This is a genomic window from Mycobacterium neumannii (assembly GCF_002245615.1).
GTDB classification, from domain to species: domain Bacteria; phylum Actinomycetota; class Actinomycetes; order Mycobacteriales; family Mycobacteriaceae; genus Mycobacterium; species Mycobacterium neumannii_A.
In genome coordinates this window covers 115,344-173,014 of sequence record NZ_NKCO01000009.1, presented here as the reverse complement: position 1 = coordinate 173,014, position 57,671 = coordinate 115,344, and the positions used below count along the sequence as shown (strand labels likewise).

Here is a 57,671-nt window from a genome sequence, read left to right as displayed (position 1 = left end):
GTCCCGCCCTGGCGACTTCGCTGCCGATGTCGTCGACCGCGAGCCGGAACGACAGATCGATGAGCGTCTCCAGGCCGGACAACCTCCGTCCCAGCACCTCGTCGACCGAGGCTCGCGCTTCCTCCATACGGAGTTCGACGATCGCCGATGCCAGCGCGTGTTTGGAGCGGAAGTGGAAGTACATCGCGCCCTTGGTGACCGCCGCATCGGTGAGAATGTCGTCGAGGTTGACCCGGCTGTACGAGCTGCGGGCGAACAGACGAGACGCCGCACGCAAGATCTGGAGCCGCGTCGAGTCCGACCGTCGATCGACCTGGTCGGCCGGTGGGGGAACGGCGTTCAGTGGGGGCCTCGTTTGCCTGAAATTAACCAACCCTGCAATTCTTCCATCCACTTCCCCGGTTCGATGAATTCTCTCCAGTGTTAGCTGTGTGCGACAACGCGGATGGCCACCTGTTCTTCCGCCGCCTTCGATTCCTCTGCAATCTTTTCGTCTGACTTTTCCAGGATCGCGCACGTCGAATTGTTGTGTCTGACACGCCAAACTTTAAGTCATAGTTAGACGCCCATAACATCCGAAAAGTATGTAAAGTACCTCCCGTGATGACTTTCGGTTCGCGGCGATGCGTATTGCCGCCCGTCGGTCTCACTGCGTCGCAGGCGTTCGGTGCTCACCGCGACCGGACATGTTCGGCGTCGCGCACGTTGTTTCCTATCGCGTTGCCATTGCCTGTATCGGCGAACCCCTCGAGAAAGCCATACGGGCAATGGCAGCTTTTCGAAAACGGCCTGAAACATCGTGTGATGCGCAGGATCCCGCATCGATATGCGGCCGGACTGTAAGTCACAGCGACCTTGGAGAAGTTAACGGTGCAGTGGGACGACGAAGTCGACGTGGTGTGCGCCGGTGCCGGCGCGGCTGGGCTCGCACACGCCATCGCGCTTGACGAACTCGGTGGTGAGGTGTTCATCGCGGACTGGGGAGTCGCCGAGCACAACTGGCTCGGTACGAACGCGACCGATGAGTGCACCCGCCACTTCTTCGCCGAGATGACGTCGGACCTGGGACCGCTGCACGGTCAGTCCCACGATGTCGGCGTGCCGATCCGCGCCGTGCCCTCGCATGTGCCCGCCGATAGCGGTCGCACGGTGGCGCCGTTCGTCGGGGCCCGCCTGCGGGAATGGGCGGCCCAATGTCTGGCGACGCCGTTCGGTTACCTCTCGACCCGGCTTCCGGATTGGAGCGCGACGACCGTGCAGGCATCGGACGGCCAAATCCTCGAGGTCCTCGAGATCGGTGCGCTCTCCGCCGATTCCGGTGAGCTCGCCGGCTCCATACTCGATCTGCTCACCACGGGTGTGGCCGACCGTGACATCGAGGTGCATTCCGACCATGCGTTGCAACGCCTGGTTTTCGAGGAGGGCCTAGCGGTGGGCGCGGTGTTCGCGACTCCCGACGGGCCGATGGCGGTCCGGGCTCGGCACGGTGTCACGGTCACGAGCGGAGCCGTGCAACTCCCCGAAATCGATCCGCGGTCGGTGTCCGGCGACATCCTGCGTGTCTGCCTCGTCGGACAGCGTGCCAGCAGGTTCGGCCGCGTCGAGGTGCTCACCTCCGAACCGCCGGCAGTGTCCGGCGTCGCGTGCCATACGCGCGGTCGCCGGCTACCGGCCAATCTCCGTGAGACATACCGCCACTCAGGGTCGTGGCGATGCGGCAAAGTCCACGGGTACCCGTCCCTGGGCGAGTAGCGACTGCATCTCGGCGCCCGGCAGCGGACGCGACAACAGAAATCCCTGCGCCCGGTGGCATCCATGTTCGAGCAGGGTTCGCGCGGCCTCCTCGGTCTCCACACCCTCGGCGACGAGCTGCAGGCCGAACGCCTCGGCCAGCGCGATGATGGCGCGCACAATTGCGAGATCGCCGGGATTGTCGCCCAACTCGCGGACGAAGCCCTTGTCGATCTTCAGGGTGTCGACGGGCAGCGACTTCAGATGTGACAGCACGCTGTAGCCGGTGCCGAAGTCGTCGATGGCGACCTGCACGCCGACCTGTTTGAGGCCGGCCAGCGTTTTGCGGGTGGTCTCGATGTCCTGCACCACGACGCTCTCGGTGATCTCCAGGCACACCGATCCGCCGTCGAGGCCGAACTCGTCGATAGTCGCCGCGACCGATTCCACGAATCCGTCGCTCACCAGTTGGACCGGCGAGACATTGACCCGCAATACCGCGTCGCAGCCGACACCGTTGGTGCGCCACTGCGCGAACTCGCGGCAGGCCGTCCGCATCACCCAGCGTCCCAGTTCGCCCGCCAGGTTGATCGATTCGGCCACCCCGATGAAGGAGCCGGGCGCGAGCAGGCCGCGCGTCGGATGCTCCCAGCGGACCAGCGCCTCGGTGGCGAGGATCTCGCCGGTGCGCATGTTGACTTCGGGCTGATAGTGCAGCAGAAGGGCGCCCGTTTCGATGACGTTGTGCAGGTGAAGCTCGATGTCGTTGCGGAAGTCGGACTCCATCGACATCTGATCGGTGAAGACCGCGACCTCGTTGCCGCCGGATGCCTTGGCGGTCAACACCGCTTGGTCGGCGCGCCGCAGGAGGTCTGAGGTGTTGTCGCGGCCCGGCTCGCCCAGGGCCACACCGATGCTGACGGTGCGGGTGAGCGTCTCGCCGTCGACCGCCACCCGCTCGTTGAGCGTCGATTGCAGCCGAGTGGCCAACTCCCTTGCGGTGTCGACGTCCGTCGGCCCGGCAGGCACGACCACGAACTCGTCGCCACCGAGCCGGGCGAGGAACGTGCCGTCGTCGGCACTTTGGCGCAGCCGTTCGGCCAGGACGCGAATGAACCAGTCACCGGCGGTGTGGCCGAGGTAGTCGTTGATGGCCTTCAACCGGTCCAGATCGAAGAACAGCACCGAGACCGGCCCCGGTTGTCCCTGCCGCAGACGGGCGTCCAGGTGCGCCAGCAGCGCCCGCCGATTGCACAGTCCCGTCAAATCGTCGTGTTCGGCCAGGTAGCGCAGGCGATCCTCGGCTTCGACCCGCGCTTGAACCTGAGCGAACAGCGACGCGATCGCCTTGAGCGCGTTGAGTTCCTCGGACGTCCAGTCCCTGTCGCCGAACTTGACGAATCCGAGCACTCCGGAGGTGATCTCACCCGACAACATCGGGACGCAGGCCATCGACGTCGACGGAACCTGTCTGCCCTCGGCGATGGTCTGCTGGTACTCCTCGGTCGAGGGCTCCGGGCGGAACACGATCGGTTCTTTCTGATGCTCGCACCGGGCGAACACCGGGTCGGCGTCGGCGAAATACACCACACCCAACGGGTCGGGATCCGGAATCCCGGGGCGGACCGGCCACTCCGCGACCAGCACGGACGCGCGGATCCGGTGATCGTTGTGGCGCAGGAAGCTGACGTCGACGCCGAGGTACTCGACGAGGTCGGCCAGCACCCGCTGGCTCACCTCCACCTGCGTCGCGGCGTTCACGCCCATCAGGTGCGTGGCGACCGACGTGACGAGGTTCTCGAGACTGCTGGGCACTAACCCTCCCTAACGCCGTCGGCGTTGTCGCGACGGTAGTGACTGCGGCGCCGGCTTCTGACCGACGGGCGGGCTGCGTAGGTGAACCTGAGGATCAACGCCTGTGACTCAGCCGTACCGGTTCCCACGAGTTGCCGAAAATCATATTGCAGCCTGGCGAGGTCGTCGGCGAAAGCGGGCGACACCCGGCGGCGGTCCTGCTCGTCGAGCACATACAGAAACGGTGGTGAAAGCGGTTGTACGGCAAGCCCGTGCTGCTGGGCCCGGATCCACACCGACTCGACGGCCGCCCCGGCGTGTGCGTAGTCGGCCAGACGGTGCCCGCCCACCGAGATGACCGCCAGACCGGCGCAGTCCAGCACGCGGCGCGCGGTGTCTTCGCCGAGGACCCGCCCGCCGTCCCACGCCCTCACGTGGCCCATCACCTCCGGCCGGCGCAGGACGTCGAGCATCACCAGGTCCGCGGGAGCGAGCTCGAGCGTGCGTACGTCGATGCCGGACTCCAGCGAGGCCGAGTCGGGCCACCGCAGTTCGGCGAACATCTCAGCGTGCAGGCGCGGAGTCAGATATCGGATGCGATCGGCGGCGGCCAGAATCGCTGCGGCCGATTCGAGGTCGGGCCGGTCGGTCAGGACCCTCAACCGGGCGCCTTCGGCCTCCGCGGCGGCGATCAGGGTCGCGATCGTGTCGGCAGGGATCGGCGCGGCGTTGCCGAGACGCCGATTGGTCTCCCGGGCCAGCATCGGCTCGTAGAGCGATGCGAGTTCGGGGTCGTCGCCCGGCGCGAGATGCACCGTCGCGACCAACGGTGAAGCCTCGTCACCGGCGCCGTAGTGCACCTGTGCGGTCATCTGGTGGGCGGCGGCCGCGACGCGGGCGTTGAAGGTCGCGGCGCCGATCGCGAGGGCGCTGGCACGCAGACCGACGTCCATCGTCGTGGTGAACCGCGGGTCCAACGCGACGGTCACCGATCCGGCGGTGACCTCGATCCGCCATGGCTGCGCATTGCCGCCCGAGGGCGCGCGCTGCGCGGCGGCAGCGATCGCGTCCGTCGCCCGGTGCGGCCGGTCCTCGGCAGGGTCGTCGACCGGGTGGTCGACCGGGTGGTCGCCGACGGGCACGACCGGGGCGTCGAGGCGGTCAAAGACTTCGGCGATGTCCATCCGCGCCCGTCCGGACGGGAGGTGCTCGCCAAGGCCGATCCGCCGGACCGCTTCGGCGACCAGGCTCGTGTTCAGCGCCACCTCGGAGGTCAACTGCGGCCACGTCGAGAGGGTCTGTCCCACCTCGATCAGCGAGGCCGCCATCCGGGCCGAAACCTGGCTGGCCTCGGCCAGTCGAAGCGAGTAGGGCAGCTTGTCGGTGCTGCTGAGATTCGCCAGGCCGGCCGCGTCCATGTCTCCGACGAGGCCGTGCAGGATCGGGCGTGCCGGATCGACATCGAACCGCTCGACGTCGAGCAGCGCGCGATCGCTGGTCGTCATCAGCACCGGGATCCCGCGCTCGCGTGCGGCCTCGCGGACCAGCAGCTTGGCGTCCAGGGAGTCGCATTCCTCGATGACGAGGTCCACGCCGTCGAGGAACTCGTGCACGGTTCGCTCGTTGACGCCGGCGACGTCGACGCGCACCGGCAGATACGGATCGAGTTCGGCGATCCTTCTGGCGCACACGACCGCCTTGTTCACACCGATGTCGAGCACCGAGGCGGGCACCCGGTTCAGGTTCGTCAGATCCATGTCGTCGAAGTCGCTCAACCGCAAGGCGCCGCACAGCCCCTGAGCCGCGAGCGCGTAAGCGATCGTATGACCGACACTCAAACCGACGACGCCGACGGTGAGGCCGCCGAGCTTCTTCTGTTCGGCGGCCGTGATCAGGTTGCGGTTGCGATCCAGACGGACACGGCGAAAACCTCGTGGGCCGAGGATGCTGGCCGCGGCCCGGCGCCACGGATAATAGACCCATCGAATCGGTTCAGCGAGAACGTCTTCCGGCGGTGGTCGCCGCATTTCGCGCAGCACCTGCTGTTGGTGTGCTGCGCCGTCGGTGATTTCGATGCTCGAATCCGACTGCAGTTGGGCGAGGACGGGATCGTCGGCGCGCAGAACTACTGCAGTGCACCAACTCGGATCGCCGTCCCCGCCGATCACCGCTCGGTCCCGGTGGCGGCCGATAACCCGACCGCCTTGTGGACAGGCGCCAGCATCTGCTGTTCGGCAAAATACAACGAAAGCTGTTTAGGGTCGGCATGTTTGGCGAACGTCGCACGATCCCACCAGGCCAGTCGGGTTTCATAACGCTCGTCGGGATACGGCGTCGGAGGAATCTTCGTTGCGAGAATGCCGCCGGACGAGAGCCATCGCTTGAGCACATAGGAGGCCGCCGTCGCGACGATGAACTGAATGTCGAGAAGCCCCATCGCGTGCAGCGGTGTTCGGGAGATGGCATAGGTGAGCTGACGATTGCGATCGGGATCATCAGTCACCCATGCGGTTTTCATCTCCACGACGCCGAATGGTAGCCGGTCGCTGATCATCTTCCGCACCGCGTCGAAGCCCGGCTGGCCGTTCCACTCCAGCAGTGCATGGGCCTCGTCGGCCGACTGGTAGGGCCCTTTCGCGCGAAGGCCGCCGACCACTTTTCCCGATCGGTCGACGCAGGCGGCGAACAGGATGGTGTCCGAGCCGGTGTGCAACGCATCCATGTCGAGTGCCTTCGCCACACCATGCTTGGTGTAACTGCGCGTCGCCCCGTGCACGAAATCCCGCCAGAGCTCGGGCTCGACCGCGGGGTGCGCAAAGGTGATCGTGCAGTCGGTCTCCGAATCCCAGAAACTGGGAGTCTGTCGCAAACTGGCGGCGACATCGGTGGCGGACTGGATTTGTGCAATGGTCATAATGGTCCGATCATCGGGCAGTTCCCATGGACAGGTCGCTGCTGATTACGTGTGGATTTCCCACATCCATATGAGTATCTCGCCGAGTGCTGTTTTATTACCAGCAAGCGCACTGATCTTGTTGTGAAAAAGCGTGTTGTCGGCGCGAAAAAGATGTCCGGCATCGTGCGGTGGATCGCATACAGCTAATTAATGGAGACCCGCCCGCGGAATGGATGGGACCCGCCCGCGGATTCCGATCGCAAACCCGTGATGTGGTGGTTCACCTGCGCATGTGGCGGCCCAGTGCCACGCTGGGACAGGTGACCGGGGGATATCCGAGTCCGGGTTCAGGGAACCTGCCCGTTAAGGATGTGGGCAGGTTACTGCTTCGCTGTGTGGACCGGCCAGGATTGGTGGCGGCCGTCAGCGCATTTCTCGCCGCCGCCGGCGCGAACATCGTGTCGCTGGATCAGCACGCGACCGAACAGTCGGGCGGCACATTCATGCAGCGCACCATTTTTCACCTTCCCGGCCTGACCGCCGCACGCGATGAGCTCGAACGCGAATTCGCCGAACAGGTCGCCGTACCATTCGGTATGGACTTTCGGCTCACCGAAGCCGCGAAACCCAAACGGGTGGCGATCATGGCCTCCAAAGAAGACCACTGCCTGCTCGATCTGCTGTGGCGCAACCGGCGCGGCGAACTCGACATGTCTGTGGCCATGGTGATCTCGAACCATCCCGACCTCGCGGATCAGGTCCGGCCCTTCTCGGTTCCGTTCATCCACGTACCGGCCAGTAGGGAAATCCGCGAGGATGCCGAACGTCGCCAGCTCGAGTTGCTGCGCGGCAACGTCGACCTGGTGGTCCTGGCGCGCTATATGCAGATCCTCACGCCGCGATTCATCGCCGACGTCGGGTGCCCGCTCATCAACATCCACCACTCGTTCCTGCCGGCGTTCATCGGCGCCGCGCCGTATCGGCGGGCCAAGGAGCGAGGGGTCAAGCTCGTCGGCGCCACCGCGCACTACGTGACCGAGGACCTCGACGAGGGCCCGATCATCGAGCAGGACGTGGTGCGGGTCGACCATAGGCACGGCGTGGAGGATCTGGTCCGCCTCGGATCGGACGTCGAACGCGTTGTTTTGTCCCGAGCGGTGCTGTGGCACTGTGAGGACCGCATCATCCGATTCGGCAACCAGACCGTCGTCTTCTAGCCGAATCCCATCGCCGGTACGAAGGAGAAGTAGTGAAGAAGTTCAGCGACCTCGACGAGTTCATCGCGGCCGAGGGCAGCCAGCTCGGCCCCACCGAATGGCTCGAAGTCACCCAGGACCGCGTCAACCTGTTCGCCGACGCGACCGAGGACCACCAGTGGATCCACGTCGACCCCGAGAAGGCGGCCAACGGGCCGTTCGGGGCGACGATCGCCCACGGCCTGCTGACGCTGTCGCTGCTCCCGTACTTCTCGCATCAGCTGTACACGGTCGGCAACATCGCGATGGCCATCAACTACGGCTACAACAAGGTTCGCTTCATCACACCGGTCAAGGTCGGCGCCAAGATCCGCGCCACGGGCGAACTGACGAAGATCGACCAGCTCGACGGCGCCGTGCAGTCGACGATGACCACGACGATCGAGATCGAAGGCTCGGAAAAGCCTGCCGCCGTTGCGGAGTCGATCGTGCGCTTCATCCGCTGATTCAGTACTGAGTGGAGCCCTGATCCACCGGAATGGCCGTCGCCGTCATGTGTTTCGACTCGTCGCCGGCCAACCAGCACACCACCTCGGCGACGTCTTCGGGTTGCAGGACCCACGTCGGCAGAAACGGCGTCATCATGTGCTGCAGCGACGGGTTGGTCTCCATCACCTTGGCGATCGCGGTGATCATGTCGCCCGAACCCATCGGGGTGTTGACCGGGCCGGGGTGCACGCTGTTGACGCGGATCGAGTGCTTTCCGAGTTCGGCGGCCAGGGCGCGGGCCATGCCGGTGACGGCGTGCTTGCTCGCGGTGTAGTGAACCATGAACGGCTGCAACTTGATTCCGGCAGCCGAGCTGATCAGGATGATGGACCCGCCCCGGCCGCCATCGATGATGTGCTGCGCGCCGGCCCGAACGGCGTTGAAGGTTCCTGCCACGTTGATGTCCATCACGTCGCGGAAGTCCTCCGGCGTGATCTCGTCCCACAGCTGCGGTGGCGAGATACCCGCGTTGGCAACGATCACGTCGAGCCGGCCGAATGCGGCAACCCCTTCGGCGACAACCTCATTGAGGGTCTCGGCGTCACGGGTGTCGGCCTGCGCGGTGAGGATGCGGCGACCGGTGGCCTCGACCAGCCGGGCCGTCTCGGCGAGTTCCTCAGGTGTCGCATGGTCGTAAGGCACACAGTCCGGAAGCTTTCCGGCGATGTCGACGGCGATGATGTCGGCGCCCTCGGTGGCCATCCGGACGGCGTGAGCGCGACCCTGACCCCGCGCGGCGCCGGTGATGAACGCGACCTTGTCGGTGAGCCTGTTCACGAGCGCTCCTTCTGTGCGGCCTTGACGAGGTTGGACCCGATGATGAGACGCTGTATCTCGCTGGTGCCCTCGTAAAGTCGCAGCAGGCGGACATCGCGATAGATGCGTTCGACGGGAACCTCGCGCATGTAGCCGCTGCCGCCGTGGATCTGGACCGCGATATCGGCGACATCACCGGCCATCTCGGTGCAGAACAGCTTGGCAGCCGACGGTGCCACCCTGCGGTCCTCGCCGGTGACCCATTGGCGCGCGGCCTCGCGGACCAGTGCGCGGCCGGCCATCACGCCGGTCTGCTGATCGGCGAGCATCGCCTGCACCAATTGGAAGTTGCCGATCGGCGTATCTCCCTGGGTCGCAGTGGCGGCGTAGGCGACCGACTCGTCGAGCGCGCGTTGCGCGGCCCCGACCGCCAAAGCGGCGATGTGTACGCGTCCGCGAGCCAACGAGATCATCGCGGCGCGATAACCGATGTCCTCGCTGCCGCCGACGAGTGCTTCGGCGGGCACACGCACGTCGTCGAAGCTGACGTCCGCCGTCCACGCGCCCTCCTGGCCCATCTTCGCGTCCTTGGCGCCGACCTGGACACCGGCGGCGTCGGCGGGCACCAGGAACACAGCGATGCCCGCGCCGTCCGCATCGGCGGGGCGGCTGCGGGCGAACACGACGAAAAGGTCGGCGGTCGGGGCGTTGGTGATGAACCGCTTCTGACCCGTGATCACCCAATCGCTATCTTGCCGAACGGCTTTGGTGCGAAGTCCCGACGGATTGGAGCCCGCGCCGGGCTCGGTGAGTGCGAACGATGCGACGACGTCGCCGGTGGCCATCGGCTCGAGCCAGCGGGCCTTCTGCTCGTCGGTGCCGAATCCGACAAGGACCTGTCCCGCGATGCCGTTGTTCGTCCCGAACATCGAGCGCAGAGCCAGCGAGGTGTAACCCAGCTCCATCGCCAGCTCGACGTCCTGCGAGAGGTCCAGCCCCAGCCCGCCCCACTCCTGGGGGATCGCATAGCCGAAGAGCCCCATCTTCTTGGCCTGCTCGCGAAGGTCGTCGGGGACCCGGTCCCCGGCCAGGATCTCCTGCTCACGGGGGATCACCGCGGTGCGGACGAAGTGACGGGTCTGCGCCAGGATCTCCTGGAAGTCCTCGTCGCTGACTTCGGATGTCGCCATCCTGTGCTCCTTGTCCTCATCTGCTCGCGCGAGCGTCGCTGCGAGTCGCGGCGAGCACGCGCGCGGTGTGACCGGTCGGCCCATCGAATGGGGGCGATCATATATGAAATATGATGTTCGATTGACGCGGCCCCGGGTGGGCCTTGACCAGTGGAAGGGGTGATCAGGTGTCGCTGTTGACCGGACAGACGGCGGTCGTGACCGGAGGCGCGCAGGGCCTGGGATACGCGATCGCCGAACGGTTTATCGCCGAAGGCGCGCGGGTGGTGCTTGGCGACGTGGATCTCGCCGCGACCGAAGCCGCGGCCGGGAAACTCGGCGGCGAGGACCTCGCGCTGGCGGTGCGCTGTGACGTCACCAAGGGCGCCGACGTCGAGGCGTTGGTCGGCGCCGCCCTCGAGCGGTTCGGTGGGCTGGACATCATGGTCAACAACGCCGGGATCACCCGTGACGCGACGCTTCGCAAGATGACCGAGGAGCAGTTCGATCAGGTCATCGCCGTGCACTTGAAAGGCACATGGAACGGGCTGAAGGCGGCGGCGCCGATCATGCGCGAGAACAAGCGCGGCTCGATCGTCAACATGTCATCGATCTCGGGCAAGGTCGGCATGATCGGCCAGACCAACTACTCGGCGGCCAAGGCAGGCATCGTCGGTATGACCAAGGCGGCGGCCAAGGAACTCGCCCATCTCGGGGTGCGGGTCAACGCGATTCAGCCGGGACTGATCCGCTCGGCGATGACGGAGGCCATGCCGCAGAAGGCGTGGGACCAGAAGTTGGCCGAGGTGCCGATGGGCCGCGCCGGTGAGCCGGAGGAGGTGGCCAAGGTCGCCCTGTTCCTGGCCAGTGATCTGTCGTCGTACATGACCGGGACCGTTCTCGAGATCACCGGAGGACGACACCTATGAGCACCCGCGAGGCCGTCATCTGCGAACCGGTGCGAACGCCGATCGGCCGTTACGGCGGAATGTTCAAGTCCCTCACGGCCGTCGATCTCGGCGTCACCGCACTCAAGGGTCTGCTGGAGCGCACCGGGATCGAGCCGGGAGCAGTCGAGGACGTGATCCTTGGTCACTGCTATCCGAGCAGCGAGGCGCCCGCCATCGGCCGCGTCGTGGCGCTGGACTCCGGGCTGCCGGTGACCGTGCCCGGTATGCAGGTCGACCGGCGGTGCGGTTCGGGTCTGCAAGCCGTCATCCAGGCGTGTCTGCAGGTTGCCAACGGCGACAACGACGTCGTGATCGCGGGTGGCGCGGAGAGCATGAGCAACGTGACGTTCTACTCGACCGACGTCCGGTGGGGCCCTGCGCCCGGCGGGGTCATGCTGCACGACTCGTTGGCCCGCGGCCGCACCACCGCCGGTGGCAAGCACTATCCGGTGCCCGGCGGGATGCTCGAGACCGCCGAGAACCTGCGCAGGCAGTACGACATCTCGCGGGAAGAGCAGGACGAGCTGGCCGTGACGTCTCATCGTCGCGCGGTGGCCGCCCAGAAAGACGGCATCCTGGCCGAGGAGATCATCCCCGTCACGGTGCGCACCCGGCAAGGCGAAGAGGTGATCGACACCGACGAGCACCCGAGACCCGACACCTCGCTCGAATCACTGGCGAAGCTGAGACCCGTTCTCGGCAAGCAGGATCCGGACGCGACGGTCACCGCAGGCAACGCGAGCGGCCAGAACGACGCCGCATCGATGTGCGTGGTGACCACGCGCGACAAGGCCGAAGAGCTGGGACTGACGCCGCTGGTGCGGCTGGTGTCGTGGGGTTCGGCGGGCGTGGCCCCCAACGTCATGGGGATCGGGCCCGTGCCCGCCACCGAGGTGGCGCTGGCCAAGGCGGGACTGTCGTTGGCCGACATCGACCTGATCGAGCTGAATGAGGCGTTCGCCGCGCAGGCCCTTGCTGTGATGCGGGAGTGGAGTTTCGGCGCGGCCGACACCGAACGCACGAACGTGCACGGCTCGGGAATCTCGCTCGGGCATCCCGTCGGCGCGACGGGCGGTCGGATGCTGGCGACGCTGGCGCGTGAACTGATGAGGCGCGGCTCCCGCTACGGCTTGGAGACCATGTGCATCGGCGGCGGCCAGGGGCTGGCCGCGGTGTTCGAGAGGGTCGACGCATGACCAAACTCGCGCAGACAGTGGGCCTGACCGATGTCCAGACCGAAATCCTGTCCACCGTGCGTCAATTCGTCGAGAAGGAGATCATCCCGAACGCGCCGGAGTTCGAGAAGACCGACACTTACCCACAGGCCATCGTCGATGCGATGAAGGAGATGGGGCTGTTCGGGCTGATGATCCCCGAGGAGTACGGGGGCCTCGGCGAATCGCTGCTGACGTACGCGCTGTGCGTCGAGGAGTTGGCGCGCGGCTGGATGAGCATCTCCGGTGTGCTCAACACCCACTTCATCGTCGCCTACATGTTGCGTCAGCACGGCACCGATGCGCAGAAGCACCGCTACCTGCCGCGGATGGCGACGGGGGAGACGCGCGGTGCGTTCTCGATGTCCGAACCCGAACTCGGTTCCGACGTCGCCGCGATCCGGACGCGGGCCACCCGCAACGACGACGGCACCTACCGGATCGACGGTCAGAAGATGTGGTTGACCAACGGGGGCACGTCCACCCTGGTCGCGGTGTTGGTCCGCACCGACGAGGGAGCCGACAAACCGCATCGCAACCTGACCGCGTTCCTGGTCGAAAAGCCGGTCGGTTACGGGGAAGTCGCGCCGGGCCTGACGATTCCGGGCAAGCTCGACAAGCTCGGTTACAAGGGCATCGACACCACCGAGTTGATCTTCGACGGCTACGTGGCCAAGGCCGACGACATCCTCGGCGAGGCGCCGGGGCAGGGATTCTTCCAGATGATGGACGGAATCGAGGTCGGCCGGGTCAACGTCTCGGCGCGGGCGTGCGGTGTCGGCATCCGCGCGTTCGAACTGGCGGTCCGCTACGCCCAGCAGCGCCAGACGTTCGGCAAGCCGATCTCCGAGCACCAGGCCATCGCCTTCCAATTGGCCGAAATGGCAACCAAAGTCGAGGCGGCCCATCTGATGATGGTCAACGCCGCCCGGCTGAAGGACTCCGGGGAACGCAACGACGTCGCGGCCGGAATGGCGAAGTACCTCGCGAGCGAATTCTGTTCGGAGGTCACCCAGCAGAGTTTCCGAATCCACGGTGGTTACGGGTACTCCAAGGAATACGAGATCGAGCGGTTGATGCGCGACGCGCCGTTCCTGTTGATCGGCGAGGGCACCAGCGAGATCCAGAAGAACATCATCAGCAAGCGGTTGCTCGCCGACTATCAGGTGTGACTGTGACAGCGCCCGAATTCGCCTTCCGGCCTCAACTCGCCGAGGACGTCGCACGTTTCGTGCGCAAACGCATCTTCGACGGCACCTACGGCGCCGGTGAGTACGTGCGGCTGGAGCAACTGGCCGCCGAACTGGGCATCAGCGTCACCCCGGTCCGCGAGGCGCTGTTCGAGTTGAAGGCCGAAGGGTTACTGGCCCAACAGCCGCGGCGCGGTTTCGTCGTGTTGCCGGTGACGGGCCGCGACCTCACCGACGTGTCGAATGTGCAGGCGTACATCGGTGGTGAGCTCGCGGCGCGTGCCGCGGCCAACATCACCGACGATCAATTGCGCGACCTGAAGCAGATCCAGTCCGACCTGGAAGCGGCGTACGCGGCCGTCGACGACGAGCGGGCGGTACGGCTCAACCACGAATTCCACCGTGCCATCAACGTTGCAGCGGACTCACCCAAGCTGGCCCAGCTGATGTCACAAATCACCCGCTACGCCCCCGAGTCGGTCTTCCCGGTCATCGCGGGCTGGCCGGAGAAGTCGAACGATCACCACCGCAGGCTGCTGGCCGCACTGGAACAGCACGACGAGCGCCTCGCCCGCGCCGAGATGTCTGAACACCTCGCCGCAGGCGCGAAGCCGTTGATCGACCACCTCACAGAGCGAGGCGTGGTCACCTGACCTGCTCGCGCAGGACTTCGCGCAGCGCCCGGACGTCGACCTTGCCCGACGCCTTGCGAGGGATGTCGTCGTCCTTGCCGGTCACGAGCCACACCGTCGGGACCTTGAAGGCGCTCAACCGGTTCCGGGCCTCGACGCGCAGCTCGTCCACGGGTCGTGCCGACACCACGACGGCACCGACGGCACCTGCCACGTCGGTGACGATCGCGTTCAGCACCCCGTCGATGGTCCGCAACGCGCGCTCCACCTCGCTGGGGTACACCGTCGCGCCGCTGACCTTGAACATGTCGTCGCTGCGGCCGTGGTAGAACATGAAGCCGTCGTCGTCGAGATGCCCGAGGTCGCCGGTCGGGTAGAAGCCGTCAGGAGTGAACACGTCCTCCCGGCTGCGGCGGCAGATACCCCGCATGACGTGTGGCCCGCGGATCTGGATCATCCCGATGGTCCCGGCCGGCACCGGCTCGCCGGTGTCGGGGTCGACGATGCGAACTTCTATGCCGTCGAAGGGTTTTCCGCAACTGCCCCATGCCGAGCGCGGCATGTCGGTGTCGGCGGGGTAGCCACAGTACGGTCCGAACGACTCGGTCATACCGAACAGATTGGCCCGGGCGCCGCGGGCCGCGCGCTGCTCGGGTGGCAGCAACGCCTCCATGCTGCCGGGCCGCAGCTGTGACAGATCAGCTCCCACAGCGGCGTTCGCGCGTGCCAGCGCCGCCGCCTGATCGGGCCAGCCGCGAAACAGCGTCACGCGCTCGCGTTCGATCAGGCGCAGTGTCGTCTCCGGGCGGGGCATCTCCTCGGTCACCAGCGTCGCACCGGTCAGCAGCGCAGACAGCAGGCCGCCCGCCAGCCCGCCCACCCAGAAGAACGGCATCGGTAGATACAACCGGGTGCCTGCGGAAATGCAACGCGCCGCCAAACCGGATCGCACCGCGCCCAGAGCGTTGCCGTGGGAATGGATCACACCCTTGGGTGGGCCGCTGCTACCCGAGGTGAACATGATCGCCAGCGTGTCGCTCGGGGTGACCGCGGCCGCGATCTCGTCGACGGGCGCCGCGCCACCCGATGGGAGCCGGTCCGCGCGCCAGACCTCGCGCAGAGCCGGGAGATTGCCGCGTTGGGCGCGGATGTCGTCGAGGTAGCGGTGGCCGCGGAATTCCTCGACGGCCACCACGAACTGCACCGCCGCCACGCGAAGCTGGGCCGCGAGTTCGGGTGGCTGCAACAGCGTGCTCAACGGCACCAGCACCGCGCCGACGCGGGTCAGCGCGATCGCGATCCGCACCCACTCGACGCAGTTCGGCATGATCAACGCGACCCGACTGCCCTTGCCCACCCCTGCGGCCACGAACGCGGCTGCCATCTCGCGCGTGTTGGCGTCGAGTCCGGCGTAGGTGATCTCGGCCGACGGGTCGATTACCGCCGGCTTGTCGCCATGTTCGGCGGCGCAGCATCGCACCAGCGCGTCGATCGTGTCAGACATCGAAAACCTCTGCCAATTTCGACAAGTCGACCTTTCCGCTCGACAACACCGGGACGTGGGCAGCGGGCACTGCGGCGAACCGCCGTGGGATCTTGTAGGAAGACAGCTCGTTCTTGAGTCGCTCACGACATCCGGTCTCGTCGAATGACGCACCGTCTTCCAGCGCGATGACCGCGGCGACCAGCTGGCCGCGTTCGGCGTCGGGGAGGCCGATCACGTGCGCGACGACACCGCCGGTCACCTTCGCGATCGCCCGTTCCACCTCCGCGGGTGCGACATTGGCGCCCGCGGTCTTGATCAGCGAGCCGCGGCGGCCGACGAAGTAGAAGAAGCCGTCGGCGTCAGTGCGAACGAGGTCGCCGGTGTGGAACCAGCCGTCGGAGTCGAAGCACTCCTCCCGGCTGCGCTTGTAATACCGCTGCATCATGAACGGCCCACGGGCGCACAGCTCACCGACGGAGCCGGTGCCCACGGGCGCTCCGGTATCGGGATAGACGACCTTGACATCGAATCCGGGTACCGGCTTGCCGAACGATCCGCGCCGATGCTCGGGCTGATCGGATTCGTCGGCGCAGGCGAGGATGACGCTTCCGGATTCGGTCATGCCGAGCATCGTGTGGCGCAGTTCGGGGTCGGCGGGCCGGACGTCGGACGCCATGATCGGGTACAGGTTGCCGCGCCTGATCGATGACAGATCGCGGCTGGGCAGGCTGGGGTGTCGCGCCAGGTGCGCGATACCCGCCACGAACCCGTTGGTCATCGTCGGCTTCTCGGCCTCCAGCAGGTCGAGTGTTTCGCCGGCATCGACGGCGTTGGAGCACAACAGCGTTGCGCCGGCGAGCAGGGTGGCCAACACCGAATAGGCGAACCCGCCGATCCAGAAGAACGGCGAATTGCTGAACAGCCTGACCTCGCCGGTCAGCCCGCGGATCTCATTGAGCACCACCTGGTGGTCTAGCAGCCCGGCGTGCGTGTGCACGACACCCTTGGGTGCGCTGGTGGACCCCGAGGTGTAGATGATCGCCAACTCGTCGCACGGTTCGACATCGGCTTCGAGCGCGGCCAACAGGTCGGCGTCGGCCAACTCCGTCGGCTCGGTGTCGACGAGAACGTGACGGAGCAGCGGAAGGCCCTCGACGTCGGCGAGCCGTTGTCGGTAGTCGTGAGATCGGTATGCCCCTGTGGCCAGGAGAATCTCGACATCGGAGTGGGCGAGTTGCTCGCGCATCTCCGGTGCGGTCGCCAGCGTCGAAACCGGGATCACCACGGCGCCGATCCGCGCCGCGGCCAGCATCGCCACGACGAACGCCGACCCGTTCGGATACAACACGCCCACGTGCGTGCCCTTGCCCGCGCCGAGACAGATCAGCCCGCGAGCCAGCCGGGCCGACCGGCGTTCGGCGTCGGTATAGCTCACCCGGTCCGCATCGCAGATCAGCAGCGGGTGATCACCCCGCGCAGCGGCCTGCGCGCGCAGCACCGACCCGACGGTGCGGTCAGCCATGGCCGGCGGTGGCTCCGGTCTCGAAGTGTTGCCGGACCGCGCTCAGGTCGGGTTTACCCGAGGGAGTGCACGGCATCTGCTCGACGATCGCAATCGCGGTGGGAACCTCATAGTGGGCCAAGTGAATTCGGAGGAACTCCTCGAGCGTCGCGGCGTCGACCGGCTCGCGCGGCTGCACCATCGCCACCGGTGTCTCGCCGAGCCGATCGTCGGGTCGACCGACGACAGCGGCGCTGTGCACCGCGGGGTGGCTCTCGAGTGCTGAGCGCACATCGTCAGGCATGACCTTGAAACCGCCGCGGATGATGGCTTGATCCGCGCGTCCCAGGATCCATACGAACCCGTCGGAATCGATGCGGGCCAGGTCGGTGGTGCGCATCCAGTCCGCCGCGGGGCCCACCTGGCCGGGCTTGACCTCGAGTAGACCGGGCTGATCGACGCCGAGGGGGCGCCCGTCATCGTCGACGACGCGCAGTTGTGCGCCGAGGCTGGCCCTACCCACACTGCCCCGCTTGGTCTGCCAGTACTGCTGGTAGTCGGCCAGCGTCCAGCCGGCAACCCCGCCACCGAACTCGGTTGCGGCATAAGACGTCAACACCGGCATGCCGAATTTCTCGGTGAACGCGTCGGCGTCCTCGGCGGACAGTGGTGCGGTGCCGGAGGTGACCGCCTGGATACCGGCCAGATCGTCGCGGGTCAGGTCCGAGTGCAACACGGTGCGCAGTGCCGCGGGCACAAGGGACACCGCGCGCGGACGGTGACGCCGCACCGCGTCGGCCCAGCGCGTCAGTTCGAAACGGTCGAGAAGGACGAACGAACGCCCCTCGCAGACGCACTGCAGCACCCGGAACACCCCACCGATGTGCACCAGCGGGGCGTTGACGATGGCCACCCCGCGCCGCAGTTGCTTCGGCGTCGGCGCTTCGTCGAAGCCTTCGCCGATCACGCTGTGCGCCAACATGTCGTAGGTGAGGTCAATCCGCTTGGGCGGCCCGGTCGTGCCGCTGGTCAGCATCCGCACCGCGACGCCGATGCGGTTCTCCTCGGGCACCAGGGCGCGGGCCGCGGTCAAACGGATGGGGTCGCGAACCGTCGAGATCGCCACCGTGTCGGTGCCCGGGGTGCGCACCAGCCGCGTCAGGTCGTCCTGTTCGCCGATCACCACCGGCAGCGCCCGCGCGGCGAGGTCGGCCCTGATGCGCTCGTCGCCGCGCGACGGGTTGACGACCACCACGGTGCCTCCACCGAGCAGGACACCGAGGAAGCTCGCGACATGGGCGGGCGTGTTGCGCAACAGCATTCCGACCTGGCGCCCCATCACCCCGACCCCGTGGACCTGCGAGGCCAGTCCGTACAACTGACCCCACGTGACCCATTGCCCTTCGTATTCGATGGCAGGGGCGTCCGGATCGATGGCGAGCACGTCCCTGATGCGTCTGCTGAGCGGGTGATCACCCATCAGCGGATCCTCGGTTCGGATCGCGTGGCCGTTGGCGCTTGGGCCAACTCGGCCTGACCGAGCGGATTGCCCAGCCGGGTGTAGATCAAGTTCTGCTCCATCGCTGCGCGATAGGGCTTCTCCAGCGACTCCCAGATCGCCTTGACGGTGCCTTGTGTCGCTGAGGGCGGTTTTGCGGCGATGCCGGCGGCGATCTCGTGTGCGCGTGTCCACAGGTGGCCGGCGGGAACCACCTCCGTCACCAAGCCCATCTGCAGAGCCGTGGTGGCGCTGACGCGTTCGTCGTTGCCCATCAACGCGATCCGCAGCGACTGGGCAAGGCCGACGCGTCGCATCAGCCCGATCGGTTCCAGTGCGCACACCAGGCCTGCGCTCACGTGGGAGTCGAAGAAGGTGGCATCCTGCGAACAGATGACCACGTCGGCCTCGTTGAGAAAATAGAACGCCCCCGCTGTGCACATGCCGTGGACCGCGCAGACAACCGGCTTCCACATCTTCTGCCACTTCGGGCTGAGGTGCTCGCCGGGATCCTCGTGGTTCCACACGTTTTGAGGCTGGCCGTAGGACTCCTTGATATCCAGGCCCGCGCTGAACGCGCGGTCGCCCGCCGCACGAAGCACCACCGCGTTGACCGCGTCGTCGGTCTTGACGAGCTGCCACGCCTGCGACATCTCCTCACACATCGCGCGGTTGAAGGCGTTCAGCGACTCCGGTCGGTTCAGCGTGATGGTCGCGACGTGGTCGGTGGCGTCCACATCGACGAGGATGGTCTCGAACGACGGCTCCGACATGTTATCGACACTGCCAGTTGGGGGTGCGCTTCTCCATGAACGCCTTGGGGCCCTCGGCGGCGTCGTCGGTGCGCACCACCCGCTCGCGGAACGTCTCGGCGAGGATCTCCGCCTCGTGCAGCGGCAGGTCGAGCGTCTTGTGGATGGCCAACCGGGTACCCCGGACCGCGAGCGGGGCATTCGAGTTGACGATGTCGGCGATCTCGTGCGCGCGCTCCAACAGTTTGTCGTGCTCGACCACCTCGCTGATCATGCCCAGCTCGTACGCCCGTTCGGCGCTCATCCGCTCGTGCTTGCCCATCAGCGCCATGCGTAGCGCGATGTTGCGCGGCAGGATCCGGGCCAGCCGGACCATCTCGCGGCCGGCCACCAGACCGATGCTCACGTGTGGATCAAAGAACGTGGCCTTGTCGGAGGCGATCGCGATGTCGCCGGTGGTGATCCAGTCCAGTCCTGCCCCACAACACAACCCGTTCACGGCAGTGAGGACCGGCTTGGCCATCCGCCGAAACGGGGGAGTGCCCTCCTGCGGCGCCTCCCACTGCTCGTAGGTGGACAGGTACGGCCGCTCGTAGATGACCCTGCCGTCCTCGGGGATCTCCCCGACATCGGCGCCGGTGCAGAACGCACGGCCCGTGCCGGTCACGATCAGGATCCAGATGTCGTCGTCGTTCTCGGCTTCGTCGTAGGCGTTGCGAAGCTCTGAGACCATGTGCGGGCTCAGCGCGTTGAGCGCATTGGGCCGGTTCAAGGTGATCGTGGCCTTGTGCCCGTCGACCTCGTAGGTGATGTTCTCGAAAGTGGGGGACATCGTCTTCCTATCCGTCAGCGCCCTTGGAATTCCGGCGGGCGCTTGTCGCGGAACGCCGCCAGCCCTTCTTTGAAATCGGTGGTTCGGCAGGATAACTCGACGTTGTAGAGCTCCCTGTCCATGGTGTCGGAAAGCGACGCGTGCTGACCGTAGTGCATGGATTGTTTGGCAAAGCCCATCGCGACGGTCGGCCCGGATGCCAACCGCTCGACGAGTTCGTCGCTCACCGCGGACAATTCGTCTTCGGGCACCGCAGCGTGGATCAGACCCCACTGCGCCGCGTCGGCGCCGCTGACCCTCTCGCCCAGCAGCAGCATCCGCTTGGCGCGTGCCAGCCCGACGAGGCGGGGCAGCAGCCAGGTCGAACCCGAGTCGGGGCTGAAACCGCGGCCGAGAAACGGCTCCCAGAACACGGCGTCCTTGGCGGCCACGGTGAAGTCGGCTGCCAGCGCCAGGTTGCAACCGAGCGCGGCGGCCCAGCCGCGCACCGTGCACACCACCGGTAGATGAAGTGTATGGACCAGTTCGACCACTCGGTGCGCGGTGTGGGGTTGGCGCCGGAGGATATCGCCGGTGCGGGGACGCCGGTCACCGGCGTTGGAAGCCACCCAGTCGACCCCGGCGCAGAAATCCGACCCTTCGCCACGGATGTGCACGGCGCGGAGGGAATCGTCGGTGGCGGCTGCGGTCAATGTCGCCACGAGCGTGTCGGTCATGCTGCGGCTCAACGCGTTACGCCGCGAAGGGCGGTTCAGCGTGATACGCAGGATCGCGCCGTCGCGCGAGGTCTCGACCACGCCGTCGTCAGCCGCATCGGTCACCGTTGAATCCGCCAATCTCGAGCTATACGGTTAGACATACAGTATTGCTATCTTGTAGAACTTAGCAAGGACAGCGGTCGGAAAGCTGTCGCCGCCGACGAGAGGCCATCGATGGCACAGGACACGCCGAGCTACGGCGAGCAACCGCTGGCGCAGACCGTCGCGGCCGCCGGTGCCCTGCGCCGGCTCAGCGGCCTGCTGCTGTCGCTGGAACACGACCATCCCACCGTCGACGTGATGCTGCGCCAGATCGGTGATTGGGAACGCGAATTGGCCGCCGTCGCACCGACCGATATGACGCCGCGCATAGGCCCCGACGCCGCGGAGGCGCAGCGGGTATACCTCGACCACGCCTTCGACGTCGGCGCGTACAACCCGGCGTTTCCCGAATACACCGTCGATGAGCTCGACGTGGACTCCGCGTCGGGCAGGGTCACGTTCCCGGTCGTCTTCGAAGGTCCACCAGGCTTGGTCAACGGTGGGTTTCTCGCCGTGTTCTTTGACTGCGTGACCCAGCATCACAGCTGCGCCATGGGCCGAACGGGCAAGACCCGCTCGTTGACCGTCACCTTCCGCAGGCCGACGCCGATCCTCACGGAGCTGCAATTCGACGTGAGTCGCGTGGAGGCCGACGGCCGCGTGACACCGACGGCCCGGTTGCTGCTCGGCGACGAGGTGTTGTGCATCGGTGAGTTCAACACGTCGGCGTCCTCACCCGAGCGGCTGTCGGTGTTCCGATTCGGGAAGCGCCGGCCGAGATGACCAGCGCGCACAGGATCCGTCAGCCCCGAGTGGCCGAGATCATCGCTGCGCGGCTGCGAGACGACATCCTGTCCGGGCGGCTCAAAGAGGGCGACGTGCTGCCATCGCAGGACGGCCTGCTCGCCGAGTTCGGCGTCAGCCCACCGGCATTGCGCGAGGCCATCCACATCCTCGAGACGGAGGGCCTGATCTCGGTACGGCGCGGCAACATGGGGGGTGCGGTCGTGCATCAGCCGTCGGCGGACCGCACCGCCCACATGATCAGCATGGTGCTGCAGGCCCGGTCGGCGACTCCCGCGGACGTCAGCGGCGCACTGCTGCACCTCGAACCGATCTGCGCGAGCATGTGCGCGGCCAGGGCCGACCGCATGACCGAGGTCGTGCCCCACCTCGAGGACGAGATACAGAGACAGATCGACGAATTCGACGACCCGTCACGGTATGTCCCCAATGCCCGGCGGTTCCACGAGACGATCGTCTCCCGCTGCGGCAACGAGCCAATGATCCTGTTGATCGGCTCGCTGGAGCTGATTTGGTCGGCGCACGAGTCGTCGGTGTGGGGCGATGAGACGGGCGCCGATCCGATGAACGACAAGACGATGCGGGCCGCGCTGCGCGATCACCAACGCCTGCTCGACGCGATCCGCGACGGCAACCAGGCCCGCGCGGCGCGACTGGCCGCCGACCACCTTGCGGTCGCACGGCGCAACACGCTCGCGGCCGGAACGGACAAAACTATTGAGGCCAAGCTCATTTCCGACGTTCAGTGAGGACACTCCATGACCACCGCCGATGACCGCGTGCTGTTCGACGTCGACCGCGACAAGCGGATCGCGACCATCACGCTGAACAACCCCGCGCAGCGCAACTCCTACGACGCGGCGATGCGCGAGACCGTCGGTCGCTACCTCGACCAGGTTGCCGAGGACGACGACATCACCGTCGTGTTGCTGCGCGGCGCCGAGGGGGTGTTCAGCACGGGGGCCGATATGAACAACGCGTACGGCTGGTATGGCGAGAAGGACTCGGCGCAAGCCAAGCGGCGCCCGAGCCAACGGCGCCGGCTCACGGTGGATCGCAAGTCGTTCGGCTTCTACCACAACTTCATGGGCTTTCCGAAGGTCACGGTGGGGGAGATCAGCGGGTACGCCCTGGGCGGCGGCTTCGAGATGGCGCTGATGACCGACATCTCCGTCATCGCCCGCACCACCAAGATCGGCATGCCTGCCACCCGGTTCCTGGGGCCCGCGCTGGGCAGCCTGCACATGTTCTTCCATCGGCTGGGCCCCGTGCTGGCGCGCCGACTGCTGCTGACCGGCGACATCGTCGAGGCCGGCTCGGTCGAACATCTCGGCGTCTTCACCGAGACCTGCGAGGCAGACCAGGTGACCAAGCGGGCCCGGTACTGGGCGGAGAAGGCCGCCAAGATGCCCGCCGACGGCGTCGTGATCGCCAAGGAGGCGTTCCGCCTCGTCGAGCAGAGCCAGGCCTACCAGGGCGAGGAAGTGGCGAGCTACCTGTTCCATGCGTACGGGACGAACCTGCAGTTCGCAGAGGGGGAATTCAACTTCGTCAAGACCCGCGCCCAGCACGGCACCAAGGAGGCGTTCCGGCTGCGTGACGAGCATTTCCATGTACCGGAGCCCGAGTAGCGGCGTCCGCTACAGTATCTGTTAGTTTTGTAACGTCGTTAACGTCGAAACCCGAGGTAGAAACATGGGAACACCCGTCATCGTCGGTGCCGCCAGGACCGCGATCGGCCGATCCTTCAAGGGGACGCTGGTCAACACTCCGCCGGAGACGCTGATCACCGCCGTCCTGCCGGAGGTGATCCGTCGCTCGGGTATCGACCCCAACGACATCGACGATCTGATCTTCGCCGAATCCCATTATGGCGGGGGCGATTTGGCGCGCTATGCGGCCGACGCGGCCGGGTTGCCGGATGTCCCGGGCCAGTCGGTGAACCGGCACTGCGCGGGCAGCCTCACCGCGATCGGCAACGCCGCGGCGCAGATCGGCTCCGGTATGGAACGTGCGCTGATCGCCGGCGGTGTGCAGTCGCTGTCGATGACGCCGCTGGTCAACTGGCGTATCCCGGGCCCTGAACTGAAGTTCGAAGAGAAGTGGATGCCGCCCACCCACGTCGAGACGCCGGACGCGCCGACGCGCGACATGTCGATCACCGTCGGGTGGAACACCGCGCAGTCGGTCGGCATCACGCGCGAGGAGATGGACGCCTGGGCTGCGCGCTCACACCAGCGCGCGATCGCCGCGATCGACGCGGGCAAGTTCGTCGACGAGATCGTGCCGCTGAAGGTGCAGCAGTTCGATGGCTCGGTCACCGAGTTCAGCGTCGACGAGCACCCGCGCCGCGACACCACGGCCGAGAAGCTGGCCGGGCTCAAGCCCCTGCACCCCGAGATCGAGGGCTTCTCGATCACCGCGGGCAACAGCAGCGGCACCAACGACGCGGCCGCCGCGGTAGCGCTAGTCGACAGCGACTATGCCGCCGCCAACAACCTGACCACGCTGGCCACCGTGAAGGCCTGGGCCGCAGCGGGTGTGCCGCCGCGCGACTGCGGGCTCGGTGCGGTGAAGGTGATCGGCAAGGTGCTCGACCGCGCCGGCCTCAAGCCGTCCGACGTCACGCTGTGGGAGATCAACGAGGCTTTCGCGTCGGTGCCGATCGCGGCGTGCCGCGAGTACGGCATCGACGAGGAGCTGGTGAACTTCTCCGGAAGTGGTTGCAGCCTCGGCCATCCCATCGCGGCGTCGGGCGCGCGGATGGTCACCACGCTGGTCTACGAATTGCAGCGGCGCGGCGGCGGAATCGGCGTCGCGGCCATGTGTGCCGGCGGCGGCCAGGGCGGCGCGGTCGTCGTCGAGGTCTAGCAGGCTTGGGTGTAGTTGGTTGCGGTGAGCGCGACCAACTACACCGAACCCGCATCTAGCGCTTGCGGGCGGTCTTCTTCGCCGACTTCGCGCCGGCGTCGTCGATCAGGCGTTCCGCCCGGTCGAGGATGCACTCGAGACCAAACTCGAAGTTCTTGTCGTCGGCCGCGCCGATGTGGTGGCCCTTCTCTGTGACCAACGCCAGCAGCGGTGTGCTGTCGGCGTCGATGCTCATGGTGTCCTCGAGATCGCTGGGGCCCTCGTTGGCGGCCCGATTCTTCTCCCGAAGGCGGTGCAGCACAACGGATCCGCGAACGTGCACCGAGACCGCCGAGTAGGTGTCGAACGCGTCCTCGGCCGACAGGCCAGCCTCCACCAGGCCGGCGATCGCCTTCTCCACCTCCTGCACGCCGAGCTTGGCCACCCGGGGGCTCAGCGCCGACCGGATGAGGATCAGGTCACAAAGGATCGGGTTGCCCATGAACGTCTTTCGCATGGTGTGGGCATGGTTGCGCAGCGTCTCGCGCCAGTCTTTGGCTTCGACGTAGGGCGTGGCGAAGACGTACTGGCGCAGCGCGCGGTCGGTCATCGCGTTGAGAAGATCGTCCTTCTTGCGGAAGTACCAGTAGATGCTGGTGACGCCGACGCCGAGATGCTTGCCGAGCAGCGGCATGGACAGGTTGTCGATGCCCACCTCTTCGGCGAGTTCGAAGGCGCCCTTGATGATGTCGTCGGGATTGATCGATCCGCGCTCGCGTCGTTGACGCTTCTCCGCGGTCGCCTGCCTTGCCACCTAGGGCACCTCCATCGAATAAGCCGCGCGCACGCCCCGTAGAGCGGGGTTGGTGGACCTGAATGTACCGTCAGCCGCCCCTGATCTGCGCCAATGCAGGTGTGTCGCGGGTGCGCCGTTGCCGTCAACCATACCGGGAGCCGTTCCGTCACCGGTCTCCACGTGGATTCCGCTGTTCTACTGTAAGTCCTATAGTAAGCTTTTCTACGCAATCGGGTGAGCGAAAGGCCGCATGGACCTCGGGCTGAAAGACGCCACCGCTGTCGTCGTCGGCGGCGGGCGCGGAATGGGTTTTGCGACTGCGCGCTGCCTGGCCGAGGACGGAGCCAGGGTCGCAATTGTCGGACGGACGCCGGATGTCCTCGCCGACGCGGCGACTGCCCTTGCCGAAATCGGCAGCCCGGACACGCTCGCGCTGAGTGCCGACACCACCGACGCCGATCAGGTGCAGCAAGCCTTCGACGAAGTCGCGCAGCGCTGGGACGGCAGACTCAACATCCTGATCAACGCCGTCGGCCCCGATGCCGTCGGCACCTTCGAGGACCTGACCGACGAGCAGTGGCGCATCGCGTTCGACAGCGGCGTGATGGGCATGGTGCATTGCGTGCGCTCGGCGCTACCGCTGTTGCGCGCGGCCGAATGGGCGCGCGTGGTCAACTTCTCCGCCCATTCGACGCAACGGCAGAGCGTGATCCTGCCCGCCTACACCGCCGCCAAAGCGGCGCTGACGAGCATCTCGAAGAACCTGTCGCTGCTGCTGGCCCCCGACGAGATCATGGTCAACGTGGTCTCTCCGGGCAGCATCGCCTCTGAGGCGCTGATCGGCTGGGCCGAGTCGGTGGGCGTCGACGGCAACGATCCGTACGCGTTGATGTCGGCCATCGGCGAGCACTTCGGCCACCCGGCGCATCTCCCGCGCGCGGGGTTGCCCGACGAAATCGCGCCCGTGGTCGCGTTTCTCGCGTCACGACGCAACTCGTACATGACCGGTGCCAACGTCAACGTCGACGGGGGCTCAGATTTCACCTGAACCCTCGCGTGAGGTTCATCGGAATCGGCTGAGGAGGTCATCGTGGCTTCGGCGAAGGACGCCCGGGAGTGGGCTCGAAATCATCTGCGCGGGATCGGTGATTCGCTGTACACGCCGTTCCGCGGCGTCGACGGCGACGACATCGACTGGGACGCCTACCGGACGCTGGTGCGGCACTGCGTCGGTGCGTTGAACCATTCGCTGTTGTGGTGTACGAGCGGTATCGCCGAGTTCTGGGCGCTGACCATCGACGAGCGAAAGCGATTGCTGGAGATCGCGATCGAGGAGGGCCGCGCCGCCAACCCCGACGTCGTCGTGCAGGCGTGCACGGCGGCGACGGCGGCCAAGGACTGCCTCGAGCTCACGCGTCACGCGCAGGAGGCCGGCGCCGACATCGTCTACATTCAGACCCCGATGATGGAGGCGCACGGCGGGCAGGGTGTGCTGAACTTCTTCCGCTACATCGCCGACCGCACCGACATCGCGTTGGGCATGTTCAATTCGCCGTCGTCGGGCTATGTCCTGACGCCGGCCGAAAGCGCCGCCATCTACGACCAGATTCCGGCGGTGTGCGCGACGAAGGAGGGCGCGTTCCGCCCGATGGCGAGCCGGATGCTGCACGAGTTGGTGCCGGATCTCGCGGTGTGGGAGTGCGACAAGACCGTCTACCGCGCGGGCTGGCTGCGGGACGGCATCGTCTGCCCCGCGCAGCTCGGCACCGCCGGCTACCTGTTCGAGACCCCCGAGCGACGCGTGTTCAGCGAGTACTGGGAGCTGATCGTCAACGACAAACTCGTGGAGGCGATGGACCACGCGCGCGAGTCCGGGCTCGACCAGTTCGACCTCGACATGGGCTCGTGGTTCACCTGCTATCCAGGGCGGCCCGACTACTTCACCCACTGGGGGGGCGCGTTCAAGTACGCGGCGTCGGCGCTCGGCCTGCCGATCGGGGAGTATCCGCACTCCCGGCCGCCGCAGGCCCACCTGCCCGCCGAGGCGAAAGCCCAGATCGACACCGCTTATCGGCGGCTCGGGCTGGTCGACAACTAGCTGGGCGACGGTTGCGGAAGGCACTACCGATAGGTGTACAGTATGAGCATTCACAGAGCTTGCGCCGCTGGAAGGGGACTGCTGGGTGAGCGCTCCTGACCAAGTCGCCGACGCCCACTCCGACTCCGAGGCCGCGCCGGTCCGCTACGAGGTGTTCGACACCGGGGTCGCGCTGCTCACGCTCAACCGGCCCGACCGGATGAACGGGTGGGGTGGCGGGCTCGCCGGCACGTTCTACGAGCGCATGGACGACGCCGAGGCCGACCCCGCGGTGCGCGCGATCGTGGTCACCGGCAGCGGCCGCGCGTTCTGCGCCGGAGCCGACATGGGGGACCTGACGACGATCAGTGCCGCAACGGTCGATGCCGCCGCCGACACCGACGTCGGAAAGCTGGTCGGCGCCCGGCATCCACATTTTCTGATGGGCATGCGCAAGCCCGTCGTCGCCGCGATCAACGGCGCTTGCGCGGGCATGGGGCTGACTCTCGCCCTGGCGTGCGACGTGCGCTTCGCGGCCGAGGGCGCCAAGTTCACCACGTCGTTCGCCCGGCGTGGGTTGATCGCCGAATACGGCATCTCCTGGATCCTGCCGCGCATCGTCGGCACCGGCGTGGCCATGGACCTGCTGTTGTCCGGCCGGGTGTTCTTCGCCGACGAGGCCGCCCGGCTGGGTGTGGTCAACGACGTGGTGGCGCCGCAGGAGTTGCTCCCGCACGCGATCGGCTATGCCGAGGACATCGCGGCCAACTGTGCGCCCAGTTCGCTGGCGGTGATCAAACAACAGGTGTACGCAGACAGCATGCGCGATGTCTTCGACGCCAGCGACCACGCCGAGAAGCTGATGCACGAGTCGATGACCCGACCCGATTTCCTCGAGGGCATCACGAGTTTCTTCGAGAAGCGCCCGCCGAACTTTCCGCCGATCAAGGAGGACACGCCATGACTTCCCCGAAACCGCTCGACTACATGGCGATCGACGTCGACAACCACTACTACGAGCCGATCGACGCGTTCACCCGGCACCTGCCCAAGGAGTTCAAACGCCGTGGGGTGCAGATGCTTACCGACGGCAAGCGCACCTACGCCGTGATGGGCGGCGTGGTCAACCACTTCATCCCCAACCCGACGTTCGACCCGATCATCGAGCCGGGGTGCCTGGATCTGTTGTTCCGCGGCGAGATCCCCGACGGTGTGGATCCGGCCTCGCTGATGAAGGTCGACCGGTTGGGGGATCACCCCGAGTACCAGAACCGCGACGCCCGGGTGAAGATCCTCGACAAGCAGAACCTCGAAACGGTGTTCATGCTGCCGACATTCGCGTGTGGGGTCGAGGAGGCCCTCAAACACGACATCGAGGCCACCATGGCGTCGGTGCACGCGTTCAACCTCTGGCTCGACGAGGACTGGGGTTTCGACCGGCCCGACCACCGGTTCATCTCGGCGCCGATCGTCTCGCTGGCCGATCCCGACAAGGCCGTCGAGGAAGTCGAATTCGTGCTCGGCCGTGGCGCCAAGACGGTGTGCGTGCGGCCCGCGCCGGTACCCGGTCCGGTCAAGCCGCGCTCGCTGGGTGATCCGCTGCACGACCCGGTGTGGGCGCGACTGGCCGAAGCCGGTGTGCCGGTGATCTTCCACCTGTCCGACAGCGGTTACCTCGCGATCGCCGCATTGTGGGGTGGAAAAGCGACGTTCGAGGGTTTCGGGAAGAAGGACCCGCTCGACCAGGTCCTGCTCGACGACCGCGCGATCCACGACACGATGGCGTCGATGATCGTGCACCAGGTCTTCACCCGCCACCCGAAGCTCAAGGTGGCCAGCATCGAGAACGGCTCCTACTTCGTCTACCGCTTGATCAAACGGCTCAAGAAGGCGGCGAACACAGCGCCGTACCACTTCAAGGAAGACCCGGTCGAACAGTTGCGCAACAACGTCTGGATCGCCCCCTACTACGAGGACGACGTCAAACTGCTGGCCGAGACCATCGGCGTGGACAAGATCCTGTTCGGCTCCGACTGGCCGCACGGTGAGGGCCTCGCCGATCCGATGGCGTTCACCGCCGACATCCCGCAGTTCCCAGAGTTCAGCGTCGAAGACACCCGAAAGGTGATGCGCGACAACGCACTGGACCTGCTCGGCGTGAACGTTCCGGCCGTGTGATGCCGGCCGGAATCGGAATCAGGCGCCACTGTGCGGTTTCATCCGGACATGGCCGCGTGTCGCGGATGAAACCGCACAACGGGAACCTCGGGGGCGCTGGCCGATGAGCGAGTGGACGATCGGAGGGGTTCTCGACGCGATCGCCCAGGCGGTACCCGATCGGGTGATGACGGTGTGCGGCAGCCGCCGCAGCACCTTCGGTGAATCGGCGGACCGCACCCGCCGCCTCGCCAGCTACCTGGCCGCACACGGGCTCGGGGCACACCGCGAACGCGACGAACTGCAGAACTGGGAGTGCGGACAAGACCGCGTCGCGCTGCTCATGCACAACGATCTGTACCCGGACATGGTGATCGGATGCCTGAAGGCCCGCACGGTCCCGGTCAACGTCAACTACAACTACACCCCGCGCGAGGTCGCCGAACTCCTCGATTACCTGCGTCCGCGCGCGGTCATCTACCACCGGTCGTTCGGCCCGAAGTTCGCCGACGTGCTGCCACCCGCTTCGGCGGACCTGTTGATCGAGATCGACGACGACACAGCCGTACGACAGCTCGCCGACGCCGTCACACTCGATGATGTTCTCGCGCAAGGCGATAGCGACGTCGACATCGCCGCCTCGCCCGACGATGTGATGATGGTGTGCACTGGCGGCACGACCGGCAGGCCCAAGGGGGTGATGTGGCGGCAGAGCGACACCTACGTCATCTCGATGAACGGGGCCGACCACGAGTCGGTCGACGAGATCCACGCCAAGGTCGCGCACGGCGGTCAGGCCTGGTTCGCGGTCTCGCCGCTGATGCATGCGGCGGGGATGTGGACGGCGTTCGCCGCCCTGCTCAACGGCCTGCCCGTGATCCTCTACGACCGAACGCGATTCGACGCGCGGGCAGTGCTGGAAACCGCCCAGCGGGAGAAGGTCGGTCTGATGACGATGGTCGGCGACGCCTACGCGGCGCCGTTGGTCGAGGAGCTGCGTCGCGGGACGTACGACCTGTCGTCCTTGTTCGCGATCGGGACCGGCGGGGCGGCCACCAACCCGAAACATCAACACGCCCTTCTGGAGTTGCTGCCTCAGATCACCCTCATCAACGGGTACGGGTCCTCCGAGACCGGCAACGTCGGATTCGGCCGCAGCCAGCGCGGTGAGCAGAAGGAGACCTTCGAGCTGCGGGAGGGTGCGCTGGTGCTCTCCGAGGACTACCGACGCTTCCTCGAACCCGGCGAGGACGAGATCGGTTTTGTTGCGCGCGGCGGCCGAATTCCGCTCGGCTACTTCGACGACGAGGCGGCGACACGCCGGACCTTCCCGGTGGTCGACGGCCAGCGTGTGGTGATCTCGGGCGACCGGGGATCGCTGGCCGCCGACGGCACGCTGCGGTTGTTCGGACGTGATTCGTTGGTCGTCAACACGGGAGGCGAGAAGGTGTTCGTCGAGGAGGTCGAGGAGGTGCTGCGCGCGCATCCGGCCATATCCGACGCCCTGGTGGTGGGGCGGCCGAGCGAGCGCTGGGGTGAGGAGATCGTCGCGCTCGTTTCGCTGCGCGACGGTGCCGAGGCCGCCCACGACCCGTTGCACGCGCACTGCACATCGAGCCTGGCGCGGTTCAAGGCGCCCAAAGAGTTCATCTTCGTCGACCAGGTGCGTCGCCTCGGAAACGGCAAACCGGACTACCGCTGGGCCAAAGCCGCTGCGACACAACAGGTGAACGCATGAGCGCGCGCGCCAACCGGGCCATTGACTGCCTGGTCAACGTCCACTTCGGCGAGACCGAACAGCAGCCGACCTGGATGCTCAAGGTCCGCGACGACTACTTCAAGGGCCCGCAGTCGATGTTCGCCCCCGTCGATCTCGGCGAGCTGCTCGAGGAGATGGACGGGCAGGGGGTCCAGAAGGCGATCCTGATGGACAGCATCGCCAAACCCTCCACCACGGCACGCAAGTTCGTCGACGCCCGGCCCGACAGGTTCGCGCTGGCGATCGGCGGGGTCAACCTGCTGCGGCCGATCCCGTCGCTGCGGGAGCTGGCATCCGTCGTCAACGACCTGCCGGTGGCGTATGCGGCGGTGGGACCGAGCTTTTGGGGCGACGGGCAGTACCCGCCCAGCGACGCGGTCTACTACCCGCTCTACACCAAATGCGCCGAACTCGGGCTGCCGCTGTGCGTCAACACCGGGATCCCCGGACCGCCGATCCCCGGCGAGGTGCAGAACCCGATCCACCTCGACCGGGTCTGCGTGCGGTTCCCCGAACTCAAGCTCTGCATGATCCACGGTGCCGACCCGTGGTGGGACGTCGCGATCCGCCTGCTGATCAAATATCAGAATCTGCGCCTGATGACGTCGGCGTGGTCGCCCAAGCGGCTGCCCGACAGCCTGCTGCACTACATGCGGACCCGAGGACCCGACAAGGTGATCTACGCATCGGATTGGCCGGTGCTCAAGATGCGCCGCGTCGTGCCCGAGGCGCTCGCCCTTGACCTGCCGGCCGAGGTGCTGGACAACTACTTGTACAACAACGCGCAGAAGTTCTTCTTCGGCGCCGACGAGGAGCAGTGATGGACCGCTACGAACTGCGCAGGCTCGACTACAGCCTGTCCGACGACCACCAGGCGCTGCAGGCGGCGTACAAGGACTTCTTCAAGACGCACTGTTCGATCGAAACCGTCCGCGCCGCGGAGGCATCCGGTTTCGACAAGAGCCTCTGGGAGCGGCTGTGCACGATGGGCGCGGCCACGATGGCGTTGCCCGAAGACGCGGGCGGCGACGGCGCCACCCTGGTCGACCTCACCCTGGTGGCCGAGGAGATCGGTCGCTCGCTGGCGCCGGTGCCGTGGATCGACCACGTCAGCGCGGCGCGGCTGCTCGGCCGGCTCGGTGCGGCCGACCCCGACATCGTGAGCGGCACGCAGATCGTCGGGCTGGACCCCCAACAGGACAGCGTATCCGGGGTGCGCCTGCTGCCGAGCGGATCGATCGCCGACCACATCGTCCTGCGCGACGGTGACGACATCGTCAAGCTGACGTTCGCGACCCGCCCCACCAAGGTCGACAACATCGGCAGGCTGCCGATGGCGTGGATCGACCCGGCCGCCGCCGACAACCGGACCGTCCTGGCAAGCGGAGCCGACGCGCTGGCGGAATACCAACGCGCACTGGACGAATGGCGGGTGCTGACCGGTGCGGCACTCGTCGGTCTGGTCGAGGAGACGATGACGATCGCCGCGGAGTTCGCCAAGACCCGCTACACCCTCGGGGTGCCCATCTCGACGTTGCAGGCGATCTCGCATCCCCTGGCCAACATCGCGATCACGGTGCAGGGCGGGCGTAACCTGGCGCGCCGCGCCGCGTGGTTCCTCGACAACGAACCCGACGAGCGGCCCGAACTGGCGCCGTCGGCGTTCGTGTTCATGGCCGAGGAGGCGTCCAAGGCCGCCACGATGGCGGTGCAGGTGCAAGGCGGGCTGGGGGTTTCGGCGGAGGCCGCCGCCAGTGCGTACCTGCTGCGGGCCCGCGGGTGGGCGCTCGCCGGGGGAGACCCGGCCGCCGCCGCCAAGTACATCGCCGGCATCGTCGCGGCTCGCGAGAGCGGAGAGGGTAATTAATGGATTTCTCACGGGTCGAACTGTCCGAAGAGGATCAGGCGTTCCTCGAGGAGTCGCGCGCTTTCCTGGCCGAGATCGTCACCGAGGAGGTGATTCGGCGGGACCGCGAGACCGGCGACAACTTCGACGAGGGTGTGCATCTGGCGCTCGGCAAGGCGGGATACCTTGCGCGCGAATGGAAGCCGGAATCCGAAGGCGGGTTCAACCGGGTCCGGCGACGCATCTGGGAGCTGGAGAAGCGCCGTGCGCATGTGCCGTGGGTGACGTTCGGTACGACGGCGATGATCGCGCGGTCGGTCGACAAGTTCGGCTCACCCGAACTCAAGGCCGAGGTGATGCCGCGGGTGTACACCGGCGAGGTCCGGCTCTGCCTGGGCTACACCGAGCCCGAGGGCGGATCCGACGTCGCGACCTGCAAGACCAGGGCCGTGCGGGAAGCGGATGGATCGAGCTGGATTATCAATGGCTCGAAGATGTTCACCACCGGCGCCCACAACTGCCAGTACGTCTTCCTGATCACCAACACCGACCCCGACGCGCCGAAGCACAAGAGCCTCACCATGTTCCTGGTGCCGCTCGACTCGCCGGGAATCGAGATCCAGGGCATCCGCACCGTCGACGGCGACCGGACGAACATCGTCTACTACAGCGATGTCCGCGTCGACGACAAGTACCGCCTCGGCGAGGTGAACGACGGCTGGACGGTGGTGCGCGAACCACTCAACGTCGAGCACGGCGCGGTGGAAGCGGCCGTCGACGGTCTGCAGGATGTCTCGATCATGATGCACCAGGCCAACACGATGGCCGCCGCGGTCGACAAGGCCGCCGCGCTGGTCGCCGAGCCGGATCCCAACGGCCGCAAGTTGATCGACGACGGATCGGTGGCATACCGGTTGGGACGCAGCGTCGCCCGCATGGAGGCGGCCTTCTCGGCCACCAGCATCTTCGGCCGGGTGGCGCTGGCACAGACCATGCGCGACATCTCACCGGATCTGATGGATCTGCTCGGCACGGCGTCCTCGCTGCCCCTGGGCACCGACGGGGCGATCGACGACGGCGCGGCCGAGTACGTGTACCGCTTCGCGCCGCTGGTCGGCATCTACGGCGGCACGCTGGAGGTGTTCCGCAACATGATCGCCCAGTACGTGCTCGGCCTCGGCAAGCCCGCATACGCCCCGCCGGCCAAGAAAGCCTCCTAACCTTTTTTCGCGAGCGTCCGTGTTTGCACACGAAACGCCGCGAAAATCTGACAGTTTCCGGTCGCTCGCGAGGTACAGAACATGACAGACGCACCCCCGACAGCGAAACAGCCCGCGCGCCGCGCGCTGGTGATGGGCCCGAGCGGGTTCGTCGGTTCGCACGTCACACGCAAACTCGTCGAGCGAGGCGACGACGTGCGGGTGTATCTGCGTAAGACGAGTTCGACGGTGGCCATCGACGACCTCGACGTCGAACGCTGCTACGGCGACCTGTACGACGAGGAAGCGCTTCGCGCGGCGATGGCCGACCGCGACGTCGTCCACTACTGCATCGTCGACACCAGATTTCATCTGAGCGACCCCGCACCGCTGTTCGAAACCAACGTCAACTGTTTGCGCCGGGTGCTCGATGTCGCGGCGAAGGCGGGCCTGCACCGGTTCGTGTTCTGCAGCACCATCGGAACGATCGCCCTCGGCGACGGAAGCCGTCCCGTGACCGAGGAGATGCCGTTCGACTGGGGGGACCGGGGCGGCGCGTACATCGAATCGCGCCGTCAGGCCGAGGAACTGGTCCTGTCCTACGCCCGCGACCGCGGCCTGCCCGCCGTGGTGATGAACGTGTCCAACCCGTACGGGCCCCGCGACTGGCAGCCGCACCAGGGGCTGATGGTGCAGTACGCCGCGTTCGGCAAGATCCCGGCCTACATCAAGGGCGTGTCCACCGAGGTCGTCGGCATCGAAGACGTCGCCGAGGCCTTCCTGCTCGCTGCCGAACGCGGCGGCGTGGGCGAGCGATACATCATCTCCGAGAGTTACATGCCGATGCGTGACATGCTCACCACAGCCGCACGGGCGGTGGGGGCGAAGCCGCCGCGTTTCGGCGTCCCGCTTCCGGTGGTGTACGCGACCGTACGGGTCGCCGGCGTGGTGGCCCGCCTGTTGCGGCGGGAGATCCCGATGAACACCACCGGGATTCGGCTGCTGCACATCATGGCGCCTGCCGACCACAGTAAGGCGTCACGGGAGCTCGGGTGGCATCCGCGGCCCACCGCCGAGTCGCTCGAACGGGCCGCGCGGTTCTACGTCGAGCAGGCACAGAAGATGTCCACGAGATGACCGATGCCGACCTCGTCGAGATCGAGGAGATCAAGCAACTGAAGGCGCGCTACTGCCGTCTTCTGGACACCAAGGACTGGGCGGCGTGGCGCACCCTGTTCGCCGATGACTTTCTCAGTGACACGTCCCCCGCCGGTGGAAAGGTGATCCGAGGCGCCGACGAGTTCGTCGCGTTCACCCGGAAGAGCTTGCGCGGCCAGGCCACGGTGCATCAGGTGCACGCCCCGGAGATCGAGCTGACATCGCCGACCACCGCGCGCGGGGTGTGGGCGCTCGAGGATGTCGTGCGCTTCGGCCCCGGTGTCAACCTGCGCGGCTACGGTCACTACCACGAGACCTACGAGAAGCTCGATGGGCAGTGGCGTTTCACGAGTTCGACGTTGACGCGGTTGCGCGAGGACGTCTTCAACGGACTCTTTGCCGTCTACATCTCCGAGCGGGTGCGCAAACTCATTGCGAAAGCCTCGCGTCGCGCGATGAAGTGAGGGCGGTCAGGACCGGATGAACTCCAGGAGATCCGGGTTGATGACGTCGTGGTGGGTGACGAACGCGCCGTGCGGATAGCCGGGGTAGGTCTTCAGAGTGCCGTTGGGCAGTAGCTTCGCCGACAGCGGACCGGAGTTCTCGTACGGCACGATCTGGTCGGCGTCGCCGTGCATCACCAGTACCGGGATGGTGATCTTCTTCAGGTCCTCGGTGAAGTCGGTCTGCGAGAAGGCGACGATGCCGTCGTAGTGCGCTTTGGCGCCGCCCATCATGCCTTGGCGCCACCAGTTTTCGATGATCGCCTCCGAAGGCTCCACTCCCGGCCGGTTGAACCCGTAGAAGGGGCCGGCCGCGAGCGAGCGGTAGAACTCCGAGCGGTTGGCGGCCAATTGCGCTTGCAGATCGTCGAACACGTCTTTGGGCAGCCCGCCGGGGTTGGCGTCGGTCTTGACCATCAGCGGCGGCACGGAACTGATCAGCACCGCCTTGGCCGCTCGCGCCTGCCCGTGCCGGGCCAGATAATGCGCCACCTCGCCGCCGCCGGTGGAGTGGCCGATGTGGACTGCGTCGTGAAGGTCGAGGTGCTCGACGACAGCGGCGAGATCGTCGGCGTAGTGGTCCATGTCATGTCCGTCGGCGACCTGCGCCGAGCGGCCATGCCCACGGCGGTCGTGGGCGATCACGCGGTACCCGTGTTGGGCGAAGAACAACATCTGCGTGTCCCAGTCGTCGGCCGACAGCGGCCAACCGTGGCTGAACACGATCGGCTGACCCGACCCCCAGTCCTTGAAGAAGATCTCGACGCCGTCGCTGGTGGTGATCGTGGGCATGCTGGCTCCTCCCGGGGAACGTCCGGCTATGCGCACTCTGCCACGCTTGCACTGCTTACGCGCGACTTCTCGTCGCGCTCGTCAGGCGTCCGACAGCGCGGGCGGTCTGACGGCGTCCGGGTCCGGGTTGGCGATCGGCAGGCCCATGAACCGGCGCGCGTTGTCGCCCATGAAGTCGTAGGTGCGACGCACGTCCATGCCTTCGGCGTACTTCCAGAAGCCCTTCGGCTCGGCGAGGCCCTCCGGATGCGGGTAGTCCGAGCCGAACAGCACCCGGTCCCAGCCGACCGTCTCGACGACGTCGGATACACAACCCTCCCAGAACGGGCTCACCCAGATGTTGCGCCGGAACACCTCGTGCGGATGCTCACCGAAGTTCTGTGGCATCTTCCGGTAGAGGTCGTCGAAGTCCTTGAACAGCGGTCCGATCCACGAACTGCCGTTCTCGACGCTGGCGATGCGCAGCTTTGGGAAGCGCGTCAGCGTGCCGTGGCAGATCAGGCTGGTGATCATGTCGGCGATCTCGCGGTGGCCGAGCACCATCCACCGGAACGCGCTCTGCGCCATGAAGTTCTGGGTGTGCGGTGGCTCCCACTGCCCGACGTAGTCGTCGAGCGGGGGATAGCTCGCGTGCAGCACGATGGGCAACCCGGCAGCTTCGACGTCGCGCCAGAACGGGTCGAACTCGGGCAGCGCCGGTGAGCGCCAACCGTGCAGTCCTCGAACCGGTCCCGGCTTCACGAGCGCGACCTTGGCGCCGTTGTCGAGGATGTACTCGAGTTCGCGTTGCGCACCGTCGACCTCGGAGAGGTTGATGATCGGCGTGGAGAAGATCCGGTTCTGGTAGTTGAAGGTCCAGTGTTCGCACATCCACTGGTTGAGGGCGTGGATGATCGCGAGGCTGAGTTGGGGATCATCGGCGGTGGCGTGCTCGATGAGGCTGGCCAAGGTCGGGTAGTTCAATGCTTCGACAACGCCCTGCCGGTCGAGTTCGACGATGCGGTCGTCGGGGTTGCGCGTCGCGGCGGGCGCTTCGATCGCCGGGCCCTGCATCTCGCGCAGCGTCAGGCCTTCGGTGTTCTCGCCGGCGAAGAACTTCTCGTGGGCGCCGGGCGCGGCGACGCGCTCGAACGTCGGATTCGGGATGAAGTCGTTGACGCGGTTGTTGATGACGATGCGGGTGTGCCGGCCGAACTTCGCGAATTGCACGGCGCGCGAGAATTTCTCGGGCAGGTACTTGGTCAGCGCGTCGGCCGTCTCGTACATGTGCTGGTCGGCGTCGAAGATCGGAGCCCCGGTGAATTGGGTCATGGTCACCTCGTCAGGATGGTCGCGGCGGCGGTTCCGGGTGCGCCGTAGAGCTGCGCGAAGCCGACCTTCGGCTCGCCGGGCACCTGGCGATCACCGGCTTCGCCGCGCAGTTGGCGGACCAACTCGTGGATCTGGCGCAACCCCGACGCGCCGATCGGCTCGCCGTTGGCGATGAGCCCGCCGTCGGTGTTGATCGGCAGCGATCCGGTGATCTCGGTGGCCCCGTCGGCCAGCAGCTTCTCCTGGTCTCCGTCGGCGCAGAAACCGCACTCGGCCATGTGGATGATCTCGGCGCCGGCATCGGTGTCCTGCAGCTGGATGACGTCGACGTCCTGCGGTGCCACGCCGGCCTTTTCGAACGCGGCTTTCGCGGCGTAGACGGTGGGTGCGACGTCCTCATCGACGGGTGCGAACGTGGTGTTCACCTCGTAGGCGCCGTACTTACGGGTACGGACCTCGACCGCGCGCAGGTACACCGGTTTGGTGGTGTAGCGCTCGGCGATGTCGGCGCGACACATCACAACGGCGGCCGCACCCTCGTCCGGAGCGCAGAACATGTACTGCGTGAGGGGATAGTTCAGCATCGTGGAGTTGAGGATCTGGTCCTCGGGGATGGGCTTGCGGCGAAACGCGTTGGGGTTCAGTGCGCCGTTGCGGAAGTTCTTGGCCGCCACCTTGGCCAGCGTCTGCTGGGAGATGCCGTGCTCGTGCAGATAGCGGTTGGCCTTCATCCCGAAGAACTGGGTGGTGAGGTACTGACCGTTCTCGGCGTACCAGCGCGGCATGCCGACCAGGGCGGGGTCTTCGGTGAACGCGCCCCGCGGATGTTTGTCCAGACCGATCGCGATGCCGATGTCGTAGTCGCCCAACCGGATTCCGTCGGCGCAGGCCTTCGCGGCGCTGGCCGCGGTGGCGCAGGCGTTGAACACGTTGGTGAACGGGATGCCCGACAGCCCGACCATGCCGACGATCGCGTCGGGGTTGGCCACCGTCCAGCTGCCCCCGGTGGCGAACTGGATGTCGCGCCACTCGAGTCCGGCGTCGGCGACGGCGGCGAAGATCGCGTCGACGCCCATCTCCATCGCGGACTTGCCTTCGAAGCGGCCGAACGGATGCAGTCCGACACCGATGATCGCCACGTCGTGCATGCCTGATCCTCTCTGGTCAACGCCGATCCGACGTGTAACTGTAACTCTTACAGTATCGTAATCGGCGTGGCGCCGGTCATCGAGAACAAGCCGACCTTCTGCCGGATCTGCGAGCCGTTGTGCGGGATGATCGCGACCGTCGAGGACGGTCGCCTCGTAGCGTTGCGGCCGGACAAGGACCACCCGCTGTCCGCCGGTTTCGCCTGCCAGAAGGGCATCGCGTTCACCGAGGTCGTCAACGATCCGGATCGGGTGACGCGGCCGCTGCGCCGCGGGCCGTCCGGGTTCGAAGAGGTGACGTGGGACGAGGCGATGGCCGACATCGCGGCCCGGCTTTCGGCGATCCTGCGCCGCCACGGCTCCGGTTCGGTCGGGTGGTACATGGGCAATCCCGGCGCCTTCAGTTACGCGCACACTTTCGCGGCGCTGTTGTTCATGAAGGGCCTCGGCCGTCACGGTCACTACTTCACCGCGTCGTCGCAGGACACCAACAGTAGGCTCATCGCGAGCCAGTTGCTCTATGGTGTGCCGACGTCGGTGCCCATCCCGGATCTCACGCGAACCGACCTCCTGGTGATGATGGGCGCGAATCCGGTTGTCTCGCATGGCAGTTTTCTCACCGCGCCGCGGATCAAGGACCGCATGCAGGACATCGTCAAGCGCGGTGGGCGCGTGGTGATTGTCGACCCTCGGCGGTCCGAGACCGCCGTGGCGTTCGAATGGCTCGGCATCGTGCCGGACACCGACTCGCTGCTGCTGCTCTCGCTGCTGCAGGTGATGTTCGCCGAAGGGCTGGTCGACGTGGCCGCGGTGAAACGGAAGGCCGACGGCGTGGACTGGCTTCGGGAGCTGTGCCGTCCGTTCACTCCGGAGTCGACTGCCGCCCAGACCGGGATCGATGCGGACAGCGTGCGGGGGCTGGCCCGTGACTTGGTGACCACACCGGGTGCGGCCGTGTACGGCAGGCTCGGCACCTGCGTCGGCAGCCACGGCACGCTGACCACCTACCTGATCGACGCGGTGAATCTGGTGGCCGGCAATCTCGACGTGCCGGGCGGTTCGGTGTTCAGCTCGATGCACACCGTCGGCCAGAAGTGGCAGAACGTCGCGATGGGCGCCGTGATGCGGCGGTCCTACCGGCGCAAGCGCTCGCGGGTCAGCGGGATCCCGAGCGCGATCGGATCGGAGCCTGGCGCGCTGATGGCCAAGGAGATCACGACCCTTGGCGAGCACCAGATCCGGGCGATGTTCGTCTCCGCAGGCAATCCTGTGCTGTCGGTGCCCAACGGTGAGGAACTCGAGGCGGCGTTCGGTGAGCTGGAGCTGTCGGTCGCGCTCGACTTCTACGTCACCGAGACGAGCGCGCAGTGCGACTACATCCTGCCCGTGACGACGATGTACGAACGCGACGATTTCCCGTATACGTTCCAGGGGTTTCAGGCCACGCCGTTCCGTCAGGCGACCGAAGCCGTGTTGGCGCCGGTGGGGGAGGCGCGAGGGGAGTGGGACATCGTCGAGGACCTGGCCCGGCGGTTGGCCGGTCGCGTGCCGGCCTTCGCGGTGTTCTCCGGTGTGCAGAAGGTTCTGCGGCTGTTGGGTTTCGAGGCGTCGCCGCGGACCATGATGGACGCCCTGGTGCGGATGTCGGAGGGCGGCGACAGGTTCGGGTTGCGACGGGGCGGGCTGTCGCTGCGGCGGTTGACCGAGCAGCATCCGCACGGCGTCGTGGTCGCGCCGAACATCCGCACGGGTGTGTTGCGCGAGGCCGTCGGTTATGTGTCGCGCCGGGTTCGGCTCGCCCATCCGGGGATCTCCGCCGAGGTGGAGAAGCTGTCGCGGCGCGCGGTGCCCGACGGCTATCCGCTGCGGATGATCGGGTTGCGCGAGCCGCGCTCGGAGAACTCGTGGATGCACAACTCGCCGCTGTTGATGCGTGGCGATCGTCGTCAGCACGCTCTGATGCACGTCGACGACGCGGCCGAGTTGCATATCGTCGACGGCGACGAGGTGCGGATCGCGTCACCGTACGGCGCCATCACCGTGCCGGTGCTGACGACGAAGGACCTCGTGCCCGGGGTCGTCGCGGTGCCACACGGCTGGGGGCACAAGGGAACTGGGAGTTGGCGGCTGGCCAACCGGGCCGGCGGCGCGAACGTCAACCAGCTGACGTCCAGCGACCCCGCCGATGTCGAGGCGCTGTCGGGCATGGCGTGGCTGACGGGTGTGCCCATCCGCGTCGAGCGGGCGTAGCTTCGCCGCGAGCGACCGCGAAATGCACACCTGTCGCGGCGCGTCCGTGGGCAGACACGGTCGCTCGCGCAGAAGAACGCTACGCGATGGCGCCCTTTTCCTTCAGCGCCTCGATGCGGTCCCAGTCCATGCCGATGTCCATCAGCACCAGCTCGGTGTGCTCGCTGGCCTGCGGCGCACGCGTCGTCTCCAGCGGCTCGTGGTTGAACTGCACTGGGCCGCGGACGACCTTGAAGGGCTCGCCCCCGTCTGCCGCCTCGACCTCGACGACCATGTCGTTGGCGAGCGCCTGCTCGTCGGTGGTCAGATCGAGGAAGCTCTGGAACGGCGCCCACTGGCCCTTCATCGTCTTCAGCCGTTGGCGCCAGTACTCGAACGGCTTGCTGCGAATCTTCTCACGAATCAAATCCACTGCGGCGGCCGCGTTTTCGATCAACGGCATCACGTCGCTGAAACGGGGGTCGTCGGCGAGCTCTGGCAGTTCCAGGTGTTCGAACGCGTCGCGGATGTATCCCGTCGGGCTGACGATGCACAGGTTGATCGTGCCGCCGTCGGAGGTCAGGTAGTTGGCCATGAACGGGTTCACGCTCGGTCCCGTCGCATCGGGCATCAGCGAGCGCATGGTCTCGCCGGTCTCCATGCCCTGTGTCATGCTGGCACCGCCTGCCCACCACGCCGTGCTCAGCAGCGAGACGTCGAGTTCGACCGCCTCGCCCGTACGCATCCGGTGAAACAGCGCGGCCGAGATCCCTCCTGCGATGTTCATCCCGCCGATCGAGTCGCCGAACGCCGGGATGCCCTGCGACAGCGCGCCGCCGATCTCCTCGGGGGTCAAGGCGTGCCCGACTCCGCTGCGCGTCCAGAACGCGGTGCCGTCGAAACCGCCGGCGTCGCGCTCGGGTCCCTTGTCGCCGTAAGCGCTGCCGCGCGCGTAGATGATGTCGGGGTTCGCGGCGCGAATGTGCTCGACGTCGAACTTGTTCTTCTGCCGTTGGGCGGGAAGATAATTGGTGAGAAAGACGTCGGAGGTCTTGGCGATCTCGTAGAGCACCTCCTGACCCTCCGGGATCGACACGTCGATGCCGACGCTGCGCTTACCGCGGTTGGGGTGTTCGATCAGCGGATGGCGATTGGGGTCGAGTTGGAATCCGCCCATGTTGATGAAGCCGCGCTGAGTGTCACCGCGCACCGGGTGCTCGACCTTGATGACGTCGGCGCCCCAATCGGCGAGGATCGCCCCCGCGGCCGGAACGAACGTGAACTGTGCGACCTCGAGGACGCGCACGCCCTCCATGACCTTGACCAAATCGGCTCCCTCGTACGTGGTGCTCCGGCTGTTGGGTAAACTTACTGTAAGCATTACAGTTAGTCGTCCCGCAAAGAGAGTCTACGAGGTGCCGGTGAGTGACGTCGACGAACGGACCGAGACCAGCATCGAGGTCGGCGAGCGCGCCGCGGGACGCGCCGAACCGCGGATGCTCATCGACGGGCAACTCGTGTCATCGGCCTCCGGTGCACAGTTCGACAACCTGAGCCCGGCCACCGGCCGACTGCTGGGGAGTACGGCCGCCGCCGAAGCCGAGGACATGGATCGTGCGATCGCGGCCGCCCGCCACGCCTTCGACGAGACCGACTGGACCACCAATCGACGCCTGCGCGCGCGGTGCCTCGATCAGCTGCAGGCCGCGATCGAAGCCGAACAGGAAGAGCTGCGCGAGGAGCTGATCGCCGAGGTCGGCTGTCCGGCGATGACAACCCAATCCGCACAATTGAATTGGCCGTTGGCAGACGGCTTACGGTACCCCGCGCGCCTGATGCTCGACTTCGAATGGGAGCGCACGCTCGAGGGCGGTGGACTCTTCGGTGACCGGAACGTGCGCACTGTCGTCAAGGATCCGGTCGGCGTCGTCGCGGCGATCACCCCGTCCAACTTCCCGATCGAGGTGATCCTCAACAAGCTCGGACCCGCACTCGCAACCGGCAACACCGTCGTGCTCAAGCCCGATCCGAACACGCCGTGGAACGCCACCCGGCTCGGCAGGCTCATCGCCGAGCACACCGACATCCCACCCGGCGTCGTCAACGTGGTGCCCACCCCGTCGAACGACGTGGCCGGCCTGCTCGGCACCGACCCGCGTGTCGACATGATCTCGTTCACCGGCTCCACCGCCGTGGGCAAGCTGCTCATGCGGCAGGGCGCCGACACCATGAAGCGGATGTTCCTGGAACTCGGCGGCAAGTCGGTGTCGATCGTGCTCGACGACGCGCCACCCGCGGCGATCATCGGATCCGCGGTCGGGGTCTGCGTTCACGCGGGACAGGCATGTGCTGCGACGACGCGCATGCTGGTGCACCGGTCGCGCTACGACGAGGCCGTCGACACGATCACCGCGGCCTATCAGGCTGTGCCGGTGGGGGATCCGGTCAATCCCGACACCCTGGTCGGGCCGGTGATCAGCGCGGCGCAGAAGACGCGGGTCCTCGACGCGATCGAGCAGGCGCGCGCCGATGGCGCCGAGATCACCGCGGGCGGCGGTTCTGTCGCCGATCTGCCCGAGCATCTCGCGAACGGACACTACGTGGCGCCCACGGTGATCGTCGGCGTCGACAACAGCGCGGCGATCGCTCAGCAGGAGGTGTTCGGCCCGGTGCTGGTGGTGCTGCCGTTCGATGACGACGACGAGGCGGTGCGGATCGCCAACGACAGCGCATACGGATTGGCGGGCGCCGTTTCGTCGCGCTCACTGGAGCGGGGGATGGCGATCGCCCGTCGCATCCGCACCGGTTCGTTCGGGGTCAACGGCGGCATGTTCTACGGGGCGGATGCGCCGTTCGGCGGCTTCAAGAGCAGCGGTGTCGGACGGCAGTGTGGCGTCGAGGGTTTCGAGCAGTACCTCGAGACGAAGACGGTGGCCTACCGGGCGCCGAAGACGGGTGCTACGCCGCCGCGATGATCGCTTCGGCGTGGTCAAGAATGCTGTCGAGGATGTAGCCGAAGTCGATGTCGTCGGCGAACCCGATGTAGCGGCCACCGTCGTCGCGCTGGGCGGGGAAGCCCTCGGTGCGTTCCTGGAGTCGCTCGAGAACCACCGAACCCCGGATGTGCACCGAGATCGCGCCATACGTCTCGGCCGCCTGGTCGACGGTGAGCCCCGCTTCGACCAGTGCCCCGATCGGCTGCCCCAGTTTCTGCAGCGCACCGTGCATCGCCCGGTGTCCGTACTGCCCGCGGATCAACACCAGATCGCAGAGGATCGGGTCAGCGCGGAACCGCTTGCGCATGGTCAAGGCGTGATCGCGCAACGACTCTCGCCAATTCGACGCCGAGATGGTCGGCACCGTGAACTCGAACCGCTCCAACGCCCGGTCGGTCATCGCGTCGAGAAGATCGTCCTTGCGGCGGAAGTACCAGTAGATGCTGGTGACGCCGACGCCGAGGTGCTTGGCGAGCTGCGGCATGCTCAGGTTCTCGATCGAGACCTCCTGTGCGACCTGCAGTGCGCCCTCGAGGATCTCCTCGGCACTGATCGAGCCGCGGTCACGGCGCTGGCGGGTACGGCCGCTCGCGGCTTTGGCCACGGATCAGCCGACCGGATCGAACGTCACGGGGAGCGCGGTGGGTGACCGGAAGGGCTGACCGGCGATGTGTGGGTTGTCGTCGGTGACGAGTTCGATGTTGGTGAGCCGGTCCAGCAGGCATTCCAGCGCCACCCGGGTCTCCATGCGTGCCAGATGCAGACCCATGCAGGTGTGCTCACCCGCGGCGAAGGAGATGTGCGGTATCCGCTTCCGGAAGATGTCGAACTCCTCGGAACGCTCCCAACGGTTCTCGTCGCGGTTGGCCGATCCGATGCATACGTCGATCACCGAACCCTCGGGGAGAATGACACCTTCGAGTTCGGTCTCCTCGGTCGCGTAGCGCTGCACGGTGGTCAACGGCGTCTCGAACCGCAGGCCTTCTTCGATGGCCGGGCCGATGAGCTCCCGGTCGGCCTGTACTGCGGCGAATTGTTCGGGACGGGTGAGCAAGAGGTACAGCAGGTTTCCCGACGACCGGTAGGTGGTTTCCAGGCCGGCGGGAAGCAGCAACCGCAGGAACGAGTAGATGGACTCGTCGCTGAGTTTCTCGCCGTCGATCTCGGCGGTGACCAAGTCACCGATGATGTCTTCGGTCGGCTTGGACCTGCGCTTGTCGATCTGCGCCAGAAAGTAGTCCTTCAGCGCGGCGGACGCCTCGAATGCGCGCTTGTATCGGACGTGGTAGCTGATCAGTTCGACGGCCCGCTTACGAAACCATGGCAGGTCGTCCTCGGGCAGGCCCAGCAGCTTGGAGATGACGCGGGTCGGGAACTCGAACGTGAAATCCCGAACCAGGTCGGCGCGCCCGTCGTCGATGAACTCGTCGATCAGCGCGGTGACCACCGGGCGGACGACCTCGGGTTCCCAGCGCGCCAACGACTTCGACTTGAACGCCGAGGACACCAGGTTGCGGTGGTCCCAGTGCTTCTTGCCCTCCATCGCCAGGATGGTCGGTCCGATGAACAGGCCGATGGTGTTGTCGTAGATATGTGAGTTGAAGACCTTGCCGTCGCGGAAGACTCGGTTGACGGCGTCGAAAGACACGGCCGCATACAGGTTTTCCGGCATCGCCTCCGGCGCCTGGGACCAGTCCATGACGCTGCCGCGAAACACGCCGCTGGTTTCCCGCCGCTTCTGCGCGAACAAGGGGTAGGGGTCTCGCAGCAGGTCGAAGGTCTCGTCGACCGTGACATCCTGTACGGGGCTATCCACGGCTGATCTCCATCGTCTGATCCGGACAGGTAACCTGCATGGGTACTGTAAAGCTTACAGTATAGGGCTACGTGACGATAGTTCCTGTTCTCAGAGCTGCACTGGTGCGCCCGCGAGCATCGAGATGATGAAGCCGGCGTCGACCTGGAGGTCCTGGCCGGTGATCCACCCGCGTCCGGGGCGCCGAGAATCCTTGGAGCCGGGTGGACGAAATAGTGCCGCCTCGGAGATCAAAATCGGCTAATTCTGGGCGACGCGCCCTGGTCGGTGGTTCACTTCCCTGGTTCAGTGTGACTCAGTCAGCTCATATGATGATTCCTGAACGTGAGGAGTGACCATGGACAACGCGCGTGTCGCCGCGGCGGCGATCACCGCAGCGGCGATGGGACTGTGCGGCATTGCGGCATCGACGGTGGCGTCCGCGGAGACGTACGGCATCGAGCTCGAGGGCGACTTTGCGGTGACCTCGGATGGAGATAGGGCAAAGACGAACAGCGTTTACTTCGACCAAGCTACGGTGAACAGCATCTGGACGATATCTTCGACCTGTTCGAGCCCGACTGCATGCACGGGCGAGGTCACCAGTGATCGAGGTTGGACCGCGCCCCTTGAATACACGGTCGACCGCTGGATCGTGCGCCGAACTATCGAGAACTGGGTGCCTTGTCCAGACGGTACGGCGGCCCCCGGGGCTCAGATGTTCATGTTCTATCCAGTCGACGCCAGCGGCCTCCGGAAACCGGAATCAAACATCTTGACCGGCTCCGACACCACGAAGGGACCCAGTGGAGCTTGCGGCACCAACGCCAGGGTCGTCATCACGATGCCGCTGCACATGCGAAAGCTCGCCTGACTGTAAACGCTGCGCCCGCTCGGTAGCCGTACTGGATGCCGCATCGACATCTTCCAGCGACGCATCGGCAACCGACGGCAGCCAACGGCCGGTTTCCGAACTCCTGCTCAGAAAATCCGAGTTTGGCCCTCGATGGCTGGAACTGTCTCAGGGAGATGGTAGGTCGCGATGCCGTTGCCGAACATCACGGCTTCTCTTGCGTGCTGCGGCAGGTGCTTGACGAGCCAGCGTGGATCGTCGAACGTCCAGTGCGGGTAGTCCGAACTGAACATCAAGATCTTCTCGCATTCCATCCACTCGAGCGCCTTGGTGAGCTCAGTCTTATCCTCGGGGTAGTCAAGTGGCTGGGTGGTGAACTTGATGTGGTCCTTCACATAATCGGAAGGTCTCCGCTTGATGTCCATCCAGGACTTGCGGGCTTCATAGATGGCGTCCATCCGCCACATCAGCGGCAGAATCCAAGTAAAGGCATGCTCGATGAATACGATTCGCAGCGTGGGGAATCGGTCGAAAACCCCGTCGAAGATCAGGCTCATCACCTGATTGGCCGCCAGCAATGAATAGGTGACCATGAAATCGTGGTTATAGCTGGGGAAGCCCACCGGTGGCTGCGGGAGCTCCTCATGCTGGCCTCGTCCTAAATGGCAGCTCACGGTGATGTCATGTTTGGTGGCCGCGTGCCACACGGCGTCATACTTCGGGTCTCCCCATGACGGCCGCGGCTCGGCGTTGATAAGGATCTGTGCCATGTAAGGGTGGTCGGCCCAGCGCTCGATCTCGCGGGCCGCACCTTCAGGGTCTTCGATCGCCACACAGATGGAGCCTCGCCAACGTTCGTGCCAGTTGTTGTGGCTATCGAGCCAATGATTGGCCTGCCAAGTGTTATTCGCATAGCAGATGGCTGCTGTCGCTTCCGCCAAGCGGCAGGATGCGTGAATTGGTTCGAGAACGGCTATGTCGGCGCCGGCCTCCATAATCAACTGCTTGAAGGCAAGATCGGGGTCGCTGCCGGCGAACTCGCCGTCGGAGGGGAACGCGTCCACTCGCATTGCGGATGCGTGTGCGTAATCGGGTGCGTCATAGAAGATTTGCTCACCCGCCTTCCGCGTCAAGAAGTAGCTGCTACGCCACGGCTCCGGTATGTACTGAATCAGCTCGCCACTGCGTGGCGCCGGATGCACATCTGAGTCGACACACCGAACGGGTATCCGTTCGCTTGGAGCGACCCGTTCCTGGATTTGTCGCGTGGCCATCGCCGTCCCTACCCTCGATTTCTACCTCGCTGAGGCCTACCGCGGGGCGTCGCGGCTTAACCGCTTGACGCCACTGCGAGCTTCGCCGGACACGCCGTAGGCCAGCCGACCGGCAGTCTCAAAACACAACGCTAAGTCGCGAGATACGACCTAGTCAACTATTTCTATGTTATCGTCTTGGCCGACGTGGTTCGTGGCCACATCCCGTCCTGTCGTGCGCAAGATCTCGGAAAACCATGGGGGCCGACGCAGTGGAGATTCCCAAGAAGACCCTCCGCGACTTGGACCTCGGCTGAATGGTCCAATCCGATGTCGACATGGTGAGCCGGCGAGAGCACTCAACGAGACCGGCGATGTCGCCGCGTGCGTACGCTGCTCTGGCGCCGGACAGGCCGGCGATCATCATGGGATTGACCGGCGAGACGGTGACCTATCGCCAACTCGAGGACCGGTCAGCTCGGCTGGCTGGGGCGCTTCGTTCTCGCGGTCTGGAGGCCGGCGATCACGTTGCTGTCCTGATGGGTAACAACCGCTCCTTCCTAGAAGCCGTTTGGGCGGCGCAGCGCTCCGGCCTCTACTACACCACGGTAAATAGTCACCTGCGCCCTGGTGAAGTCCAGTACATACTCGATGACAGCGGGGCCAAGGCCCTGATCTCCGATGTGGCGCTGGCTGAGGTGCTCTCGCGCCTGGATACATCTCGAATACCGGTGCGTATAGCTACAGGTGGTGGGTTCGATTCTTTCGAACGCTACGAAGAGGTACTGGCCGCGGACCCCTCCTTTACCATCGGTGAGGAGCGCGAGGGACGCGAGATGCTTTACTCCTCGGGCACCACCGGACGTCCAAAGGGCATACGTAAGCCGCTACCTGACAATGCATTCGGCGATCCAGAATCGGTGCCTGCGCAGATCGCGCTGAGTCTGACTGCGGATTACCCCAGGGGCGACGCGGTGTATCTGTGCCCAGCACCGCTATATCATTCCGCGCCACTTGTCGGGTCGATGTCCTGGCATCGAGTCGGCGGCACGGTCGTCGTGATGGAGAGGTTCGATCCGAGCGAATGTCTCGAACTGATCGAACGCTATCGCGTCACGCACGCGCAGTTTGTGCCGACGATGTTCGTGCGCATGCTTCGGCTTCCAAGAGCGGAGCGCGAGCGATACGACGTGTCCAGCCTCCGCAGAGTTCTGCATACGGCGGCACCTTGTGCTGTCGCGGTGAAGCGGCAGATGATCGACTGGTGGGGGCCGATCATCGACGAATACTACTCGGGAACCGAAGATCTCGGCGCCACGTTCATATCGTCCGAGGAGTGGCTGGCCCACCCAGGTTCGGTCGGGCGACCGACGGAAGAATGCCGGATCCTGGGCGAGGGGGGCGACGAGCTACCCCGAGGCGAGGTTGGCATTGTGTACTTCTCCGGTGGCCGCCCCTTCGAATACCACAATGATCCCGTCAAGACGGCCTCGGTGAGCAGCGGCGGCCGGTGGCGAACGTTGGGAGACATGGGATTTCTCGACGAAGATGGCTATCTCTATCTAACCGACCGTCAGGCGAACATGATCGTGTCGGGGGGCGTGAATATCTATCCCCAAGAGGTCGAAGATATCCTCATGGGTCATCCCGCAGTCAACGATGTCGCGGTAATCGGGGTGCCTGACGAGGAGATGGGCGAAACGGTCAAAGCAGTTGTACAACTGGCTTCAGACGTCGCTGCTGACTCTGTTCTCGAATCGCGGCTCATCGCATTCTGTCGCGCCGAGTTGGCCACCTACAAGTGTCCGCGGACGGTTGACTTCGTCGGCAGTCTACCCAGAGATCCCAACGGCAAACTTTACAAGCGGCTGCTTCGCGACCGGTATTGGGAGGGCCACGAGACACGTGTGGTCTGAAGGGCTGCGTGAGAGGAGAACCCATATTGGAGAATGCAGGGGCGACCGAAGGGACGACTGCACCGCCCCCCCTGACGTTCGGTTATCTGTACGACTTTCGCAATCCTGAGCAGTGGCATCGCCCTTGGGAGGCGATTTACGAGGAGACGTTGGACGTCGTCGCATGGACCGAGAGCGTCGGATTTTGTGGCGCGTGGGTACCCGAACATCATGGCGCCGACGATGGATATATGCCTACGCCTCACCTCGCACTGGCGGCAATCTCCGCCCGGACTAAACACATTCGCCTCGGTGCGGCGGTCGCGATTGCACCGCTCTATCATCCGGTGCGCTTCGCCGAGGAATGTGCTGTTCTGGACTTATTGTCCAACGGGCGACTCGAGACCGCCGTCGGAATCGGATACCGGCGGCGTGAATACGAGATGAACGGTGAGGCCTTCGGCAGGCGAGGTAGCCGATTTGACGAGTTTCTGGACATCGTTTGTGCGTTGTGGACGGGTGAAACTGTGAACTTCACTGGACGTCACTATGCCCTTCAGAACGCACGGATCGTACCCCCGCCGCCCCGCCGGAAGATCCCGCTCTACATCGGAGGCTTCGTGGAGAAGGCGATGCAGCGGGCTGTCAAGTACGCCGACGGCTATTTCGGTAACGAAGAGCTGTGGGATCTCTACTTTGAGACGGCGGCTCAAGCCGGCAGGGATCCCGCCGGGATCGCTATCCGGGTACCAGGGCTTTTTCTGACCGTCGCGGAGGACCCCGAGAGGGCCATGAACGAACTATCGCCCTACTACCATCATGTCTACAGGTGCTACAGCAATTGGATGAATGAGGACAATGCCCTTGGGATGGACGGCTCGATGGATCCGATGGACCTCGACGCGTTTAAGCAGAGCGGCATCCTTCAAATCCTCACACCCGACGATGCCGTCACCTACTTCAAAGCGCTCAAAGAACGGATGCGGATCGACCACTTCATGATGATGAGACCGCCCGGTCTGCCCGCAGCTCGATTCATCGAGTATGCACAGCTGTTCGCGGACAGGGTGATTCCGTCAGTGCGCTGACAACCTGATCGCCACGATCGACGCGCGAGGTCGGCTACGAACGGCTTCCCTCTGATGGGAATCCAACGTCAGTCAGCCGTAAGAGAACGGATGAAAGCTGTGTTCACGAGACTACGATCACAGCTTCGAGCACCAGCCCATAGGCGTTTTTATGCACGAATGAATCCATATGTCACATCGCCTCCGAAATCGTGTACTGAGAAGGAACAGTCAATGCCTCCAACGTTCAGCGAAAGAGTCCGCATCGTCACTGAGTTCCTGGACAGCATCGGCCGCCTGGATTTCGCGCGGGTGGCCGCTTGCCTTGCCGAAAACGCAGTCATGTTCCTACCTTTCGTGGACGGCGTGCCGCCCGTGCAGGGACGTTCCGCGATCGCCGATCATTTGCGGAACTCCGTGCCCCTGATGTTCGACTCAATGAACTTCACGTATGACGACTGGTATGACATCCGCGATGCCGACTCCGTTATCGTGGAGTACCACAGCGAATGCCCGCAGAAGGGGACCAGCGAGATCTACCGGAACAGCTATATCACCGTCTTCAGATTCGAGCGCGGCAAGATCAGCCTTTATAAAGAGTATTTGAACCCTTTGAGGTTCGCGGGGTTCACCGACCCCACGGCGGAATCATAAAGCGTTACTTCGCGATCCTGCGGAACGCTCCGGCAGCCGGACCCCCTGAATCCGATGTGGGGCAGATGACCAACTCTTCTCCGGGTGACCGGCGGCCGTACTCGCGGATCTAAAGACAACGACCTAGTCACCTACTGCCGGCGGGGTCGTCGACCGTCGGCTCCCTGGAAACGACGATACTTCCGAACTGGGCAGACATATAAAACGAGCCAGGCTCCTGTTTGACCCGGCGTATTCCCAGGCAACAGGGCGCTTACTGACATACTTGCCCGTTGCGGAGCTGAGATGAAACGGTTAAGGTAATACATGGGGCGCGGCCGTGCTGGCCCCTGCGGGATCCAAGGAGATGCAGAAATGTCGGTTGGGAGCCGCTTCGGCGTCGTCCAAGCGTGCGGCGACAGGTGCCGACGGCTTCAACAGTCAACCCTGCCTACTCGACCTCCTGTTGCCAACGGACTGCGTCCAGGTTCCTGCCTAGCTCTCCTAAAACCATCTGCAAATCGTCGGTCACGCAGGCACTCATCGTGTAAGCGCTCGCCGTACGTCCGCCGGCGCATGACGGGAGAATGGCATCTTGTCTTTGGTTACCGACAATGGCGCGGAGTAATGTCGCCGCGTCGGGAGATAGCTAGTCGTCAACAGGCGGGAATTGGCATATGACTGAAGTCAGAACCGATTACCGCTACTTACAAGTCGAACACGCCCTGCGCAGGGACATCGCAAACGGCGTATATCCCGTTGGATCGCGGTTACCGACCGAGCATGAATTATGCCGCCTGTTCTCGGTGAGCCGCTATACCGTGCGAGCGGCTCTGCGGGGTTTGCGTGACGACAAGCTTGTGTATTCCCAACCCAGATCGGGGACGTTGGTTCTCGAGCCGCCGAGCAGAGCATGTCGTGACACGATGACCATCGAAGACCTACTGAAGTTCGCTGCGTCTTCTCGGTTGATTATCGAGTCCCTCGAGTTCGTCACCATCACCCCCGAACTTCAGGACCGAACCGGATTGCGTGCCGACCAGAAATGGTTGTCAGTCAGTGGCTTTCGGATGGCGGAACGCGGAGAGATTCCTGCGTGGTGGATTCCTACGTGGTGGATGGAGTATTACATCAATCCGTGCTTCGCTGACGTTGGTCGGCTGCTCGGAAACCATGTTGGCCCCGTGCTCACGCTCATTGAGGACGTGTTTGGAGTCGCCGTCGTTGAAGCCGCCGAGGAAGTTGCGGCCACTGTAATTGCACCTGAACTCGCAGCTGGGTTGAATGCCCCTCGAGGAGCACCCGCCTTACAGATCCGACGTACGTACTCGACATCGGAGGGCATGGTCGCCCAAGTGACCATTGATACGTATCCAGCATCGCGGTTTCGTCGTTCACTAACGATCCAACGAGATTGAGCATGATGATTGCAGAACTCCGACGCTCCCAGTCCGAAGAAGCTTCGGTTGCTGGCTCAAGGGCGACACGGACTCGGAGTCGTCCCACGCGCACAGCTGAATCGACGAAGGTTGCGATCGATGGGCATCCGTGATGAGTGATCCATTTGATCCTGCCGCTATCGCGCGTGCTTTCTCGGAGCACAGATTCGACGACACATTTGTCCATCTGGCTCAGGAAGTTTCGTGGACTATCGTTGGGTATGCAGTCCTGCAAGGGGCCGCGGCGGTTAAGCAGATGTGCCGAGATACCCAGAGATCTCTGCAGGAGATCACAACGACATCGGACCGGTGCGTGACGGTAGCTCAAAATGGAGTCGTGGTGGTAGACACGATTCGTCGCTACACAAGCCTTGACTCCGTCACCATGGTCGCTGCTTGCAACATCTACGAATTCGTCGGCAGCAAAGTAGCTGCGATCACTTCCTACGCCGTCGAAGTCGACGCCGAGACCGACGGTGCGCCGGCGCACCCGTCGTAGGCGACGTGGCCGCTTCGTGACGGTGAAAACCCCAGAGAAGATGATGGAGTTCGGCGGTGCGGCCGAAATAGTCTCCGTGTCAGGGGATTTGAGATGAAACCTCTTGCAGGCAAAGTCGCTGTAGTCACCGGCGCCAGCCGCGGGGTCGGTAGGGGCATTTCTTTGGCGCTAGCGGAAAAGGGCGCCACGATATATGTCACTGGCCGGACGTTCGGGGAGAAAACCGCCGCCCTCGGCGGGACTGTTACCGGGACCGCCGCCGAAGTTGATAGGCGCGGCGGCAAGGGCATCGCTGTGCAGGTCGATCATGCTGACGACAAGCAGGTCGAGGCGCTGTTTGAGCAGGTTAGCCGTGAGCAGGGGCGCCTCGACCTTCTGGTCAACAACGCGATATCCATTCCGGTCGAACTGACGCAGCCAGGCGGCTTCTGGGAAAAGCCCGTATCGAACTGGGAAATGATCGACGTCGGCGTGCGGTCCAACTACATCGCAGCCTGGCATGCCGCGCAGATTATGGTCTCCCAGAAGTCAGGCCTCATTGTTGCGCTGTCAGGGTATGTCGGTGTGACATATACCTACAGCGTGATTTTCGGAACCTGCAAGTCGGCAACCGACCGTATGGCAAGAGACATGGCCATCGAATTGAAACCGCACAACGTGGCCTCATTGTCACTGTGGCAAGGGTTTACCTACACCGAACGCGCTCAGAGAAACCTGGGTACCGTCCCAGGCGCCGAGTCACAACTCCACAGTGCCGTCGGCAGCTCGGTGGAGTTCCCTGGCCGCGTTATTGCCGCACTTGCCGAAGATCCTGACACCATGAAGCGAACGGGCGGGACTTTCATCAGTGCTGAGCTGGCGATGGAATACGGCATCACGGATATCGACGGTCGAGTGATCCCCTCATTGCGTCATATACGTGGTGCGCCAATCTGGACACCCGTGTAAAGGACGCACTGTCGCAGGCGTAACGTTCGACCAATATCCGACTACGAAAATATTTCGGCGCAGCGATCCCGCTCACTGAGAGCTTGCGCGCAAGCGTGATGCCGATTTGATCGCCCGACCGTCGTTGCGGCTCTTCACTCGTCGCTGGCGGGGATTTAGCGGATCAGGTAGCCATGTTGTGCGGCACTGTTTCCCTCGCTTTGTTGCGCATGTATCGCAGGCCGGGTTGTGGCCACCGGGTTCTCGATCGACGGCACAGGCGAGGTGCTTAAATCTAATGCGCTTGGTTTGACAGTATGAAGCGTGACAGTATGACCTCGGCGCTGCCGATGCCTTTACCTGCCATACTTCGTCTCGCGCCCACGCGATCACGCCGGGTGGGAGTTACAGAGTCGGCGCCGAAGGAGGCAAAGTCGTATGACAACGCTGCGGCCGAGCAGCCCGGACGGCAGGTGCCGGCATGAATGACCGACGCGGCGAGCCCCCGTGGGTACGATTTGAGGGCACTATCATGTCAACCGCGCGCGTCATGCGCCGCGCTTATGACCAGGCATTTTCGGATATCGGTATTAACCTGGCAGAAGCGACGATATTAGCTCATTTGGTCGACGGTCAGCTTACTCAATCTGAGCTCGCTCGACGCGTCGGAACAAGCCGTGCCCGCATTGGTGGTTCGATCGATTCGCTGGTACCAAAAGGGGCAGTCCGACGAGTGGCTCATGCGACGGATAGACGGGTGTGGTTGGTGACTCTCACTGACGAGGGCCGCGCGATCTGGGAGCGTTCCGTTGCAGCCGACCGTGAATTACGCAAGCGGATCCGGGTCGGGACTACGAAGAAGCAGCGCGAGGAGATCGATAAGGTCCTGACGCTGATTCAGAAGAACGTCGTCGATATTCTCGGCGCTTAGAAGCGCATCTATTGGTATAGGGTCGTGCGGTCTGCACGTCAATCCGAATCGCAGGCGAAAACACTTCACCCTCTCTAGGTGTTACCTCGGCAGGGGGTGCCTCGGTAGCTTGCGGAAGTTTCGCGCATTGAGTTGGCGCGGATCCCGGCCGTCCGAGCATCTCAACTCGGTATATATGACCTCCGAGAACGCGACGAGGCACTGTCGACGGCTCTCCGGCGGAGGTTATTTCGTGGAGTAGCGGGGCGTGGTCCGGGAGGTACGCCTGCAAATCGAAGCTTCGTCGGTCCCCTCGTACGAATCATCGTGTCAACCACAGATCCCAGAAACATGTGACCTAGGCGCTCTGGTAGAGCGCTGGCCTGCGCTGCGGCCGCCCGAAGGCCGAGATATCGGTAGTGCGAGGATATTTCGTTGCAAGAGGCTCAGAGCTAGTCGTAGGCCGGGCAGTTGACAGATTTCAGAGTTGTCACGCATAATATTGTCACGCTGTATACAAAATCGACCCAAGGTTCGTGTGTCATCGGAATACACAGCAGACGACCGGTCCGTGGCCAGTCGCGGACACTGTCGGTCGGCGCACAGCAGGGGAGGGGCCAGGTGGGCTTTGGTTGGTCGCTGCGCGACGACGTTGTGCAGCGGGTCGCTGGCCCCGGCGCTGTGAGCACCAGCCGACGGATCGATTGCCTACGCGACCCGGCTTATAACCGGCAAGGACGTCGGCAGCAAATGGCTGCTCCGCACCGGGAAGGAAGGTGTGCGTCATGAGCGAGCGAGTTCATGCGGAAATGGACGGGCTTACCGATGAGGATCTGGGCGAACCGCTGACGTATCCGGTCGACGCCTTCATCTCGCGGGAGTACGCCGCGGCCGAGGGAGAATTGCTCTGGTCCAAGGTTTGGCAAATGGCCGCTCGGGTGGAGGACATTCCGAAAGTCGGCGACTTTATCACCTATAACATCGGCGATGAATCGATCATCATCATGCGCACGGCGCCCGAGAGGCTCAAGGCCTACTACAACGTCTGCCCCCACCGCGGTCGGCAGTTGATCAACACACCCGATGACGTCAATTGTGTGACCGGCAAGAGGACGACATTCGTTTGTGCATTCCATGGTTGGGCCTTCAACCGCGAGGGGCAGAACATCCACGTTCTCGACGGGGACGACTGGAAGGGCGCGCTGTCCGACGAACGTACCTGCCTGTCTCAAGTCAAGGTGGATACCTGGGGCGGGTGGATATACATCAACATGGACCCCTACTGCGAGCCACTACGGAGTTTCTTATCGCCTGCTGCCCGCATCCTCGATCACTTTGAGTTCGAGAAGATGCGCTACAAGTGGCGCCAGTGGACGGTCTACCCGTGCAACTGGAAGACCGCCATCGAGGCGTTCATGGAGCCCTACCACGTCGCAGGCACGCATCCGCAGTTGCTGAAATACGGTCAGTACTACGCCTATAGCAGGCCCTACGGCTTTCACGGTGTAAGCGGTTTCGACGAACGCGACCCCGGGATGAAAATGAGTCAGAGTAGCTCGGTGACACGCGCCGGTCTGGGCGACCCCCGCGTGTCGACATACGAGCTGGCCCGGGAAAACTACGAGACGGTGAACTACGCGGCCTCCACCGAGACGTTAGTGAACGCGGCCAAGCGCCTGGTGGACGAGCTGCCGGAGGGCACCCCCGCGCCCGACGTAATCAAGCACTGGTTGGCATCGGCGAAGGCCGATGACGCGGCACGCGGTGTGATCTGGCCAGAGATTCCGCCGGAGGTGATGGCCGAGGCGGGGCTTGCATGGAGCCTATTT

52 protein-coding genes (2 of these 52 cut by a window edge) are annotated in these 57,671 nt (G+C 65.1%); 32 read left to right on the top strand and 20 right to left on the bottom strand.

What is annotated here, in order from left to right; translation table 11 throughout:
* Positions 1-277, bottom strand: partial view of a TetR/AcrR family transcriptional regulator gene (locus CEX88_RS13230; RefSeq protein WP_238382060.1) — the 5' end (the start) only. It extends 347 nt beyond the left edge of the window; the window shows 277 of its 624 coding nt (coding positions 1-277); it begins with the start codon at positions 275-277; the stop codon falls past the left edge of the window.
* A 593-nt stretch (positions 278-870) separates the two neighbouring features.
* Here CEX88_RS13230 and CEX88_RS13225 point away from each other — a divergent pair.
* Positions 871-1,752 (top strand): hypothetical protein, encoded by an 882-nt coding sequence (locus CEX88_RS13225; protein ID WP_066842908.1) that lies wholly within the window; start codon positions 871-873, stop codon positions 1,750-1,752.
* Here the strand turns inward: CEX88_RS13225 and CEX88_RS13220 are convergent.
* The 3 genes from CEX88_RS13220 to CEX88_RS13210 are packed head-to-tail and all read right to left on the bottom strand — an operon-like array spanning position 1,699 to position 6,439.
* A complete protein-coding gene (locus CEX88_RS13220) occupies positions 1,699-3,498 on the bottom strand; it encodes a putative bifunctional diguanylate cyclase/phosphodiesterase (protein WP_274381109.1) in 1,800 nt (599 codons plus the stop codon). The two genes, CEX88_RS13225 and CEX88_RS13220, sit on opposite strands and share 54 nt — an antisense overlap.
* A 47-nt stretch (positions 3,499-3,545) precedes the next feature.
* Entirely contained in the window at positions 3,546-5,693 is a 2,148-nt protein-coding gene (locus CEX88_RS13215; protein ID WP_094293815.1) for an Rv1355c family protein, read from the bottom strand.
* On the bottom strand, positions 5,690-6,439 hold the full coding sequence (locus CEX88_RS13210; RefSeq protein ID WP_094293814.1) for a hypothetical protein: 750 nt from the start codon (positions 6,437-6,439) through the stop codon (positions 5,690-5,692). Before CEX88_RS13210 ends, CEX88_RS13215 begins: the two co-directional genes overlap by 4 nt.
* Before the next feature lie 272 nt (positions 6,440-6,711).
* On the opposite strand from CEX88_RS13210, the gene purU reads away from it, so the two are divergent.
* Positions 6,712-7,638, top strand: coding sequence for a formyltetrahydrofolate deformylase (purU, locus tag CEX88_RS13205; RefSeq protein ID WP_202931482.1), 927 nt, complete (start codon positions 6,712-6,714; stop codon positions 7,636-7,638).
* A 32-nt stretch (positions 7,639-7,670) separates the two neighbouring features.
* On the top strand, positions 7,671-8,123 hold the full coding sequence (locus CEX88_RS13200) for a MaoC family dehydratase (RefSeq protein ID WP_064398279.1): 453 nt from the start codon (positions 7,671-7,673) through the stop codon (positions 8,121-8,123).
* A 1-nt stretch (position 8,124) separates the two neighbouring features.
* On the opposite strand, the gene CEX88_RS13195 is transcribed toward CEX88_RS13200, so the two are convergent.
* The gene (locus CEX88_RS13195; protein WP_064417611.1) at positions 8,125-8,943 is read right to left on the bottom strand and encodes a mycofactocin-coupled SDR family oxidoreductase; all 819 of its coding nucleotides are present in this window, start codon (positions 8,941-8,943) and stop codon (positions 8,125-8,127) included.
* The gene (locus tag CEX88_RS13190) at positions 8,940-10,112 is read right to left on the bottom strand and encodes an acyl-CoA dehydrogenase family protein (protein WP_094293846.1); all 1,173 of its coding nucleotides are present in this window, start codon (positions 10,110-10,112) and stop codon (positions 8,940-8,942) included. Before CEX88_RS13190 ends, CEX88_RS13195 begins: the two co-directional genes overlap by 4 nt.
* 167 nt (positions 10,113-10,279) lie before the next feature.
* On the opposite strand from CEX88_RS13190, the gene fabG reads away from it, so the two are divergent.
* From fabG to CEX88_RS13170, 4 genes are read left to right on the top strand one after another with little or no spacing between them, the layout of a single operon-like run.
* The gene (gene fabG / locus CEX88_RS13185) at positions 10,280-11,020 is read left to right on the top strand and encodes a 3-oxoacyl-ACP reductase FabG (protein ID WP_202931481.1); all 741 of its coding nucleotides are present in this window, start codon (positions 10,280-10,282) and stop codon (positions 11,018-11,020) included.
* Complete coding sequence (locus tag CEX88_RS13180; RefSeq protein ID WP_094293813.1) at positions 11,017-12,237, top strand: acetyl-CoA C-acetyltransferase; 1,221 nt, start codon at positions 11,017-11,019, stop codon at positions 12,235-12,237. Before fabG ends, CEX88_RS13180 begins: the two co-directional genes overlap by 4 nt.
* Complete coding sequence (locus CEX88_RS13175; RefSeq protein WP_094293812.1) at positions 12,234-13,427, top strand: acyl-CoA dehydrogenase family protein; 1,194 nt, start codon at positions 12,234-12,236, stop codon at positions 13,425-13,427. Before CEX88_RS13180 ends, CEX88_RS13175 begins: the two co-directional genes overlap by 4 nt.
* A gap of 2 nt (positions 13,428-13,429) precedes the next feature.
* Entirely contained in the window at positions 13,430-14,098 is a 669-nt protein-coding gene (locus CEX88_RS13170; protein ID WP_068198950.1) for a GntR family transcriptional regulator, read from the top strand.
* On the opposite strand, the gene CEX88_RS13165 is transcribed toward CEX88_RS13170, so the two are convergent.
* The 6 genes from CEX88_RS13165 to CEX88_RS13140 are packed head-to-tail and all read right to left on the bottom strand — an operon-like array spanning position 14,091 to position 20,967.
* Entirely contained in the window at positions 14,091-15,581 is a 1,491-nt protein-coding gene (locus CEX88_RS13165) for a class I adenylate-forming enzyme family protein (RefSeq protein ID WP_094293811.1), read from the bottom strand. The two genes, CEX88_RS13170 and CEX88_RS13165, sit on opposite strands and share 8 nt — an antisense overlap.
* Positions 15,574-17,085, bottom strand: coding sequence for a class I adenylate-forming enzyme family protein (locus CEX88_RS13160; RefSeq protein ID WP_094293810.1), 1,512 nt, complete (start codon positions 17,083-17,085; stop codon positions 15,574-15,576). The genes CEX88_RS13165 and CEX88_RS13160 overlap by 8 nt, the downstream gene beginning before the upstream one ends.
* The gene (locus tag CEX88_RS13155) at positions 17,078-18,544 is read right to left on the bottom strand and encodes a class I adenylate-forming enzyme family protein (protein WP_094293809.1); all 1,467 of its coding nucleotides are present in this window, start codon (positions 18,542-18,544) and stop codon (positions 17,078-17,080) included. Before CEX88_RS13155 ends, CEX88_RS13160 begins: the two co-directional genes overlap by 8 nt.
* Complete coding sequence (locus tag CEX88_RS13150) at positions 18,544-19,335, bottom strand: enoyl-CoA hydratase/isomerase family protein (protein WP_094293808.1); 792 nt, start codon at positions 19,333-19,335, stop codon at positions 18,544-18,546. Before CEX88_RS13150 ends, CEX88_RS13155 begins: the two co-directional genes overlap by 1 nt.
* A gap of 1 nt (position 19,336) precedes the next feature.
* A complete protein-coding gene (locus CEX88_RS13145) occupies positions 19,337-20,146 on the bottom strand; it encodes an enoyl-CoA hydratase/isomerase family protein (protein WP_094293807.1) in 810 nt (269 codons plus the stop codon).
* A gap of 14 nt (positions 20,147-20,160) precedes the next feature.
* The gene (locus tag CEX88_RS13140) at positions 20,161-20,967 is read right to left on the bottom strand and encodes an enoyl-CoA hydratase/isomerase family protein (protein ID WP_094293806.1); all 807 of its coding nucleotides are present in this window, start codon (positions 20,965-20,967) and stop codon (positions 20,161-20,163) included.
* Positions 20,968-21,078: 111 nt separating this feature from the next.
* Here CEX88_RS13140 and CEX88_RS13135 point away from each other — a divergent pair, with 111 nt between their 5' ends.
* The 4 genes from CEX88_RS13135 to CEX88_RS13120 all read left to right on the top strand — a co-directional run bounded on the left by CEX88_RS13135 (position 21,079) and on the right by CEX88_RS13120 (position 24,621).
* Positions 21,079-21,729 carry a hotdog family protein gene (locus CEX88_RS13135; RefSeq protein ID WP_094293805.1) on the top strand — a complete coding sequence of 217 codons (651 nt, stop codon included), beginning with the start codon at positions 21,079-21,081 and terminating at the stop codon, positions 21,727-21,729.
* Positions 21,726-22,499, top strand: coding sequence for a FadR/GntR family transcriptional regulator (locus tag CEX88_RS13130; RefSeq protein WP_094293804.1), 774 nt, complete (start codon positions 21,726-21,728; stop codon positions 22,497-22,499). Before CEX88_RS13135 ends, CEX88_RS13130 begins: the two co-directional genes overlap by 4 nt.
* 9 nt (positions 22,500-22,508) lie before the next feature.
* Positions 22,509-23,381 carry an enoyl-CoA hydratase/isomerase family protein gene (locus CEX88_RS13125; RefSeq protein ID WP_094293803.1) on the top strand — a complete coding sequence of 291 codons (873 nt, stop codon included), beginning with the start codon at positions 22,509-22,511 and terminating at the stop codon, positions 23,379-23,381.
* 64 nt (positions 23,382-23,445) lie between these two features.
* Positions 23,446-24,621, top strand: coding sequence for a thiolase family protein (locus CEX88_RS13120; protein ID WP_064425113.1), 1,176 nt, complete (start codon positions 23,446-23,448; stop codon positions 24,619-24,621).
* Between the two features lie 55 nt (positions 24,622-24,676).
* Here CEX88_RS13120 and CEX88_RS13115 read toward each other — a convergent pair whose 3' ends face one another.
* Positions 24,677-25,414 carry a TetR/AcrR family transcriptional regulator gene (locus CEX88_RS13115; protein WP_066809506.1) on the bottom strand — a complete coding sequence of 246 codons (738 nt, stop codon included), beginning with the start codon at positions 25,412-25,414 and terminating at the stop codon, positions 24,677-24,679.
* A gap of 232 nt (positions 25,415-25,646) precedes the next feature.
* On the opposite strand from CEX88_RS13115, the gene CEX88_RS13110 reads away from it, so the two are divergent.
* From CEX88_RS13110 to CEX88_RS13065, 10 genes are all read left to right on the top strand, one after another.
* On the top strand, positions 25,647-26,444 hold the full coding sequence (locus tag CEX88_RS13110; RefSeq protein ID WP_094293802.1) for an SDR family NAD(P)-dependent oxidoreductase: 798 nt from the start codon (positions 25,647-25,649) through the stop codon (positions 26,442-26,444).
* A gap of 42 nt (positions 26,445-26,486) precedes the next feature.
* Positions 26,487-27,494 (top strand): dihydrodipicolinate synthase family protein, encoded by a 1,008-nt coding sequence (locus tag CEX88_RS13105; RefSeq protein WP_094293801.1) that lies wholly within the window; start codon positions 26,487-26,489, stop codon positions 27,492-27,494.
* A gap of 85 nt (positions 27,495-27,579) precedes the next feature.
* On the top strand, positions 27,580-28,437 hold the full coding sequence (locus CEX88_RS13100) for an enoyl-CoA hydratase (protein WP_094293800.1): 858 nt from the start codon (positions 27,580-27,582) through the stop codon (positions 28,435-28,437).
* Positions 28,434-29,651, top strand: coding sequence for an amidohydrolase family protein (locus CEX88_RS13095; RefSeq protein WP_094293799.1), 1,218 nt, complete (start codon positions 28,434-28,436; stop codon positions 29,649-29,651). The genes CEX88_RS13100 and CEX88_RS13095 overlap by 4 nt, the downstream gene beginning before the upstream one ends.
* Positions 29,652-29,754: 103 nt before the next feature.
* A complete protein-coding gene (locus tag CEX88_RS13090) occupies positions 29,755-31,368 on the top strand; it encodes an acyl-CoA synthetase (RefSeq protein ID WP_094293798.1) in 1,614 nt (537 codons plus the stop codon).
* Positions 31,365-32,210: an amidohydrolase family protein gene (locus CEX88_RS13085; RefSeq protein ID WP_094293797.1), complete on the top strand. Its 846-nt coding sequence runs from the start codon at positions 31,365-31,367 to the stop codon at positions 32,208-32,210. The genes CEX88_RS13090 and CEX88_RS13085 overlap by 4 nt, the downstream gene beginning before the upstream one ends.
* Positions 32,210-33,256: an acyl-CoA dehydrogenase family protein gene (locus tag CEX88_RS13080; protein WP_094293796.1), complete on the top strand. Its 1,047-nt coding sequence runs from the start codon at positions 32,210-32,212 to the stop codon at positions 33,254-33,256. Before CEX88_RS13085 ends, CEX88_RS13080 begins: the two co-directional genes overlap by 1 nt.
* Positions 33,256-34,455 (top strand): acyl-CoA dehydrogenase family protein, encoded by a 1,200-nt coding sequence (locus CEX88_RS13075; protein ID WP_067395053.1) that lies wholly within the window; start codon positions 33,256-33,258, stop codon positions 34,453-34,455. The genes CEX88_RS13080 and CEX88_RS13075 overlap by 1 nt, the downstream gene beginning before the upstream one ends.
* 81 nt (positions 34,456-34,536) lie before the next feature.
* On the top strand, positions 34,537-35,571 hold the full coding sequence (locus tag CEX88_RS13070) for an NAD-dependent epimerase/dehydratase family protein (RefSeq protein ID WP_064401631.1): 1,035 nt from the start codon (positions 34,537-34,539) through the stop codon (positions 35,569-35,571).
* Positions 35,568-36,056: a nuclear transport factor 2 family protein gene (locus CEX88_RS13065; RefSeq protein WP_094293795.1), complete on the top strand. Its 489-nt coding sequence runs from the start codon at positions 35,568-35,570 to the stop codon at positions 36,054-36,056. The genes CEX88_RS13070 and CEX88_RS13065 overlap by 4 nt, the downstream gene beginning before the upstream one ends.
* Before the next feature lie 6 nt (positions 36,057-36,062).
* Here CEX88_RS13065 and CEX88_RS13060 read toward each other — a convergent pair whose 3' ends face one another.
* The 3 genes from CEX88_RS13060 to CEX88_RS13050 form a co-directional block, all read right to left on the bottom strand.
* The gene (locus tag CEX88_RS13060; protein WP_064414419.1) at positions 36,063-36,887 is read right to left on the bottom strand and encodes an alpha/beta fold hydrolase; all 825 of its coding nucleotides are present in this window, start codon (positions 36,885-36,887) and stop codon (positions 36,063-36,065) included.
* A gap of 81 nt (positions 36,888-36,968) precedes the next feature.
* Entirely contained in the window at positions 36,969-38,198 is a 1,230-nt protein-coding gene (locus CEX88_RS13055; protein ID WP_094293794.1) for an amidohydrolase family protein, read from the bottom strand.
* Between the two features lie 2 nt (positions 38,199-38,200).
* A complete protein-coding gene (locus CEX88_RS13050; RefSeq protein ID WP_094293793.1) occupies positions 38,201-39,346 on the bottom strand; it encodes a thiolase family protein in 1,146 nt (381 codons plus the stop codon).
* Between the two features lie 66 nt (positions 39,347-39,412).
* Between CEX88_RS13050 and CEX88_RS13045 the strand changes: the two genes are divergently transcribed.
* The gene (locus tag CEX88_RS13045; RefSeq protein WP_094293792.1) at positions 39,413-41,596 is read left to right on the top strand and encodes a molybdopterin-containing oxidoreductase family protein; all 2,184 of its coding nucleotides are present in this window, start codon (positions 39,413-39,415) and stop codon (positions 41,594-41,596) included.
* Positions 41,597-41,675: 79 nt separating this feature from the next.
* On the opposite strand, the gene CEX88_RS13040 is transcribed toward CEX88_RS13045, so the two are convergent.
* Positions 41,676-42,890 (bottom strand): CaiB/BaiF CoA transferase family protein, encoded by a 1,215-nt coding sequence (locus CEX88_RS13040; RefSeq protein ID WP_094293791.1) that lies wholly within the window; start codon positions 42,888-42,890, stop codon positions 41,676-41,678.
* A 106-nt stretch (positions 42,891-42,996) separates the two neighbouring features.
* On the opposite strand from CEX88_RS13040, the gene CEX88_RS13035 reads away from it, so the two are divergent.
* Positions 42,997-44,550: an aldehyde dehydrogenase family protein gene (locus tag CEX88_RS13035; RefSeq protein WP_094293844.1), complete on the top strand. Its 1,554-nt coding sequence runs from the start codon at positions 42,997-42,999 to the stop codon at positions 44,548-44,550.
* Here CEX88_RS13035 and CEX88_RS13030 read toward each other — a convergent pair.
* The gene (locus CEX88_RS13030; protein ID WP_094293790.1) at positions 44,534-45,175 is read right to left on the bottom strand and encodes a TetR/AcrR family transcriptional regulator; all 642 of its coding nucleotides are present in this window, start codon (positions 45,173-45,175) and stop codon (positions 44,534-44,536) included. The genes CEX88_RS13035 and CEX88_RS13030 overlap by 17 nt on opposite strands.
* 3 nt (positions 45,176-45,178) lie before the next feature.
* A complete protein-coding gene (locus tag CEX88_RS13025) occupies positions 45,179-46,387 on the bottom strand; it encodes a cytochrome P450 (protein WP_094293789.1) in 1,209 nt (402 codons plus the stop codon).
* A gap of 337 nt (positions 46,388-46,724) precedes the next feature.
* Here CEX88_RS13025 and CEX88_RS13020 point away from each other — a divergent pair, with 337 nt between their 5' ends.
* On the top strand, positions 46,725-47,240 hold the full coding sequence (locus CEX88_RS13020; protein WP_094293788.1) for an Rv2253/PknI dimerization domain-containing protein: 516 nt from the start codon (positions 46,725-46,727) through the stop codon (positions 47,238-47,240).
* 107 nt (positions 47,241-47,347) lie between these two features.
* Here the strand turns inward: CEX88_RS13020 and CEX88_RS13015 are convergent, their stop codons facing one another.
* On the bottom strand, positions 47,348-48,493 hold the full coding sequence (locus tag CEX88_RS13015; RefSeq protein ID WP_094293787.1) for an amidohydrolase family protein: 1,146 nt from the start codon (positions 48,491-48,493) through the stop codon (positions 47,348-47,350).
* A 353-nt stretch (positions 48,494-48,846) separates the two neighbouring features.
* On the opposite strand from CEX88_RS13015, the gene CEX88_RS13010 reads away from it, so the two are divergent.
* From CEX88_RS13010 to CEX88_RS12975, 8 genes are all read left to right on the top strand, one after another.
* Positions 48,847-50,388, top strand: coding sequence for an acyl-CoA synthetase (locus CEX88_RS13010; RefSeq protein WP_094293843.1), 1,542 nt, complete (start codon positions 48,847-48,849; stop codon positions 50,386-50,388).
* A gap of 26 nt (positions 50,389-50,414) precedes the next feature.
* Positions 50,415-51,455: an LLM class flavin-dependent oxidoreductase gene (locus CEX88_RS13005; protein ID WP_094293786.1), complete on the top strand. Its 1,041-nt coding sequence runs from the start codon at positions 50,415-50,417 to the stop codon at positions 51,453-51,455.
* Between the two features lie 213 nt (positions 51,456-51,668).
* Positions 51,669-52,088, top strand: coding sequence for a nuclear transport factor 2 family protein (locus tag CEX88_RS13000; RefSeq protein ID WP_202931479.1), 420 nt, complete (start codon positions 51,669-51,671; stop codon positions 52,086-52,088).
* Positions 52,089-52,744: 656 nt separating this feature from the next.
* Positions 52,745-53,485 (top strand): GntR family transcriptional regulator, encoded by a 741-nt coding sequence (locus tag CEX88_RS12995; protein ID WP_094293784.1) that lies wholly within the window; start codon positions 52,745-52,747, stop codon positions 53,483-53,485.
* Between the two features lie 133 nt (positions 53,486-53,618).
* A complete protein-coding gene (locus tag CEX88_RS12990) occupies positions 53,619-54,005 on the top strand; it encodes a nuclear transport factor 2-like protein (protein ID WP_094293842.1) in 387 nt (128 codons plus the stop codon).
* A 93-nt stretch (positions 54,006-54,098) separates the two neighbouring features.
* Positions 54,099-54,953 (top strand): SDR family NAD(P)-dependent oxidoreductase, encoded by an 855-nt coding sequence (locus tag CEX88_RS12985; RefSeq protein ID WP_094293783.1) that lies wholly within the window; start codon positions 54,099-54,101, stop codon positions 54,951-54,953.
* A 511-nt stretch (positions 54,954-55,464) separates the two neighbouring features.
* Positions 55,465-55,863 (top strand): MarR family winged helix-turn-helix transcriptional regulator, encoded by a 399-nt coding sequence (locus CEX88_RS12980; RefSeq protein ID WP_202931478.1) that lies wholly within the window; start codon positions 55,465-55,467, stop codon positions 55,861-55,863.
* Positions 55,864-56,627: 764 nt separating this feature from the next.
* Positions 56,628-57,671: the 5' portion of an aromatic ring-hydroxylating oxygenase subunit alpha gene (locus CEX88_RS12975; RefSeq protein WP_094293841.1), read on the top strand. The gene runs 372 nt beyond the window's last position; the window shows 1,044 of its 1,416 coding nt (coding positions 1-1,044); it begins with the start codon at positions 56,628-56,630; its stop codon lies off the right edge, out of view.

What these genes read in the sequence shown, in the direction of transcription:
- CEX88_RS13000 (WP_202931479.1), top strand. Translation starts at nt 51,669, where the DNA reads ATGCCTCCAACGTTCAGCGAAAGAGTCCGCATCGTCACTGAGTTCCTG.
- CEX88_RS13015 (WP_094293787.1), bottom strand. Translation starts at nt 48,493, where the DNA reads ATGGCCACGCGACAAATCCAGGAACGGGTCGCTCCAAGCGAACGGATA.
- CEX88_RS13190 (WP_094293846.1), bottom strand. Translation starts at nt 10,112, where the DNA reads ATGGCGACATCCGAAGTCAGCGACGAGGACTTCCAGGAGATCCTGGCG.
- CEX88_RS13165 (WP_094293811.1), bottom strand. Translation starts at nt 15,581, where the DNA reads ATGTCTGACACGATCGACGCGCTGGTGCGATGCTGCGCCGCCGAACAT.
- CEX88_RS13125 (WP_094293803.1), top strand. Translation starts at nt 22,509, where the DNA reads ATGACCACCGCCGATGACCGCGTGCTGTTCGACGTCGACCGCGACAAG.
- CEX88_RS13070 (WP_064401631.1), top strand. Translation starts at nt 34,537, where the DNA reads ATGACAGACGCACCCCCGACAGCGAAACAGCCCGCGCGCCGCGCGCTG.
- CEX88_RS13155 (WP_094293809.1), bottom strand. Translation starts at nt 18,544, where the DNA reads ATGGGTGATCACCCGCTCAGCAGACGCATCAGGGACGTGCTCGCCATC.
- CEX88_RS13050 (WP_094293793.1), bottom strand. Translation starts at nt 39,346, where the DNA reads ATGCACGACGTGGCGATCATCGGTGTCGGACTGCATCCGTTCGGCCGC.
- CEX88_RS13175 (WP_094293812.1), top strand. Translation starts at nt 12,234, where the DNA reads ATGACCAAACTCGCGCAGACAGTGGGCCTGACCGATGTCCAGACCGAA.
- CEX88_RS13160 (WP_094293810.1), bottom strand. Translation starts at nt 17,085, where the DNA reads ATGGCTGACCGCACCGTCGGGTCGGTGCTGCGCGCGCAGGCCGCTGCG.
- CEX88_RS13040 (WP_094293791.1), bottom strand. Translation starts at nt 42,890, where the DNA reads ATGGAGGGCGTGCGCGTCCTCGAGGTCGCACAGTTCACGTTCGTTCCG.
- CEX88_RS13010 (WP_094293843.1), top strand. Translation starts at nt 48,847, where the DNA reads ATGTCGCCGCGTGCGTACGCTGCTCTGGCGCCGGACAGGCCGGCGATC.
- CEX88_RS12985 (WP_094293783.1), top strand. Translation starts at nt 54,099, where the DNA reads ATGAAACCTCTTGCAGGCAAAGTCGCTGTAGTCACCGGCGCCAGCCGC.
- CEX88_RS12995 (WP_094293784.1), top strand. Translation starts at nt 52,745, where the DNA reads ATGACTGAAGTCAGAACCGATTACCGCTACTTACAAGTCGAACACGCC.
- CEX88_RS13090 (WP_094293798.1), top strand. Translation starts at nt 29,755, where the DNA reads ATGAGCGAGTGGACGATCGGAGGGGTTCTCGACGCGATCGCCCAGGCG.
- CEX88_RS13075 (WP_067395053.1), top strand. Translation starts at nt 33,256, where the DNA reads ATGGATTTCTCACGGGTCGAACTGTCCGAAGAGGATCAGGCGTTCCTC.
- CEX88_RS13080 (WP_094293796.1), top strand. Translation starts at nt 32,210, where the DNA reads ATGGACCGCTACGAACTGCGCAGGCTCGACTACAGCCTGTCCGACGAC.
- CEX88_RS13065 (WP_094293795.1), top strand. Translation starts at nt 35,568, where the DNA reads ATGACCGATGCCGACCTCGTCGAGATCGAGGAGATCAAGCAACTGAAG.
- CEX88_RS13095 (WP_094293799.1), top strand. Translation starts at nt 28,434, where the DNA reads ATGACTTCCCCGAAACCGCTCGACTACATGGCGATCGACGTCGACAAC.
- CEX88_RS13055 (WP_094293794.1), bottom strand. Translation starts at nt 38,198, where the DNA reads ATGACCCAATTCACCGGGGCTCCGATCTTCGACGCCGACCAGCACATG.
- CEX88_RS13120 (WP_064425113.1), top strand. Translation starts at nt 23,446, where the DNA reads ATGGGAACACCCGTCATCGTCGGTGCCGCCAGGACCGCGATCGGCCGA.
- CEX88_RS13130 (WP_094293804.1), top strand. Translation starts at nt 21,726, where the DNA reads ATGACCAGCGCGCACAGGATCCGTCAGCCCCGAGTGGCCGAGATCATC.
- CEX88_RS13150 (WP_094293808.1), bottom strand. Translation starts at nt 19,335, where the DNA reads ATGTCGGAGCCGTCGTTCGAGACCATCCTCGTCGATGTGGACGCCACC.
- CEX88_RS13020 (WP_094293788.1), top strand. Translation starts at nt 46,725, where the DNA reads ATGGACAACGCGCGTGTCGCCGCGGCGGCGATCACCGCAGCGGCGATG.
- CEX88_RS13110 (WP_094293802.1), top strand. Translation starts at nt 25,647, where the DNA reads ATGGACCTCGGGCTGAAAGACGCCACCGCTGTCGTCGTCGGCGGCGGG.
- CEX88_RS13220 (WP_274381109.1), bottom strand. Translation starts at nt 3,498, where the DNA reads ATGGGCGTGAACGCCGCGACGCAGGTGGAGGTGAGCCAGCGGGTGCTG.
- CEX88_RS13060 (WP_064414419.1), bottom strand. Translation starts at nt 36,887, where the DNA reads ATGCCCACGATCACCACCAGCGACGGCGTCGAGATCTTCTTCAAGGAC.
- CEX88_RS12980 (WP_202931478.1), top strand. Translation starts at nt 55,465, where the DNA reads ATGTCAACCGCGCGCGTCATGCGCCGCGCTTATGACCAGGCATTTTCG.
- CEX88_RS13085 (WP_094293797.1), top strand. Translation starts at nt 31,365, where the DNA reads ATGAGCGCGCGCGCCAACCGGGCCATTGACTGCCTGGTCAACGTCCAC.
- CEX88_RS13145 (WP_094293807.1), bottom strand. Translation starts at nt 20,146, where the DNA reads ATGTCCCCCACTTTCGAGAACATCACCTACGAGGTCGACGGGCACAAG.
- CEX88_RS13180 (WP_094293813.1), top strand. Translation starts at nt 11,017, where the DNA reads ATGAGCACCCGCGAGGCCGTCATCTGCGAACCGGTGCGAACGCCGATC.
- CEX88_RS13210 (WP_094293814.1), bottom strand. Translation starts at nt 6,439, where the DNA reads ATGACCATTGCACAAATCCAGTCCGCCACCGATGTCGCCGCCAGTTTG.
- CEX88_RS12990 (WP_094293842.1), top strand. Translation starts at nt 53,619, where the DNA reads ATGAGTGATCCATTTGATCCTGCCGCTATCGCGCGTGCTTTCTCGGAG.
- CEX88_RS13135 (WP_094293805.1), top strand. Translation starts at nt 21,079, where the DNA reads ATGGCACAGGACACGCCGAGCTACGGCGAGCAACCGCTGGCGCAGACC.
- purU (WP_202931482.1), top strand. Translation starts at nt 6,712, where the DNA reads ATGTGGCGGCCCAGTGCCACGCTGGGACAGGTGACCGGGGGATATCCG.